This window comes from Mariniflexile aquimaris (genome assembly GCF_042676825.1).
In the GTDB taxonomy this organism is placed as follows: Bacteria; Bacteroidota; Bacteroidia; order Flavobacteriales; family Flavobacteriaceae; genus Mariniflexile; species Mariniflexile aquimaris.
Window position 1 is genome coordinate 576,213 of the sequence record NZ_JBHTIB010000008.1, and the last position, 57,671, is coordinate 633,883.

Consider the following 57,671-nt stretch of genomic DNA (forward strand, 5'->3'; position numbering starts at 1 on the left):
TAGGCAGTAACCAAGGCTTGTTTTGTAAGCCTTTAAATGAAGATGCAGAGTTCAAATTTATTGAAGGAACCCAAGGAGCGGTTTGGAGTTTAACAGAAATAGATAATACGCTTTTTTGTGGGCACGATTCTGGAACTCTTGTAGTTAAAAATAGTAGTGTAAGCAAAATAGCAGACATACAAGGCACCTGGAATGTGTTGCCCATCTCAAATAACTTATTACTTCAGGGAAATTATGATGGCCTTTATATTTTAGAAAATCAAAATGGGAATTGGCGTTTACGTAATAAAATTGAAGGGTTTAATTTATCTAGTAGATTTTTTGAAATAAGTAAAAACGGTCAAATTCTGGTTGGTCACGAATATAGAGGTGTTTACAAAGTAAAAGTAAATAATCAGTTAACAAAGGCTGTTAAAATAGCGATAGATTCAACTATTAAAAGTGAAATAAATTCTAGTATATTAAAGTATAACGACGACCTATTGTTTACAAGCAAACAAGGAGTTTTTAAATATAACGATGCTAAAAATCGGTTTTATAAAGACACTATTTTAAGTAAGTTAATTACAAAAGATAAATTTTCTTCTGGCAAGTTAATATTCAATAAAGCAACAAACACACTTTTTAGTTTTTCTAAAAAAACGTTAAATTATATATCCCCAGGAAAACTTACTAATACACCAATAATTCAAAGTATTTCATTTTCAGAGACGCTACCTAGAGCGCAAACAGGCTACGAAAACATTACCCATGTTAAGGATAAAAAGTACCTTATTGGAACTTCTTCTGGTTTTGTGGTGGTTGATTTGGATAAATTTGAAAAGAAAGCGTATACCGTTAATATTAATTCTATATCTAAGCATAACATAAATTCCGATTTAGAATATGTTAATAAAAATGACGCTGGGTTTTTTAAAAATCGAGATAATCATATTGAGTTTAGATGTAATGTAGCCCAGTTCGATAAATATTTCGATACCGAATACCAATATCAGTTAAAAAGTATGTATCCAGAATGGAGTGCGTGGGACTCTAATCCCATCGTATCGTTTAGTAATTTACCACATGGTGATTATACATTTAATGTACGCGCAAAAGTTGGGAATAGTTTAACCAGCAACATTGCAACATATAAATTCACTATAGATAAACCCTGGTATCTAACAAACCTTATGATTGTTACATATTGTTTGCTTTTAATATTTTTTTCGCTTTTCATGCATAATATTTATAAGCGATATTACAGAAAGCAGCGTGAAAAATTGCTTGAAAATACAATGCGAGAGTTGGAGCTTAAAGAATTAGAGAACAAGCAGCAATTGATGCAATTTAATAACGAAAAACTAAAAAGCGATATTGCGGCCAAAAATAGAGAGTTGGGTATTTCTACCATGAGTTTGATTAAAAAGAACGAATTTTTAAGTAAAATAAAAGAAGAAATTAAGATCGCGTCTGAAAATGATAAGAATTTAAAAAGTGTAATTAAAATTATTGACAAAAATCTGAACAATACAGATGATTGGCATTTATTTGAGGAAGCTTTTAATAACGCCGATCAAGATTTTCTTAAAAAGATTAAAACAGAACATCCATCACTCACATCAAACGATTTAAGACTTTGTGCATATCTTCGATTAAATCTGTCGTCTAAAGAGATTGCGCCATTGCTTAATATTTCTACCAGAAGTGTAGAGGTTAAACGCTACAGATTGCGTAAAAAAATGAATTTAGACCACGATGATAGTTTATCGGACTATATTTTAGAAATTTAAACCACAACACGTATTTTATTTACCTATACATTACCACAACATTGTTGTGGTTTTGTGTTATTCCTAGCAAGATTTTCGTGATGCGATATTCTAAATTTCAGCCTTGAATATTGTGATTTTCATAAAAACAAAGGTGTTTTATTATGATGTATGTTTTTTGTTGTGGTAGAAATTTTCGATACATCAACCAATCTTACTAATTTTAAAAAAACTAAAAACTAAATTAATATGAGACAAACTCTTTTTAAAATTCTATGCTTTTTCTTTTTTGCATACTCAGGTGCGCAAAATATTGATATTAGCGGAACTGTGCTTGATGACACAGGATTTCCTATTCCAGGTGCCAACGTTATAGTTAAAGGCACTAATAAAGGAACAATTACCGATTTCGACGGTAATTTTGCACTTGCCGATGTAAAGGTAGGTGCCGTTGTATCATTTAGCTATGTAGGTTTTGTTACTTACGAAACAGTAGTTAAAGATAGAACTAAATTAACCATTAAAATGGTGCAAGATTTAGCACAACTTGATGAAGTAGTGGTAGTAGGTTACGGTACTCAAAAAGTAACTAAAGTATCCGGAGCCATCTCAACCGTTAAAGCAGAATCTATTGAGCAATTCAAACCATTAAGGGTTGAAGAAGCTTTACAGGGTAGTGCTGCTGGGGTATCGGTTATTCAAAGTGGATCTCCTGGTAGTAAGCCAACAGTATTAGTTCGTGGTATTCCTTCTTTCTCTGGTGTAGATCCAGTAGTTATTATAGATGGTGTTCCACAAACATTAGATGATTTAAATTCCATTAGTTCGGCAGATATCGAATCACTTAATATTTTAAAAGATGCGGCATCTACAGCAATTTATGGTGTTAAAGGTGGTAACGGTGTAATTGTAGTAACTACTAAAGGAGGTAGAAAAAATCAAAAAACCGAATTTAGCTTTAATACTTACGCTGGTGTGCAATCTGTAATTAGAAAATTAGGAGTGTTAAATGCATCAGAATATGCTGTTATGATTAATGAAGGAAGCGTAACTGCTGGTGGCGATTTAATTTTTTCAGACATATCTAATTTAGGATATGGTACAGACTGGCAAGATGAAGTTTTTGAAGATGCTTCAGTTAGTTCACACACACTTTCGGCGCGAGGCGGATCAGAAACTGTTGGTTATTTTGTGTCTGCAGGATACTTAAGTCAAGGTGGTATAGTAGGTGGTTTCGATAAATCAAATTTTAACAGAGTAAACTTTACTGCAAACGTAGATTTTCAATTAACTTCTAAATTAAAGTTTATACTTAATTCTAGTTATGCTAATATTAAAAGTAAATCGATTGCAGAAAACTCATTTAATTCCATCATAGGTAATGCCATAAACTTCGACCCAACGGTATCTGTTTATAATACAGATCCTAGCGATTTTGCAACCTATGGCTATAGTAATTTGTTATTATCTGAAATTTTTAATCCAGTTCAAAGATTAGACGATACTTATAATGAAAGTAATGGCGATAAGCTTTACGGTAAATTTGAGTTACAGTATGATATTTTAGATAATCTTAAAATTACCTCTCGTTTTGGATATACTAAATGGGATCAAGTAGGAAAAAGTTTTACGCCATTAGCGTATTATGGACCTAATAACGTATCTAGTCAATATTTACCTGATGGAACTGTGCCAACGCAGTCTGTTGATAATGGTGATGGTACTACAAGTGTAATTCCATCATTTCATAATAGTGTTACTGAAAGCACGGTTTCAAGTTTTAATTACACTTTTGAAACTTTTGCGAGCTATGGTTTTAACTTAAACGATAAGCATAATTTTGATATTGTTTTAGGTATATCAAGAAGTAAATCTACGGGTTATGGTTTTGGTACTACACGACAAGATGTTAGAGATAATTCTTGGGAGTGGGCAGATATTAGTGCTGCAACAGGAGTTAATACAGAGTTGAATACAAATGCCTACACAGGATATAGCTATCAAAATTTAGAACGTAGAAATGTATCTTATTTTAGTAGGATTAACTATGATTACGAAAGCAAATATTTAGCTTCGTTCTCTGCAAGACGCGATGGTTCTATCGCTTTTGGTACAGATAATAAATTTGCAAACTTCTATGCTGGCTCATTAGGTTGGGTGGTATCCAATGAAGATTTCTTTAATTCAAAAGCCATTAATTCTTTAAAAATTAGAGGAAGTTACGGTACCGTTGGTAACGAAAATGTAGATCCACAATATGTAGGTATTACAGTAGGTGGACCTAGTTATAACTCTACGGCAAATAGTAACGGATATACTTTTGGTACCGAATTTGTTTCGGGAGCAACAGTAAACTCTTTTAGTAATCCAACATTAAGCTGGGAAGAGCAAACACAATATAATATAGGATTTGATGCTACACTGTTAGATAATATATCTATTTCTGCCGATTATTTTAATAAAACAGTTGATGGGCTTTTATTTACAGATGCACCACCACTTTACGCCGGTACTTCAGAACCTGTAACTTCAAATATTGGTAGTACAGAAAGTAAGGGTGTCGACTTGACTATAGGGTATAAAAATAGTAGTTCGAATGAATTTAAATTTAATACCTCATTCACTTTTACAACTTCTAAAAACTTAGTAACAGCAACAAATAGTGATGGTACTGCACTCATTGACGGTGGTAGTTATTTTAACGGACAAAGTCAAACTGCAACACGTTTTCAAAAAGGTTATACACCAGGTTACTTTTATGGATTTGTAACAGATGGGTTATTCCAAAACCAAGCAGAAGTAGATGCTCATGTTACACAAACAGGTGCAAATCCAGGAGATATTCGCTTTGTTGACGTTAATAACGACGGTATTATTGATAATAACGATAAAACTAAAATTGGAGATCCATTCCCTACATTCACTTTAGGTTGGAATCTTGGATTTGATTATAAAAACTTCGATTTTAGTATGTTTACTTATGTTTCTGTTGGCAACGATATATACAGAGCTTACGAGCGTAATGCACAGTACACAAACAAAGATAGAAGCATTTTAAATAGATGGACTGGAGAAGGCACAACTAACGATGCTAAAAATCCACGTTACACATTTGCAGATACCAATAGTAATATTAGAGTGTCTGATAGATATGTGGAAGACGGAAGCTTTTTGAAAATTAAAAGTTTAATAGTAGGTTATACCTTGCCTGAAACGTCAAACAATGTATTTAGTAAAGTGCGTATATATGCACAAGCTAAAAACTTGTTAACACTTACAGAATACACAGGATTTGATCCTGAAATTTCAGGTGGTATTTTAGATACAGGTGTAGATAGAGGAGCATATCCACAATCTAGAACATTTTTAATTGGTTTAGACCTTAAATTTTAACATCCAAAAAAATATATTAGTATGAAAAATATAAAAAACAGTATTGGGTTAATCATCATACTTTCAATCTTTATTGGTTGTTCAGACGTGGTTGAATTCGACCCGCATGATGAGTACGCAGTAACAGAATTAGATTATTTAAGAACAGCTTCAGATTATCAAACGATGGCAGTAAGTTGTTACACACCAACACAATGGCTTAACCAGATTGTGGTGATAGGTGATATAGCTTCAGATAATGCAGTAGCAGGTGGTGAAAATGCATCCGATGTATTGTCTTTACAAAATATCGATGATTATGATTATCAGCTTTTAGCAAATAATAGTACGCTTGAAGATATTTGGAAATCGGCTTATGAAGGTGTTAACAGAACCAATTATTTATTAAAATATAAAGATGCTAATCTTTTAGGAGAAACTGTATTGTTTGATGGTAAAGAGGCTCTTTACGGTGAAATTCTATTTTTAAGAGCATATTATTATTTTAATCTAACAAGAATGTTTGGCGACGTGGTTTTGTTTACCGATGGTAAATTAGGCATATCAGATTTCGGAACTTTACAAAGATCTCCTCAATCTGAAGTTTATGCTCAAATTGAAACCGATTTGTTAGCTGCCATTAGCGTTTTACCAACAACACAATCACAAAAAGGGCGTGTTACTAAATATGCTGCTCAAGCCTTATTAGGAAAAGCGTATTTATACCAAGAAAAATTTGACTTGGCAGCTGCTATGCTCGAAAACGTAGTAAATGGTCCGTTTAGTTTAATGACTTCTTTTGATGGTATCTTTTTATTAGAAGGTGAAAATGGTCCGGAATCGATCTTTGAAGTTCAATATTCTAATGGTTCACCTTATTATAATTGGGCTGGTCAAACCAGAGGTCAAGGAAATTATGCCGTTCAGCAATGTGGTGTTAGAGGTTTAAATGGTGCTGCAGCAATGCCTTATAATGCTGGTTGGAGTACTAATTTACCAACTCAAGATTTAGCTTCCGCTTATGAAGATGGCGATCAAAGAAAAGACGCTACATGTTTTGATGTAGCCGCTTATGCAGCCGCTAATCCAAGCCTTAATGTAACGTTTCAAGTTGCTCCTTTTAAAAATACCGATTTATATAACAAAAAGTATTTACCGAGAAAAGGACAAACCAGTGGACAAATTGAGTTGAATTACGAGAACAATCAACGAATTATTCGCTATTCAGATGTATTGTTAATGGCGGCAGAAGCCAATTTACGTGCAACCAATAAAAATTTAAGTAAAGCACAAGCCTATTTAGATAGAGTACGCGATAGAGCTTTTGGCGATACAAATCATAGAGTGACAGCAACAGTACAAGCTGTTTGGGATGAAAGACGTTTAGAATTAGCAATGGAAGGCGATCGTTTTTTCGATTTGGTTAGAACTGGTCAAGCGGCTACTGTTTTAGGTAGTGGCTATAGTACAGCAACTAAAGGGTTGTTTGCAATTCCTCAAAGAGAAATAGATATTTCTGGGATAACTCAAAACGCTGGATATTAAAAACTTAAAAAATAACGTATGAAAACATTAAAATATATTTTAAGCACCATTTTGATTGTCACTCTTGTTTGGAGTTGTCAGGATGATGATTTTGGAGATACAGATTTTGTGAATAGCATTGAAGCACCAACCAACGTTACGGCTGCTTTTAGTGTAACTCAAGATAATTCAGGATTGGTAACCATTGCACCTTTATCAGAAGGCGCTGTGAGTTATAACATAACCCCAGGAGATGGCTCTGCTACTCAAGAAGGTATTAAACCAGGAAAAAGTATCAAGCATGTTTATGCTGAAGGAACCTATAATGTAACCATTGTAGCTAAAAGTTTAAATGGATTAACTACAACTGCAACAAAAAACATTGTAGTATCCTTTAAAGCTCCTGAGAATTTAGTTGTGATTATTGAAAACGACCCTGCTATTTCTAAACAGGTTAACGTTACAGCAACCGCTGATTATGCACTTTTTTACGAAGTTTATTTTGGTGAGCCTGGAAACGACACACCAGTAGCGGGAAATAATGGTGAATCAGTTAGTTATCAGTATGAAAATGCAGGTACTTATACTATTAGAGTTGTTGCGATGAGTGCGGCTATAGAAACTACAGAATACACCGTAGACTTTGAAGTTACAGCAATTTTACAACCTTTAGCTGCGGCTCCGGTACCTTTTAGAGCATCGAGCAATGTAATCTCTATTTATAGTGATTCTTATACCAATCCATCAGGAATAAATTATAATCCTAATTGGGGGCAAGCTACCACCTATACTCAAATTGCAGTTGGTGGAAATAACATGATTCAATATGGTGGATTAACCTATCAAGGAATCGATTTTAGTGGAGCGCCAGTGGATGCTTCAGCAATGGAGTATTTACACGTTGACATTTGGACGGCAGATGATAATTTTGATGCAAAAATTTCGCCAATTAGCCCAGGCCCAAATGAAACAGCTTACACCTTAAATTTAGTAGCGAATCAATGGAATTCTTTCGATATTCCTATATCGTTCTTTACGGGTCAAAATCCATTAGTAGATTTTTCTCAGATATTTCAATTTAAATTTGATGGTGTACCTTCAGCAGGAGGAACAATCTTTGTAGATAACTTATATTTCTATAAAATTCCAGCTACTGGCACTAGTGGCGTATTACCATTAACTTTTGATGGTGGATATACTTTAGACCAATTTGATGGAGGCGGCACATCGGTAGTTGCTAATCCATATACTACAGGAAACTCAACGGCTAACGTATTAAAATTAGTAAAAGGCGCTGGTCAACCTTGGGCAGGATCTAAAGTAACGATACCTACACCATTCGATTTTTCTGCAGGTACTACTGTTACAGCAAAAGTATGGTCGCCAAGAGCAGGTTTAAAACTTTTAATGAAATTTGAAGATAAAACCGCATGGCCTAACACCATTGCATCTGCCGAAATAACAGCTACAACAACAGTGGCAAATCAATGGGAAACATTGTCATTCAATTTTTCTGGAATAAACACGAGCATTCTGTATTATAACATGGTCCTAATTATGGATAATGGTACACAAGGTGATGGTACGGCGAATTATACCATTTATGTCGATGATATTTCAACAAGTCCAATGTTAACATTCGAACCAGAATACACTTTAGACCAATTTGATGGCGGAGTAACATCTGTAATCGCTAATCCAGATACTAACGGAAATACTTCACCAAATGTTTTAAAAATGGTAAAAGGTGCAGGACAACCTTGGGCAGGATCTAAAATTACAGTTCCTACTAAGTTCGATTTTACTGCAGGTACAACTATTACCGCTAAAGTATGGTCGCCTAGAGCAGGATTAAAATTATTGATGAAGTTTGAAGATGCTGTGCCATGGCCAAATGTAACGGCTTCTGCAGAAATAACAGCAACTACAACGAAAGCAAATCAATGGGAAACATTAACATTTAATTTCGCAGGAATAGATATGGGAATTGAGTTTTACAACATTGTTCTTATTATGGACAATGGTACTCAAGGCGACGGAACTTCGAATTATACGATTTACGTAGATGATATTTCTCAAAATTAAGGACATAAAAAATTATAACATATGAAAAACTTAAAATATTATATAGGAATTTTGTTTTCGCTGGCACTAGTGTTTACTAGTTGTCAGGACGACGATGCTTCCTTAGGAAATCTTATTGCTCCTACTGGGGTTACAATTACTGCCGAAATTGTTGGTGCAGATGCAACCAATCCCAATGGAGATGGAACGGGCTTTGTTAATTTTACGGCAACAGCAGATAACGAAATAAGCTACGAGTTTAATTTCGGAGATGGAAAGTCTGAAATAGCGCCTTCAGGTCAAGTGTCTCATAGATATACTACCACAGGAGTTAATACCTATTTGGTAGTAGTTAGCGCTATAGGTACAGGAGGAATAAAAACGAGCACCTCAATAGAGTTGCAAGTATTTAGTTCATTCTCTGATATTGAAGCTGTTGAGATGATGTCTGGAAAAGTAATAGGAGGAAGCAAAAAATGGTATTGGGCTTCCAATTTACCTACGCATGTAGGTTTAGGTCCTGTTGAAGACGATTATGGCAACGGGGAATTTGCATACGAAGCTTGGTGGAATTCTATTGGTCCTTGGGATGAAGAAAAATCATGTATGTACACTAACGAATTTGTATTTACAAGATTAGCCGAAGGTTTAACCTTCGAACAAACAGTAGGTCCAGCCTTCGTGCCAGGAACTATTGCTGGCGATCTTGGTGTTGCTGGAGATACCTGTCATGGAGAATCCGTTGTGCCAACTATGTTTGGTGTTAAAGATGTGTCTTTTTTACCATCTTCATCAAAAGCTGCGCTTCAAGGAAGTTATAATAATGCACCTTATAGAGGTACAAGTTTTGAAATAGCCAATGGTGGATTTATGGGATGGTATGCTGGTGCTAGCACTTACGATATTATTTCTGTAACTGATGATATGCTTATTGTGAGAATTATTCAGGCAGGTAATGGATTTGCGTGGTATCATAAATTTACATCTACCAAACCTGTTGAAACTACCGGATTTGTATCTGAGTTTAACAATTTAGTATGGTCTGATGAATTTGATACTGCAGGTGCACCAGATGCTACCAAATGGACCTACGATTTAGGTGCAGGTGGTTGGGGAAACCAAGAAGTTCAATCTTACACTAATAGCGCAACGAATGTGTCTGTTGCAGATGGCTTGTTAAAAATTACAGCTGTAAAAGACGGAAGTAATTATACGTCTGCTAGATTAAAAACTCAAGGTTTATATAGTTTTAAATATGGACGAGTAGAAGTTAAAGCTAAATTACCAGCATCTGCTGGTACATGGCCAGCTATCTGGATGTTAGGGTCGAACTTCTCAACAGTAGGATGGCCACTTTGTGGTGAAATTGATATTATGGAGCAAACAGGTGCCGATAAAACTAAGACATTAGGAACATTCCATTGGTTTAATACCGCAGGAAATAACAATGCGAGTTATGGTGAAAGTACCACTGTTACCAATGCTTCTACAGAATTTCATTTGTATTCTGTAGAATGGACTGCAGATAAAATAACTGTGCTCCTTGATAATGAAGCATATGTTACAATGGATAATTCTTCAAGTTTACCATTTTATGACAAAAACTTCTTCATGATTTTAAATGTTGCCATGGGAGGAACTTTGGGAGGAACTATTGATTCTGCTTTTACTCAAGATTCTATGGAAATTGATTATGTAAGAGTGTATCAATAATTAATATAAATTTTAAAAAGGTCGGAAGAGAAGTCTGCCGACCTTTTTTATAATTATTTACAACAACATAAGTTTAGCGTAAAGACATAATATTTCCATAATAATCGATCGATACCTACGGAATCGAGTTGGAAGCGCCATGTTACCCATAAAAAACAAATAATATCAACACATGAAAAACATTTGTGTAAGGTTTGTACTTTTTCTATTTACATCAGTTGCTTTAGCGCAGTCTACCCACGTTTCTATATTAAATAACGATAAAGGAATTAAATTGGTAGTTAATGGTAAAGATTTCATGATTAATGGAATGAATTGGGATTATTTCCCAATCGGTACCAACTATAGTTACAGTTTATGGCAACAATCAGATGCGTTTATTAAAGAAGCATTAGATGCCGAAATGAGCTTGTTAAAAAATATGGGTGTGAATGCCATAAGGGTATATTCAGGCATTCAGCCAAAATGGGTACAATATATTTACGAGAATTATGGTATTTATACCATGCTTAACCATTCCTTCGGAAGGTATGGCGTTGGCATTAATGGTGATTGGGTTCCTGTTACAGATTATAGTGATACGGCAGCTCAAGATCAATTGCTTTCTGAAGTCACTTTGATGGCTGAAGACTATAAAAACACTCCAGGATTGTTATTATACTTGTTAGGAAACGAAAATAATTATGGTCTTTTTTGGGCAGGAGCAGAAACCGAAGATTTTCCAGACAATGAGCATGAAAAGCAATTTGTAGGTGAAAACCGTGGCAGACCCATGTATAAATTAATGAATACTGCGGCTGTTAAAATGAAATCAATAAATTCATCAGTTCCAGTAGCCATCTGTAATGGCGATGTTTTATTCATCGATATTATTGCCGATGAATGTAAAGACGTCGACATTTTTGGTGTTAACATGTACCGTGGTATTTCGTTTGGTGATGCATTTCAAGTTGTGAAAGATAAGCTTAACAAACCAATTTTATTCACAGAATTTGGCGCAGACGCTTTTAATACCATTCAAAATAAAGAAGATCAACAATCGCAGGCCTATTACAATTTAGGTAACTGGAAAGAAATATACCAAAATGCTTCAGGTTTAGGAAAAACAGGAAATGCAATAGGTGGGTTTACATTTCAATTTAGCGATGGCTGGTGGAAATTCGGCCAAACAAAAAACCTAGATATACATGATAACCATGCCTCTTGGTCTAATGGTGCATACCAATTTGATTATAAAGAGGGTGAAAATAATATGAATGAAGAGTGGTTCGGGATTTGTGCAAAAGGACCAACAAATGATAAAGGATTTTACGAATCATATCCCCGAGCAGCGTATTATGCTTTAAAAGAAGCACATAAAATTAATCCTTTTTCAGAAGGAATAACACTTGAATATATAGATAAGGCATTCAAAAATATTAATATAAATAAGGCTGTTTCAAAAGCACTCAAAAATAAAAAAACACTACAAACAAAACAGAGCGATTGCGTTAAAAAAGGTAAATAAGGTATCGCTACTGCTATTTTGTGGATGCTTACTTACATTTTAAGATGAAAATGACAATGTAGAGAGTATTTGTAGAGTTTATATTTTTCAATAACTATAGCATTAATGATAGTTTTGAAAGCAAAATATAGAAAACTAAATAAAAGTAAAAAATTAAACTAATGAACCAGATAGATACGATTCAAGGCGATTGGGTAACTTTAGATAACGAGCAATTTTATAAAATATCTAATTGCGATAAAATGAGGCCGTTTTTTATGAGCATTGTAAGTGACTCAAATCACTGGATGTTTATTTCAAGCAACGGTGGCTTATCGGCAGGAAGAAAAAATGCAGACTTCGCATTGTTTCCATACTATACAGACGATAAAATTACAGAATCGACAGATGTAACAGGAAGTAAAACTATATTTCAAATTCATAAAAATGGTAAAACTCTAATTTGGGAACCATTTTCCATTCGTCAAATGGGGGTTTATAATATTAAAAGAAACCTTTATAAAAATAGCTATGGCAATAAGGTTGTTTTTGAAGAAATAAATACAGATTTAGGATTAACCTTCAGATACCAATGGAATTCCAGTAATCAATTTGGTTTTATTAAAAAATCGACCTTAATAAATAATTCAAAAGAAAAATTACAAGTTACCGTGCTTGATGGATTGCAGAATATTGTACCATCAGGAATCAATTCAAGTTTACAAAACAACTACAGTAACTTGGTAGATGCTTACAAACGAAGCGAATTACAAGCGCAAGTTGGTTTAGGTATTTACGCCTTAAGTGCCGTTATTGTTGATAAACCAGAACCTAGTGAAGCCTTAAAATCGAATATTATTTGGTCTGTAGGATTTAAATCGCCAACCTATTTAGTATCTTCTCTTCAGTTAAACAATTTTAGAAGTGGGCAAGCAGTAACGCAAGAAGTTGATGTTAAAGCAGAAAAAGGAGCGTATTTTATTGTAGCTCCTACAGAAATTGAAGCAGGTAGCGATAAAAATTGGATGTTTGTTGCCAATGTAAATCAGTCTATCACAGGAGTTGTTCAAGTTTCAGAATTAATTAAAAACGAAAAAGATATTGTTGGTTTAGTTCAAAAAGATATTGATTTAGGAACTAAAAACTTAGTAGAATTAACCGGAGCTTCAGATGGTTTACAATTAACCAACGATCAGTTAATTAATACAAGACATTTTTCAAACACCTTGTTCAACATCATGCGTGGTGGTATTTTCGACGATGGCTATACCATAGAAAAAAACGACTTTATAAAATACATGGCGCATGCCAACAAAAAAGTATCTAAAAAGAAAGAATCGGTATTAACGGCGTTACCAGAAACGTTCTCTTTAGATTTTATAAAAAATCTAGCAGAACAAGACGATGATAAGAATTTTAAACGTCTTTGTTTTGAATATTTACCATTAAAGTTTAGTAGAAGACATGGCGACCCAAGTAGACCTTGGAACCGATTTTCTATTAATACACAAAGTGAAATTGATGGTTCGAAAGTGTTAGATTACGAAGGAAATTGGCGCGATATTTTCCAGAATTGGGAAGCGTTGGCACACTCGTATCCGGAGTATATAGAAAGCATGATTCATAAGTTTTTAAATGCTACCACATTTGAAGGCTATAATCCATATCGTGTTACAAAAGGCGGATTCGATTGGGAGGTTATTGAAGAACACGACCCGTGGTCATTCATCGGGTATTGGGGCGATCACCAAATCATTTATCTGTTAAAGTTTTTAGAGTTTATCGAAAATCATTATCCAAAACGATTAGAAAAACTATTTAAACAAGATGTATTTGTTTATGCAAATGTTCCTTATAAAATAAAAAGTTACGCCGATACTTTAAAAAATCCGAAAGACACGATAGATTTCGACTATGAATTGCATGCAAAAATAGTTGAAGAAAGAAATAAGTTAGGAGCAGATGGCGCCTTGTTGCGAGATGAAAACTCTTTTATCTGTAAGGTTAACTTAATAGAAAAGTTATTGGCAACCGTGCTTGCTAAAGTATCTAATTTTATTCCTGAAGGCGGCATTTGGTTAAATACACAACGCCCAGAATGGAATGATGCCAACAATGCGTTGGTTGGAAATGGCGTATCTATGGTAACCTTGTATTACCTAAACAGATTTTTAAATTTCTTTGAAGAAGTTGTTGCAAAATCTGATACGGCCAACGTGGAAATTTCAGAAGAACTAAACACTTTCTTTAGTAGTGTTTTAAAAACGCTTCAAACAAATAAAAATATACTGGCAGGTAGTATATCCAATAAAGACAGAAAAACTGTTTTAGATGGTTTAGGGTTAGCAGGAAGCGATTATAGATTAAAAATCTACGAAAAAGGCTTCTCAAGCAATAAATCGGCACTAAGTAAAGAACAGCTTTTAGAGTTTATTAAAACTACCAAACAGTACTTACAACACACCATTGATGCCAATAAGCGCGATGATAATATGTACCACGCCTATAACTTAATGACGCTTGAAAATGATACAGAAGTATCTATTTCTTATTTATCTGAAATGTTAGAAGGTCAGGTAGCGGTGTTAAGTTCTGGTTATTTAACGCCTTCGCAATCATTACAATTATTAGATGGTTTAAAAAGTAGCGCCTTGTTTAGAGAAGACCAATACAGCTATATTTTATATCCAAATAAAGAGTTGCCAAGATTCGATAAAAAGAACAATATTCCTACCGAAAAAGTTGAAAAATCAAGTTTGCTTCAGCAATTAGTAAAAGACGGCAATTCTCAAATTATAGAAAAAGATGTTCTGGGGAATTATCATTTTAACGGCAATTTTAATAATGCCAATAGTTTAAAAACAGCATTATCTCAGTTATCAGAAAACTATCAATCGTTAGTTGAAAAAGACACCAAATTTTTGCTAGAAACTTTCGAGGGTATTTTTAATCATAAATCTTTCACTGGGCGTTCTGGAACTTTCTTCGGGTACGAAGGTCTAGGGTCTATTTACTGGCACATGGTATCTAAATTGTTATTAGCGGTACAAGAAAATTGCTTGTTAGCTGTTAAAAATGGTGAAAGTGACGTGTTAATCGGACGCTTATTAGATCATTATTACGAAATAAATGCAGGTATCGGGGTGCATAAATCGCCAGAATTATATGGTGCATTTCCAACCGATCCGTATTCGCATACGCCGGGAACCAAAGGCGCACAACAACCAGGAATGACAGGTCAGGTTAAAGAAGATTTGTTAAGTCGTTTTGGTGAACTGGGTGTTTTTGTTAAGAATGGAAAAATGATGTTTAATCCACGATTATTACGAAAACAAGAATTTTTAAACGAAACCAAAATATTTAAGTATACCAATCTTAAAAACGAAGCGTCTCAAGTAAAATTAGAGAAAGATGAACTTTGCTTTACCTATTGTCAAATCCCAGTTATTTATAAACTTTCAGATAAACATGCTGTTCAAGTGGTTTATGCAGATAAGCAGGTAGATATTGATGGATTAAGCTTAGATGAATCGACCTCAAAACAAGTTTTTGAAAGAACCGGAGCGATAAATAAAATTATTGTGTCGATTAAAAAATAGAACGATGAATTTTATTCGAACAAAAATTCTGATGCTTGCGGTCATTATTGCAATTGTTGGATGCGCTAATAAATCGAAAAAAGAAACAGAAACAGTGATAAAGGAAACAAATAAAACTGCGGCTGATATTTTGGGAAACCCTGATTATTTGGCAATCTCATATGGTGGTTACAGGCAAATATCTAGAGACTATCAACCAACAATACCAGAGCTTAAAGACGACATGAAGATTCTTTCGGCTATGGGCATTAAAATTTTAAGAACCTATAATGTGCATTATGCACATGCGTCCAATGTGTTGGAAGCGATTAGTCAACTTAAAAAAGAGGATCCTGCGTTCGAAATGTATGTGATGTTGGGTGCGTGGATTGATTGCAAGAACGCCTTTAATAGGGGGAATGGTGAACCAGATCATAACCAAGAAAGCGAAAGAAATGCTATCGAAATGGAAACTGCCGTTGCCTTGTCTAACAAGTATCCAGACATTGTAAAAATTATCGCGGTTGGAAATGAGGCTATGGTAAAATGGGCAACAAGCTATTATGTGCAACCTGTAGTCATCCTTAAGTGGGTTAATTATTTACAAAGTTTGAAAAAAGAAGGGAAGTTATCTAAAGATTTATGGATTACGAGTTCCGATAATTTTGCGTCTTGGGGTGGTGGTGATAGCGAGTATCATGTAGAAGATTTAAATAAACTTATAAAAGCGGTCGACTATATCTCAATGCACACCTATCCAATGCACGATACGCATTACAATCCTGCATTTTGGGGTGTTTTACCAAATGAAACAGGTCTGTCTGACATTGAAAAAATTGATGCAGCAATGCTTCGGGCAAAGGAATATGCGATTTCTCAATACGATAGTGTGTTTAATTACATGACAAGCTTAGGCGTTAGTAAACCTATTCATATTGGAGAAACGGGTTGGGCATCGGTGTCCAATGAGTTTTATGGTCCTACGGGATCAAAAGCAACCGATGAATATAAAGAAGCCTTGTATTATAATCATATGCGCGATTGGACAAACGCTGCGGGAATGTCCTGTTTTTATTTTGAAGCTTTCGATGAACAATGGAAAGATGCGCAAAACCCGCTTGGTTCAGAAAATCACTTTGGGCTATTTACCTTAAATGGCGAGGCAAAATATGTGTTATGGAATATGGTAGATAAGGGGATTTTTAAAGGGTTAACGAGAAATGGACACTCTATAATAAAAACATATAATGGCGACAAAAATGCTTTAATGAAAGAGGTGTTAGTCCCAAAAGTAAATGCAATAAAACAGAAAATTTAAATCGTTTTAAATATGAAAACATTAAAATATTGTTTCTTAATCGGTCTTTCTATTATGATGTATAACTGTAAAGAAAAACAAAAAGAATTAGTAGTAGAAGTTTATGAAACATCTGCAACAGGTAATAAATTAACAAGAGTAACAGATTTTCAGGTTGCAGATAGTATAGCAACCATAAAATTATTACCAAATAATAAATATCAAACAATTACAGGGTTTGGAGGTGCATTTACAGAGTCTTCAGCATATCTGTTAAACAAGTTGAGCAAAAAAAACAGAGACACCATTTTGAAGGCTTATTTTGCGAAAGATGGTGCAAGATATTCGTTAACCAGAACGCACATGAATTCATGTGATTTCTCATTAACCAACTATTCTTATACACCGGTAGAAGGCGATATTAATTTAGAGCATTTCACTATTCAAGAGGATAAAGATGATTTAATTCCTATGATAAAAGATGCCATGGCAGTATCAGAAGATGGTTTTAAAATATTTGCTTCTCCATGGTCTGCCGCTCCTTGGATGAAAGATAATAACAAATGGGTTGGCGGTAAATTGCTTCCAAAATATTATGATACTTGGGCGCTGTTTTTCTCTAAATATGTAGATGCTTATAAAGAAGAAGGTATCGAAATTTGGGGATTCACGGTAGAGAATGAACCGCATGGAAACGGCAATAATTGGGAAAGTATGCATTTTTCTCCTAAGGAAATGACCGATTTTGTACAGTTTCATTTAGGACCAAAATTAGAAGCAGATGGTAAGGGTGATAAAATAATTTTAGGTTATGATCAAAATAGAGCGGGTTTAAAAGAATGGGTTGATGAGATGTTTAGAGATGAAGCTTCATCAAAATATTTTCATGGTACTGCCATTCATTGGTATGAGAGTACCTATGATTATATGCCTGAAGCCTTGCAATATGCCCATGCGAAAGCACCCAATAAATATTTAATAGAAACCGAGGGATGCGTTGATTCCGAAATACCTGTATGGCAAGACGATGCTTGGTATTGGAAAAAGGAAGCAACCGATTGGGGTTGGGATTGGGCTCCAGAACATCAAAAACATTTACACCCAAAATATGCGCCTGTAAACCGCTATGCCACCGATATTATAGGTTGCCTTAACAACTGGGTTGATGGTTGGGTAGATTGGAATATGGTTCTTGACAGACAAGGCGGACCAAATTGGTTTGAAAATTGGTGTGTAGCACCGGTTATTGTCGATCCAGATGCCGATGAGGTTTATTTTACACCGCTATATTATGTTATGGCACACTTTAGTAAATATATTCGACCAGGGGCTGCAGTAATTGGTTTGGAAAATTCAGATAAATCGCTCATGGTAACTGCTGCTACAAATCCCGATGGAAGCACTGCCGTAGTAATTTTCAATGAAACCGAAACGCCTAGAAAAATTAATTTAACATTAAATGAGAAAACGGTGGAAATTTCAATTGGTGCCAAGGCATTGCAAACCATTGTGATTCCTAATTAAGAACAAGACCAACTAAACTAACTAACTAATCTAATTATTATGTCTACTTCCACTAAACAAGTCCCATTCGGCCAAAAAGTCGCTTTCGGAGTTGGAATGCTTGCTAATCAAATGTTTCCTGCCGTATTAGGTATTTTTATGGTAGTGCTTGTTCAGGATCTGGGTTTTCCAGGATGGATGTGGGGTGTTATTTATTTTTTCCCTAGAATATTCGATGCGTTTACAGACCCAATTATGGGCTTCATTTCAGATAATACAAAATCACGTTGGGGGCGTCGTAGACAATATGTCTTCTTAGGCGCCATTATTATGGGGGTGTCATTTGTAATAATGTGGCAACTTTTCAGAGTAAATGGTATTGATTATAATTTCACATATTTCCTGCTTTGGTCTTTTGTTTTTTATTTAGGACTCACCATTTTTAGTGTGCCTTACGTAGCGATGGGTTATGAAATGAGTAACGATTTTCATGAGCGAACAAGTATTATGGCGGTGGCACAATGGATTGGGCAATGGGCATGGGTTATTGCCCCATGGTTTTGGGTAATTATGTACGACCAAAGTTTATTCGAATCTGCAGATGTTGCTACAAGAACACTGGCGGTATGGGTAGGAATTGTGTGTATGATTTTTGCAATGGTACCAGCTATTTTCATTAAAAGTAAATCAACTTTAAACGAGAATTATTCACCACTTAGTATTAAGACAATTGGTGGTAGTTTAGCAGAAATACTTTCTGGTTTTAAAGAAGCCTTTGTTATAAAACCATTTAGACAACTTTGCATAGCTACATTTTTAGTGTTCAATGCGTTTAATACCATTGCAGCATTTTCATTCTTCATTATTGTTTACCATCTTTTTGATGGCGATGCAGGAGCGGCAGGTTTTTGGCCAACGCTTTTTGGTAGCCTTGGTGCCTTAGGTACAACATTTATGGTTATTCCTGTCGTAACACGCCTGTCTAGAATGGTGGGAAAAAAGAAGGCCTTTTTAATTTCTCAGGGTATTTCCATTTTCGGTTACATTTTACTTTGGTTCTTATTTATTCCAGGCAAACCCTATATGTTTATTATTGCCTTGCCATTTTTCTCTTTTGGTATAGGAAGTTTGTTTGTGTTGATGATGTCCATGACAGCAGATGTAATAGACCTCGACGAACTTAATACTGGAAAACGACGCGAAGGAACTTTTGGTGCCATCTATTGGTGGATGGTTAAATTCGGTTTTGCCATCGCAGGTGGATTGAGTGGCGTTATCATGAGTTCCGTTGGTTTTGACTCAGGTGCACAAACTCAACCTGAAGGCGCTATAGATGGGTTGCGATTCTTTTTCTCCGGACTTCCTATCCTTGGAACCCTGTTTGCCATGTATGTGATGTGGAATTATGATGTAACCGAAGAGCGTTCTGGCGAAATTCGTGCAGCTTTAGATGCAAGAGAAAATGCTTCAAAGAAAAAATTAAGTTCATCAAATTATCAAACCGATAAATTGAAGTCGTTAAGCAATGGAGAATTTCTTTTAAAGTCATCAACAGATACCGATTTTACAACTATATCACCTTCCGAAATAAAGACACTTTTTACTAAATCTTTTAATGATGGTTTTTACGGATTATGTTTTAGTCCGTACCTAGAAGGACAAAATATAGGTGATGTTTTGTCTAAAAACCAGATAAATAAACGAATGGAAATTATTGCTCCTTACACAAAATGGATTCGTTCTTTTTCGTGTACAGATGGCAATGAGTTTATTCCTAAAGCGGCTCGAGAAAAGGGCTTAAAAACGATTGTTGGCGCTTGGATTGATACCGATAAGGCCAAAAACGAAAAAGAGATTAAAAATTTAATCAAATTAGGCAAGGAGGGTTATGTAGATATTGCTGTGGTTGGTAATGAAGTGTTGCTTAGAAACGATTTAACAGAGCAAGAAGTATTAGCCTATATTAAAAGGGTAAAAGATGCGCTGCCAAATATTCCTGTGGGCTATGTAGATGCGTATTTTCAGTTTGTTGAAAGACCAAATATTGTGAAAGCCTGCGATGTTATTTTAGCTAATTGTTATCCGTTTTGGGAAGGGTATCCTATAGATCAAGCAGCTTTGAGTTTACAACAAATGTATGCGGTTACTAAGAAAATTGCTCATGGCAAGGATGTAATTATTACAGAAACGGGTTGGCCTAATAAAGGAGAGAATAATAGCGAAGCAGAACCCTCTCAAGAAAATGCCATGAAATATTTTATAAACAGTACCAATTGGGCAAAACAAGAAGGCATACAGTTGTTTTATTTCTCATCGTTTGACGAGTCATGGAAAGTACATCATGAGGGCGATGTAGGCCAACGTTGGGGCCTATGGGATAAAAATGAAACTCTAAAATACCAATAAGATTCTTGTAGACTAAAAACCATTAATATCATGACATTTAGAGCAGAAAGAGTAGGCTCATTAACTGGTACAGAGCTTAGTAAAAAGACAAAAAAGGGCTTAGAAAATCTTTTTAAAAGAGTGTTAAAAAACGGAATGCATGGGTTGTGTTTTAGTCCATATGAAGAAGGTCAAGCCCCAGGTGATCAGATTTCAGAAAAACAAATCAGGCGTCGTATGAAAATAATAAAACCATACACAAAATGGATACGTTCTTTTTCATGCACCGAAGGAAATGAACTTATTCCAATAATCGCCAAAGAATTCGGTATAAAAACACTGGTTGGCGCCTGGTTAGGTGATGACGCCGAAATTAACAAAAAAGAAATCGCGGGACTTATAAAACTGGCAAAAAACGGATTTGTAGACATTGCTGCAGTTGGTAACGAAGTGATGTACAGAAAAGATTTAACAGAAGATGAGCTGTTGGCGTTTATGTATCAGGTTAAGGCATCAATTCCAAATATTCCAATGGGTTATGTAGATGCGTATTATGAATTTAGTCATCGACCAAAAATAACAGAAGCTTGCGACGTTATATTGGCGAATTGTTATCCATATTGGGAAGGGTGTAGTCATGAATATTCTTTAATCTATATGAAGGATATGTACAACCTAGCTAAAAAAGCAGCCGATGGAAAGAAAGTTATTATCACAGAAACTGGATGGCCATCTTTCGGCCTTGGACTTGAAGGCGCCATTCCTTCGTATGATAATGCTTTAAAATATTTTATAAATTCACAAATTTGGTCTGATGAAGATGATATAGAAATGTTTTATTTCTCTTCTTTTGATGAATCCTGGAAAGTGGGTACCGAAGGCGACGTAGGTGCTTATTGGGGCATATGGGATAAAAATGAAAAACTTAAATTCTAGGATATAGAAGAAACTTATTAAAATATAAAACTTCTTTGGATGCATGTAAATTACCTATTTACATGCATTTTTTATTTGCTTTAAGTTGCTCGCGAACCATGTAATTTTCTGTATGTCGGTTATTTATGCTTGTAAAATAAAAAAGGAGTGATTTAATAAAATTTAAATCACTCCTTTTCTTTTTTCAAAAAAATAAAACTTAGCCTAGTTAGATTTTAGCTAACGGATTTAACCATGTTTAATCGAAAATTATAGAATAATCTCACATTTAAGTGAAATTTTGAATAATAACAATTTAAAATAAAAGAGGCCTTTTTATTATTAAATCGTAATTTTTTTGGTGTTAAAATCGTACTTATTTATTAATAATTTGGGTTTTAACAAAAAAATAACATATATTTGGCAAACCAAACTGGTAAACCAGTTTTGTAAACCAGTTTGGTTCACCACAATTAATTATTCTAAATGTATATTAATTCACTAAAACAAATTACAAATGAATTTAAAAACTAAACTAACTTTATTGCTAGTATTGATATTTAATATATCATTATTTGCACAAGGCGGATATCAATTATCCGGTACAGTAACAGATGCATCAAATGTTCCAATTCCGGGTGTTAATGTTATTATCGCTAAAACAACAAAGGGAGCCAGTACCGATTTTGATGGTAACTTCCAATTAGAGGTAAAAAAAGGAGATGTTCTTAAAATTTCTTTTTTAGGTTATGTCTCTCAATCTATTACAATTTCAAATCAAACAACACTTAAAATTGTAATGGTTGAAGACGCTAGTCAGTTAGACGAAGTTGTTGTAGTTGGTTATGGAGCTCGTAAAAAGAGCGACATTACAGGCTCTGTATCTTCGGTTAAATCTGATGAATTAAATGCCTTCCCTTTAGCAAGTGCAGAACAAGCACTTCAAGGACGTGCTGCAGGTGTTGTAGTACAATCTAATAATGGAGGGGAACCTGGTGCTCCTATCAACATAAAAATTAGAGGAAATACGTCTATTAATGCTTCAAGTTCTCCACTTATTGTTGTAGATGGATTTGTGGGTGCTAGCATGCCACAGCCTAACGATATTGAATCTATTGAGGTGTTAAAAGATGCTTCGGCAACCGCTATTTACGGTTCTAGAGGATCGAACGGGGTTGTTATGGTAACTACAAAAAAAGGTAAAAGTGGTAAATTATCTGTGGAGTTGAATTCTAATTATTCTGTTAATAATACTTCTAATAGACTGGATTTGTTGAATGCAGACGAATTTGCTGCTTATCAACAAGCCATCAACCCATCATATGTTCAAGGTAGTGCTGATACAGATTGGCAAGATTTATTATACAGAACAGGAAGTACCCAAAATCATCAATTTTCTTTTTCAGGAGGAAGCGATAATATCAACTTTTATGCTTCTGCAAATTATTTCAAACAAGATGGGGTAATTATAAATTCTAAATATGAAAAAATTACTTTCTTATCGAATATTGATGCGCAAGTAACTGACAAGTTTAAATTAGGTTTTAATCTTTTTAGTAGCAGAGGAGATAAAGATGGTGTACCAACACAATCTACTGGTGATACTGCTAATGGTGGTGGTGACGATGTTGTATCATTAATGTTTAGATTCATGCCAGATTTAGGTGTGCAAGATGAATTTGGTGTAAACACTACAAGTACTATTGGAGATAACATCGATAATCCGTATGCAGTGGCAACAGAAGCCGTAAATAAGGTAAAAACAGATGTTAATAGAGCAAACTTATATGCTAATTACGATATTTTAGATAACCTTACGTTTAAAACTACTTTTGGTTATAGTACTACTAACGAGTACGATGCGTATTTTAGACCGTCCACTTTAGTAATTACAGCTGGTGGTGGAACTGGTGGTAAAGCAGGCATTGAGAATCTAAAAAGAACGAACATATTAAATGAGAATTACTTAACGTATCAACAAGAGATAGGGAAAGGTGATTTAACTTTATTAGCTGGTTATTCTTATCAAAAAACGCTTTCAGAAAGATTTTCTGCAAGTGCATCAGGTTTTACCGATGATAGTTTTTCATACTATAATTTAGGTGGAAGTTCAGTTTACGGAATCCCTACTTCGTCATTTACAGAACAAGAAATTCAATCGCAATTCGGAAGATTAAATTTCGATTACGACGATAAATATTTAATTACCGCTACGGTAAGAAGAGATGGGGCATCTAACTTTGCTGAAAATGAAAAGTATGCTATTTTCCCATCGGGTGCTGTAGGTTGGAAAATATCAAATGAAAACTTCTTAAAAGATCATGATAAAATTTCTAATTTAAAATTAAGAGCGAGTTATGGTTTAACTGGTAACCAAGCAATTTCAGCTTACGAGTCTTTAGCTAAGTTAAGTACGCTTTTTGCTACCAATAACGGAGAAGTTGTGAATGCTGTTGTGCCAGATCAAGCTGCGAATTCAAATTTAAAATGGGAAACGTCTTATCAAACTAACATTGGTTTAGATTTAGGATTATTCAATAATAAAGTTTCTCTTTCATTAGATTACTATAATATAGATACTAAAGATCTTCTATTAGCAGATGCAAGTCAACCAGAATATCTTGGTTTCTTAACATTAGCTAGTATTAGAAACGTAGGAGAAATTAATAATAAAGGATTTGAAATCTCTTTAAATACTAAAAATATGTATACTGATAATTTTAGTTGGACTACAGATTTTAACTGGTCTACCAACAAAAATAAAGTAGTATCGCTTATTAATGGTATTGATGTATTTCAAGATGCGTCTCCTGGATATTTTAGTGTAGCACGTACACATATTTTAAGAGAAGGTGAAGCTGTTGGTCTTTTCTGGGGTTATGATTATAAAGGTGTGTACCAAGGAGGTACATTGCCTGAAGGAACTGCTCTTGGCAATGCGCCATTTAACCAAGCAGGCGATCCATTGTTTGCAGATTTAGATAATAGTGGAACAATCACTACCGATGATCAAAAAATTATTGGAGATCCAAACCCAGATTTTACTTTTGGTATTACCAACAACTTTACATACAAAAACTTCGATTTAAACATATTTTTTCAAGGTGCTCAAGGTGGAGATATTTTCAATCTAACCAATGTGCAGTTGTATAACGGAGATTCTAATGCACTTAGAGATGTGCAAAATGCATGGACTTCAACAAATACAGATACTAATATTCCGCGTGTTGTAGCCAATAGAGGTAGAGAAATATCTTCAAGATTTGTGGAAGATGGTAGTTATATTAGATTGAAAAATATAGCACTAGGCTATAATTTACCACAAGATATTACCGAAAAGTTAGGCATGACTAACGTAAGATTTTCAGTTAGCGCACAGAATTTGTTAACTATAACAAATTACTCTGGTCTAGATCCTGAAGTGAGCTATTTTGGTGCTGGTGGTGAAAGTACTGGTTCAAGTAATACTACTAACGGATTTGATTTTGGAAATTTCCCAACTGTTAAATCAGTGAATTTTAGCCTTAATTTAAAATTTTAAAAAAAATAGATTATGAAAAAATTTAAATATATATTCTTATTGATAGCAATATCAATTATGGGATGTTCAAATTTAGAAGAAGAACCAGTAGGTTTATTAGCCCCTGAAAGTTTCTTTACATCTTTGGATAAAGTAGAAACAGCAGTTAATGGTGCGTATGGCCATATGCTTCATAGAAATTTTATGTCCAGAGAAATGTCTATGTCACTTATGTTAGCTAGTGATATGGTAGATCTTAATCCTAATGTAGGAAATGCGGAAAGAGTTCAGTTTAATAATTTAGGTGTTTTAGCCGATAATTCTAATATTGCGGTTTACTGGCCAAAATGTTATCAAATTATTGGTGCAGCAAATCAAGCAATTGCAGGAGCTAAGTTCGTAAATGCAGATGCTGCTAATAAAAACCCAATTATTGCGCAAGCTTATTTTGCAAGAGCATTTGTATATTATCATTTAGTAAGACAATTTGGAGCAATTCCTTATTTAGACGAACCAGTTACCGATGTTCAAGCAGGAGCTTCAATTAGTAAAACTTCAGCAGCAGACGTGTATACAAAAATTATTGCCGATTTAGAGTTTGCTAAAGAATGGTTGCCAAATACCCAAGCTTCAAGATCTAGACCAGCAAAATCGGCTGCTAGTGCTTATTTAGCCGATGTGTATTTAACATTGGGTGATTATGCTAAGGCGTATGCAGAAGCAAAAGATATTATTGATAAAGAAGGTATTTATAACTTAGGTTTAGAACCAGATTTTCAAGATTTATTTGACTCTTCTAAAATAGATGCGTCTTTAGAACCAATATTTGTTTTAGATTTTATTGGACAATCTAACGGAGATCAAGGAAGAGACTATCAAGCTGCATTTACAGGTATTAGAAACGATGCAACATATGGCTACGGTGGTGGTTGGTCTGTAGAAGTGCCTTCATTATCTGTATATTCTACTTGGAATGGTAAAGATTATAGAAAAGCAGTGAGCTTAGATACAACAGCAACCTTTAGAGGTGTTGTAGTAGACTATACGCAATTTACAAACACTGGTATTGGTGGTTATGGTTCAGGCGATAATCGTCCACATATTGCAAAATACACTCGTAAAGCGGGTGTAGCTGCAGAAGGAAATGGAAGAACCACAAATTCTAATTATTTAATGATGCGTTATTCTGAGGTATTATTGATAGCAGCAGAAGCATTAAATGAAATAACTCCTGGAACAGCAGAAGCCGATGGTTACGTAAATAGAGTAAGAACTAGAGCAAGAGCTGGAGCAGATGGTAGTGCAGCAAGAACATATCCTGCTAACGTTTCTGGTTTATCTCAAACCGATTTTAGAACAATGATTTTAGAAGAGCGTAAATGGGAGTTTGCATTTGAGTTTAAAAGATGGTACGACATTGCTAGAAGAGATTTAGGAGCACAAGTGTTTGGTGCGTCTGGATTAGAAGGAGCAAAACCAAATTTTGTAGCAGCTAGAAATTACTTATTCCCTTTGCCTGCTAATGAATTAGTAAGAAATCCAAACTTGCTTCCTCAAAACACAGGGTATTAATAATAGATAATAAAATATAAACGTTGAGTTTGTAACGTTTTATTGTTTGAGTTAGTTTTTTATAAATTTACTGGTCTGTTATTCAGGCCAGTAAATTATATAAATTAGAAGTCTTTTGATGTTCTTAATCAGAGATTTAAGTCTAGTACAACAAATTTATATAACCTATTAAAATTTTGCGTTCAAAATAATTAAATAACAGTTAGGTGTACGTGTCCATTAAAATAAAACGCATCTTAACACATGAAATCAGATACGATAAAAATTAAAGACAATACAGAAATTCAGAATATAATAATTTCCAAGATTAGGGATTTTATTAACTTGAAGAATTTAGAACCAGGTGATAAATTACCATCACAACGTGTCTTATCTGAAAAATTTAATGTTAGTAGGCACCATATAAAAGAAGCAATCGATAAACTTGAGTTTTACGAATTGCTGACAACAATTCCGCAAGCGGGAACTTTTGTGGCAAATATTGGCCAAATTGCTTTAAACGGTATTATTGAAGATATTGTTACATTAGAAGAGCAAGATTTTAAATCTTTGGTAGAAACTAGATTGATGCTAGAGGCAAAAACAGTGTATTTAGCGGCAGAACGGAGAACCGATGAAGATTTAGTAAATATAGAAAATGCACTTAATGCTTATAAAGTTAAACATTTAAGTAAGGAAGTAGCAATACAGGAAGATTTACTATTTCATTTAGCCATTGCGAAAGCCTGTGGCAATAGTACGCTTAATGCGTTAATGCTTCAAATTACCCCTAAAATTATTACAGAGTTCGAAAAAACACGTGTGTGTCACGAAGACGATTTTATTAAGGAAGTCAAAAATCACGAAGCTATTTTTCAAGCAATTAAAGATCAAGACACCAAGAAGGCCCAAAGAGCGATGGAAGTTCATTTTGAAAGACTCGTCAAGTTTTCTGAAAAATATTAAAAAAGTAAATTGTTCTAATACTTCATTCTTAAGATTAGACTAAGATTAAAATTGGTACTGTTTTATTTCTGCAAATTTTACCAAAAGCTTATCACCCTAACACTCTAAATCATTTTAAAACGTTTTATGTAAATACAGCAATGCTTCTAATTGCTTTCGTTTATATAAAAATCTGCAAACCATAGTACTTCATCTTTTAAGTCTGCAGCTTTGTTTAAACTTCTGTAAATACCCCATTTCGGTCTAATAAAACTATTGTTTTCTCTCATAGTCATAATGTTTTGGTTCTCATAAGTAATAAGTTCTTTTCCATCATGTATTCTTTTTATCTGTAAAGAATAAGTGCCTTGAGCGCCTACTTTTATAACTTCGGTTACTTCAACCCAAGTATTTTCAAAAGCACTTAAATCTGCACTTGCTAAAACATGTGTGTTATCATGAATGAGGTTTAACTTGTTGATCTTTCCCTTTTTTGCTGAGAGTGTAAAAATAGGCATGCTGTCATCGCCTCCAACCGCTTTTATTTGGTGTAAGTGTGTGAAACTTGTAGAGGGCTGAAAACCCTTTGGTAATTTAAATTTCCATTGGTAAGTGATAACATCTCCTAGTGTGCCTTTTAAATTATCGGGCGAAGGACCATAGGTTTTAATTTCTAACCGCTGACGGTCGAATTTTTCGCATCGATCGTTGTCTGGTGTTACATGAATATGAAATTCAAATACAAAAGCATTTAATTCTGCATCCCAAACTTCCGTAATATGTCTACCAAAAGTATCATGGGCACAATCGGGCGATTCAACAGCTTCTTTTCCCGAAGCAAGAATATTATTGAACAATTCATAGGTATCTCCAGGACCATCCGCTTTCAAGATGGTTTGAGCATTACAAAAAGATAGTGTTGTAATAAAAAAGAATAAAGAAGTAAGCTTTGCTTGAGTTGAATTAACCATAATGTCAATTTTTATATAACAAAAATAGCATTAAATTCATCAATATTTTATAGAATTACAATCGATGGTATTTTAAAAAAATATAAGTATATTCAACCTCATAATTAATCACAATTTTCATTCATGAATCATTGTTTTGTTTTAATTTTTAGCTTGTTTTTTATAGCACTTCCCATTTCGAGCCAGAATATGGCGTATCGATATTCTCAGATTCTTGAGTATCCTTTAGACTCTGTTGGTATTCCACGAAGTATGTCGGTTAAAACAGGAGAAATTAAAGGCGTTTGTTCTAAGGATTGGACCAGCGGTTTTTTTGCTGGAAATCAATGGCAATTATACCAGCTTACAGGAAACAAAGCCTTTAAAGAAAAAGCTGCCTTATGGACCGCATTTATTGAAAAAGAAAAATACAATAATAAAACGCACGATATGGGGTTTAAAGTGTTTTGCAGTTTTGGGAAAGGATTAGAAGTAGAAGATAATCAGAAGTATAAAGCTATTGTTGTTGAAAGCGCCAAAACGTTAAGTACGCGTTATAACCAAACCGTGGGCGCCATTCGATCTTGGGATTTTAATAAAGATATCTGGGAGTTTCCGGTAATTATTGATAATATGCTAAATCTGGAATTGTTGTTTGAAGCAACAAAGATTTCTGGTGATAGTACTTATCATAAAATAGCGGTGCAACATGCTAACACCACATTAAATAATCATTTCAGAAAAGATCATAGCACCGTTCATGTCGTTGTTTACGATACCATAACCGGTAAGGTTAAAGACAAAGTTACGCATCAAGGTTTTAGTGATGCATCGTCGTGGGCTAGAGGTCAGGGATGGGCTATTTATGGATATACTATGGCCTATCGTTATACTAAAAACGATGCTTATTTAAAGCAGGCGGAAGCCACGACAAACTTTTTTATCAATCACAAAAACTTACCAAAAGATGGCATTCCGTATTGGGATTTTAATGATCCTAGTATTCCAAATGCACCTCGCGATGTATCGGCGGCAACGGTTGTGGCTTCCGCATTATTTGAATTGTATAGTTTTACTCAAAACAAAAAGTATTTAAATTACGCAAACAAGGTTTTGAATACTTTAAATTCTAATACCTATATTTTAAATGACACTGTAAAGGGGCCGTTTATTTTAAATCATAGTACAGGCAATTTGCCTAAAAATGATGAGATAGATGAACCCATAGTTTACGGCGATTATTATTATTTAGAGGCCACACTTCGGAAGAAATCACTTTAATTCATGAAAAAATCAATTACCAACTTAAACTATTTATTATGCATTGTTAGCATAATGCTATGTGCAGAATTTCTTTTTGCTTTTAATGTATCAAATCAATCGCCGTTAAGAACAAAAGTTAATATTAATAGCAATTGGCTGTATGCTGAATATAATACGAATTCCATTACTGAATTGGCCGCATTTCACGCTTGGAAATCGATTGATTTACCACACACCTGGAACAATGAAGATGTTACCGATTTAATTCCTGGTTACCGAAGAAGCGCGAGTTGGTATAAAAGAGAATTAGCTATAAATTCAATGGTTGAAGATCAAAAATATATACTGTATTTTGAAGGCTCTAATATTACAACAAAAGTGTTTGTAAACGGTAAAGAAGCGGGCACGCACGTAGGGGGTTATATAGGTTTTGAAATTGATATTACCAACTTTATAAAAACAGGGACTAATGAAGTTTTAGTGCGCGTAGATAATAGTTTCAATCCAGAAATTATTCCTTCTCAGCAAAGCGATTTTTTTATTTATGGAGGCATCACCAGAGATGTTTGGTTAGTTACAAAACCAAAATTTCACATCGCTTCAATTCAAATTACCACGCCCAAAGTATCACAAAAAAATGCCAGTTTAGCAATTAACATAATTTTAGAAAATTTAGAAACCACTTCCAATGTTCAATTAAAAGCTGAGGTGTTTAATCCACTGGGAAAAAAAGTGGCTACTAAGGTGGTTTCAATAAATAGCCAAGAAACACTTATCACTTTCAATAACATAAAGAATCCTGAATTATGGGATACCAAAAGCCCTAATCTCTACACGGTCTCGGTAGAATTAATAAAAAATAAACAGATTACCGATAAATTATCGGATAGAATTGGGTTTCGCTGGTTCGAATTTAAAGACCACGGACCATTTTATCTCAACGGAAAGCGTTTGCTTTTAAGAGGAACACACAGACATGAGGAACATGCTGGAGTTGGAGCAGCCATGAGTAACCAGCAGCACAGAGCAGACATGGAATCCATAAAAGAAATGGGCGCTAATTTTGTGCGTTTGGCGCATTATCCGCAAGATCCTGAAATTTATAAAGCTTGCGATGAGTTGGGTTTATTGGTATGGGATGAAATTCCCTGGTGTCGTGGTGGCGTTGGTAACGACGTTTGGAAGACCAACACCAAAAATCAACTTAAAGAAATGATAGCTCAAAATTACAATCGTCCAAGTATCATTATTTGGTCGTTAGGTAATGAAATGTACTGGTTGCCAGATTTTGAAAGAGGCGATGATATTGAAAAAATGAATGCTTTTTTAACCGAGTTGAATACGTTGACTCATCAATTAGATCCTTCACGCAAAACAGCCATTCGAAAGTATTATGAAGGCGCCCATATTGTTGATGTTTTTTCGCCTAGTATTTGGTCTGGGTGGTATTCAGGCAGTTATAAAAGTTATCAAAAGGCTATTGATACCTACAAGAAAGAATACAAACATTTTTTACATGCCGAATATGGTGGTTCGAGTCATGTTGGGCGTCATACAGAAAACCCGATTACAGGAGAAGGTCAGATTCAATCTGAAGGATGGGAAGAAGCTATTGTGCAAACAAAAGTGGCGAATATTGCACAAATAGGGGATTGGAGCGAAAATTATATCGTCGATTTATTTGATTGGCATTTAAGAATATCAGAAACCAATCCAACATTCGTCGGTAATGTTCAATGGGCGTTTAAGGATTTTGGAACGCCATTGCGACCAGAAAATGATATCCCGTATATGAATCAAAAAGGTTTGGTAGATCGTGCTGGAAAGCCAAAAGATGCTTATTATGTGTTTAAAAGTTATTGGGCAGAAAAACCATTTACCTATATAGAATCTCACACCTGGACCGAACGCCAAGGGCCAGAAAACATCCCGCGAACACTAAGTGTATATAGTAATTGCAGCAAAGTTTCATTATATCATAACGGAACTTTATTGGGTGAAAAGCAAAAAGATATTTCAAAATTTCCTGCATCGGGTTTAACCTGGGATGTAACCTTTAAAGAAGGTGAAAACACATTGATGGCTATTGGAGTTACAAACACAGGAGAAAAAGTTTCGGATACCTTAATAGTAAATTATCGATTCGAAAAGCATGATACAGCTGCTGCTCTGAAATTATCTTCAAAAAAATTAAATAATGGCAATTATTTAGTAAAAGCCACAGCAGTGGACGATAAGGGTTTAAGGTGCTTAGACTATGAGAAAAAAGTATATTTTCAGTGTTTAGAAGGCGGAGAAACAGTTAAAAATCAAGGTACTCCAACGGGAAGCGAAGAAATAGCCATGTCTAATGGTGAGGCGAGTATTGAAGTAAAGCCAAATCAAAAAGGCGGTAAAATAACTATGATGGTTTTAAATCAGAGTTTTAAAGGCACTTATCTCAATTTTATAAGCAATTAGAAGTTAAAATGCGTGTTATTAGTATTCCAGAGCTTATATGTCATGGCGCTCCATGTACATCGCATTTTCTTTAAGCAGTATCTCTATAGGAAGAAATATTTTATTCGTCGGAATTTTGTTTTTCATTAAATAGTCGGTTATAATTCTAATCGATTCGTAACCCTGATCGAATGGTTTTTGAGAAATTAAAAATGAAACCGAATCGTTTAACAAACATTCAATATTTTGAGGCGTATTATCAAAACCAATAAGCTGTAGCTTTTTCAGATAAGAATCGTTTAAACAATCTGCAATCATATAAATTCTACTCGAGGGAACAAATATCCCTTCAATTTCTGGATGGTTTTTTAAAAAATCATTAATTTTTTCTTTTGTTTCTTCTCGGTTACTTAAGTTTTCAATTTTTAAAGTAAACGATTGTGAATTGATATTGTTCTTTAGAAAATAATCATTAAACCCTTCAATTCTTTTAAAAATGGCGTTGTTTTTAGTGATGTTATGCCGTGATTGAATAATTAAAAAACTTGAAGGTTTCGATAGGTTTAAATACATCAGTTTACCTGCAATATAGCCAGCAGTATAAGAATCCTGCCCAATAAACGCCGTGTTGTTAAATCCTTCCAAGTCTACATTTATAAAGAAATACGGAATTTCTAGTTGTTCTAAATTCTTAACAATTTCTTTTGTTTCCTTTAAAAATGTAGGTACTAATAAAACCGCCGATGGCTTCGTTTTTATTAATTTTTTAAACATCGTAATATACGATACCGAATCGTATTGATTATACTTGAAGGTGCTTACTTGTGTACCAAAGTTTTTTACGTCTTCTGTGGCTTTTAAAATTCCCAAATAAGGCGATTTCCAAAATAAATCATCATCATTATAACTGGGAATTAAAGCCGCAATATGAAATTTGTTCTTCAACGCTAACGCACTCGCCACCGGATTCACGCTAAAATTGTATTTTTTAAGAATCGTTCTAATCTTGGCCTCGGTTTTTTTTGAAACGCCACCACGATTATGTAAAACTCTATCCACGGTTCCGTCAGATACGTTTGCTTCTTTGGCTATATCCTTTATAGTAATCATGTAAAAGATGAATAAAACTTAATTAATAAACGGGTCAAATAAAAAGGCATTCAACCGTATTCAATTAATTGATTTTTAATTTTTGACTAATTTATGACAATTTTATGTGTGCGCACACTATTTTTTATTATTTTTGTGTGTGCGCACACGAAAGCGTTCGAAATTATTGATGAATATTAACAACTAAACCATGAGTAAAGTAATTGTATTAACAGGTGCCGGAGGTGTTTTATGTAGCACACTTGCTAAAGCCTTAGCGAAGCAAGGGCATAAAATTGCAGTTCTAGATTTAAAATTGGATGCAGCAGAAAAAGTTGCGAATGAAATAAATAAAGACGGTGGAACAGCAATTGGTGTTGCTGCCAATGTGTTGGAAAAAGCATCTTTAGAAGCTGCCAAAGAAGAAATAAATAAAAAATTAGGAAGCTGTGATATTTTGGTGAATGGAGCAGGAGGGAATCATCCATTAGGAACAACTTCTAATCCGTATTTGGTAGAAGAGGATTTGAAAAACACGACCGAAGGTTTTAAAACGTTTTTCGATTTAGATCCAAAAGGAATTGAGTTCGTATTTAATTTAAATTTTATTGGAACCTTGTTACCAACACAAATTTTCGCCAAAGATATGGTTGGTAAAAAAGGATGCAGTATTTTAAATATTTCGTCCATGAACGCATTTACACCTTTAACAAAAATACCAGCCTATAGTGGTGCAAAAGCAGCGGTTTCAAACTTTACACAATGGTTAGCAGTACACTTTTCAAAAGTAGGTATCCGTGTAAATGCTTTAGCGCCAGGATTTTTCTTAACCGATCAAAATAGAACTTTATTAACAAATGCCGATGGAAGCTTAACACAAAGAGGTCAGCAAATTATCGATCAAACGCCAATGGGACGCTACGGAGTACCAGAAGATTTAATAAGTACTACCTTGTATTTATGCGATGAAGCATCTGCTTTTGTTACAGGTGTTGTAATACCTATTGATGGTGGATTTGCAGCTTATAGTGGTGTTTAATTGATTTAAATAAAAATATTATGGAACAAACATGGCGTTGGTACGGACCAAAAGATCCGGTATCGTTATCAGACATAAAACAAGCGGGTGCAACAGGTGTTGTATCGGCATTACATCATATTCCAAACGGAACCGTTTGGACCGTTGATGAAATTACGAAGCGAAAAGAAATCATTGAAAGCGCAGGACTTACCTGGAGCGTGGTAGAAAGTATTCCGGTGCATGAAAATATTAAAACACGCACGGGCAACTTTCAACAGTATATTGATAACTATAAAAAAAGTATAGAGAATTTAGCGCGTTGCGGAATCAACATTGTATGCTATAATTTCATGCCAGTTTTAGATTGGACACGAACAGATTTAGCATTTGAAGTTTCAGACGGATCAAAAGCACTACGTTTTGATATGACTGCTTTCGCCGCTTTTGAATTGTATTTACTAAAAAGACCAGGAGCAGAAAGTGTGTATTCTGATGCGCAAAAAGCAGAAGCTAAAACTTATGTTGAAAAACTTTCAGAAGAAGAAAAACAAAAGCTTGTCAATAATATAATCGCTGGCTTACCAGGTGCAGAAGAAGGTTATACGCTAGAGCAGTTTCAAACCATATTAGACACCTATTCAAGTATTGATGCGAAAAAGTTAAGAGAAAATTTAGCATCATTTTTAAAAGAAATTATTCCAATCGCAGCTCAAAATGAGGTTTTAATGTGTATCCATCCAGACGATCCACCATATCCTATTTTAGGATTGCCAAGGGTGGTAAGTACCGAAGAAGATTATGCGTATTTATTTTCAGAAGTGCCTAACAGAGCTAATGGTATTACCTTTTGTACAGGGTCTTTAGGTGTTAGAGCCGATAATAATTTGGTGCAAATTTTCAAACGATTTGCAGATAGGGTGCACTTTTTACATTTGAGAAGTACACAGCGTGATGAAAAAGGGAATTTCTACGAAGCCAATCATTTAGAGGGCGATGTAGATATGTTTTCTGTGGTGAAAGAAGTCGTGCTTGAAGAACGAAGAAGAAAAGCGGCAGGAATGAAAGACGCTTTAATACCTATGCGTCCAGATCATGGGCATCAAATGCTTGATGATTTACATAAAAAAACAAATCCAGGATACTCAGGCATTGGCAGATTACGCGGTTTAGCAGAGTTGCGAGGATTAGAGTTCGGTTTAAAAAATGCAATAAATTAAATACATTAAATTTTATGAAAACTTATTATGAAACCCGCTATGCATCAAGTCCGCAAGCAGTAAAACAATACGACACCACACAGTTAAGAGATGAATTCTTAATTGATAATTTAATGAAAGAAGACCAATTGGTTTTAGTTTACACCCATTACGATAGATACATTGCCGGTTCTGCGGTGCCATTATCGCCTATTAAATTAGAAACCATTGATCCATTAAAATCAAATTATTTTTTAGAAAGACGCGAAATAGGTATTATTAATGTAGGCGGAAACGGTTCTGTGGAAGTAGATGGAAAAGTATACCAATTAACATTAAAAGATGCCTTATATATTGGTAGTGGAAACAAAGACGTTATTTTTAAAAGTGATGATAAAAATAATCCGGCTAAATTTTATATAAATTCTGCGCCGGCACATAGAAATTATCCAACAAAAAAAGTAAGTAAATCCGAAGCAAATAAAATAGAATTAGGATCGCTAGAAACAGCAAATCACCGTACAGTTAACCAAATGATTATTGGTGGTATTGTTGATACGTGTCAACTTCAAATGGGAATGACTGAACTTAAAACGGGTAGTGTTTGGAACACAATGCCTGCACATGTTCATGACCGAAGAATGGAGGTGTATTATTATTTAGATATCCCTCAAGACCAAGCCGTTTGTCATTTTATGGGTCAGCCACAAGAGACACGTCATATTTGGATGCAAAACCATCAAGCGGTTATTTCACCACCTTGGTCTATTCATTCAGGTTCTGGAACATCTAACTATACATTCATTTGGGGAATGGCAGGAGAAAATTTAGATTATGGCGACATGGATGTTGCTAAAATTACAGAGTTAAAATAATTTTATTAATAAAATAATATGTCAATTAACTTATTCGATTTAACAGGTAAAATAGCACTGGTAACAGGTAGCACCCATGGTTTGGGAATGGCTATGGCTAAAGGGCTGGGAATGGCAGGAGCCACCATTGTAGTTAATGGAAATTCCTCGCAAGAAAAAATTGATAATGCAGTAGCAGAATATGCTAAAGACGGTATCAAAGCTTTTGGTTCTAAATTTAACGTAGTTAATGAAACTGAAGTTAAAGAAGCCATAGCAGCCATTGAGAAGGAAATAGGATATATTGACATATTAATAAACAATGCGGGTATTATTAAGCGTTCTCCGTTATTAGAAATGGAGGTTGCAGACTTTAAAGAAGTTATAGATATCGATTTGGTTAGTCCGTTTATAGTTTCAAAACATGTTGTAAAACGTATGATTGAACGTGGTGGTGGAAAAATCATTAATATTTGTTCAATGATGAGCGAATTGGGTAGAGATTCTGTAAGCGCGTATGCAGCAGCCAAAGGCGGATTAAAAATGCTAACACAAAGTATGGCCACCGAATGGGCAAAATACAACATTCAAACCAATGGTATTGGACCCGGTTATTTTGCAACAAGTCAAACGGCGCCCATAAGAGTTGATGGGCATCCTTTTAATGAATTTATTATTAGCAGAACACCTGCCGGACGTTGGGGAGACCCAGACGATTTGCAAGGAGCTGCAATATTTTTAAGTTCAAAAGCCAGTGATTTTGTTAACGGACATGTTATTTATGTTGATGGTGGAATTTTAGCTACCATAGGGAAACCATACAACGAATAGTAAAATGAAAAAAGCCCTATACCATTCCAGATTTGTGGTCGAATGGACCGATTTTGATGGATGGTATTATTATACAAATGAAAGGACTTTAAAGCTTATTAATCCAACAAAAACTAACTTAAACTAAAAATTATTTATGAATGCAACACATTTCATAACAGATAATTTCTTGTTGCAATCCGATGTAGCTCAGGTGTTATATCATCAATATGCCAAAGAGTTACCTATTATAGATTACCATAATCACTTGTCTGCAAAAAAAATTGCAGAGAATTTACCGGTTAAAAATATTACCGAAGCATGGTTAAAAGAAGACCATTATAAGTGGCGTGGCATGCGCGCTAATGGTATAAACGAAATATTTATAACTGGAACAGCAACTTCTAACAAAGAAAAATTTATTAAGTGGGCAGAAACTGTTCCATATACTTTGAAAAATCCTCTTTTTCATTGGACACATTTAGAATTAAAACGATATTTTGATATTGATGAGATTCTTCAACCTAGTACAGCCGAAAAAATTTATGAAAAGGCAAATGCGGTTTTAGAACACAAAACACCCGCTCAATTATTAGAGCATATGAAGGTGGAAGTGGTTTGCACTACAGACGACCCAACAGATGATTTAAAATACCATCAACAAATAGCCGACAGCAATTTCAACTTAAAAGTATTACCCACATTTAGAGCAGACGAATTATTCTTTATAAATAAAGACACATATTCTAATTATATCAAGAAGTTGTCTGCCAGGGTGAATTATAATATCAATACCTTAGATGACTTTTTAAAAGCGATAGACGAGCGTATTCATTTTTTTCATAGTCAAGGTTGTAGACTGTCTGATTTTGGAGTAGGCGAAGCATTACGCATAGTAGATTTTAATAGAAATGATATCTCTAAAATTTTTGATAAAAAAATAAAGGGCAGCAACCTTACTAGTGATGAAGTTGATAAATACCGCTCGTTCCTTTTTATCTATTTAGGACAAAAATACCACGAGTTTAATTGGGTGCAACAATATCATTTAGGACCTATTAGAAACAACAATAGCAGATTGGTAAAACAAATTGGTTTAGATGCCGGTTGCGATTCTATCAGCGATTATTCTATGGCAGAATTTATGTCTAGTCTCTTTAATACATTAGATTCTACAAATCAATTAGCAAAAACCATTACCTATAATTTAAACCCAGCGCAAAATGAAGTGTTTGCAACCATGATGGGGAATTTTCAAAATTCTGATGTTCCAGGAAAAATGCAATGGGGTTCCGGATGGTGGTTTTTAGACCAAAAAGATGGTATGGAAAAACAAATTGATTGTTTGTCTAACATGGGCTTATTAAGTCGATTTGTGGGGATGCTTACAGATAGCAGGAGCTTTTTATCGTTTCCAAGACATGAATATTTTAGACGTATTTTATGTAATGTAATAGGAAACGATGTGAAACAAGGTCTTGTGCCAAATGATATTGAATATCTGGGACAAATGGTTCAAAATATTTGTTATTACAATGCCAAAGAATATTTTAAATTTTAATTAAACATAAATACCAATTAAACCGAAATAAATATGATTGAATCAAAAAAAATAGGAAACTACCGATACAGAATATTGGGACTCCTAATGTTTGCAACCACTATTAACTACTTTGATAGAAGTATTATTGGGGTGATGGCACCAACTTTAGAAAAAATGTTTGGATGGTCTAATAGTGACTATGCGAATATTATGATTTCATTTAAAGTAGCTTATGCCATCGGTCTGCTTTCAATGGGAGGCTTAATAGATAAATTGGGTACTAAAAAAGGATACATTTTATCAATCGGAATCTGGAGTGTTTTCGGAATGTTGCATGCGGCGGTTCGACCAGGATTTAGTGTTATAGGCTTTGCTGCCGCCCGATTTGGATTGGGCTTTGGAGAGTCTGGTAACTTTCCTGCAGCCATTAAAACAACTGCGGAATGGTTTCCAAAAAAAGACAGAGCTTTTGCTACGGGACTTTTTAATGCGGCTACCAGTGTAGGAGCTATTGCGGCCCCTTTTGTAGTTGGTTGGATTGTGCATGAAGATGGGAAAAACTGGCAAATACCGTTTTTATTAACAGGTGTGCTTAGTGCCATTTGGGTATTCTTATGGTTTAAAATGTATAAAAAACCAGAAGTGCATCCAAAAGTAACTAAGGAAGAACTTGATTATATACAGAGTGATTCAGTACAAGAGAATGAAGATAAATTACCATGGAAAAGTGTGTTGTTTAAAAGACAAACTTGGGCATTTGCTTTAGCCAAAGTTACAGATGCTGTATGGTGGTTTTATTTATTCTGGGGTGCTAAATTTTTAGCAGATACTTTTAATGTTAATATCCATAATATAGCACTTCCGTTTTTCGTAATTTATATAATGGCCGATGGTGGTAGTATTTTAGGAGGCTATCTTTCTGGTGTTTTTATCAGAAAAGGTTGGTCTATCAATAAAGCTAGAAAAATAACATTATTAATATGTGCTTTAATTATACTTCCTGTAAGTTTTGTAGCCATAACAGAAAGTAAATGGATAGCAATTTTCTTAATTGGTTTAGCGGCCGCGGGTCATCAAGCTTGGTCTGCAAATATTTTTACATTAGCGTCTGATGTATTTCCTAAAAAAGCTACAGCTTCTGTAGTTGGAATAGGAGGTATGGTTGGTGCTGTTGCTGGAATTTTGGCCGATATGGCATTGGGTTCTGTATTAGATCAAGCCGGAAATACTGGTTACTTTTGGGCTTTCTTAATTGCAGGGTCTTGTTACGTAATCATTCTTGGTTTCGTACATTTATTAATGCCGAAAATGACCCCTTTAGATGAAAATTTAAAATTAATTACTGAAAATTAAGTGTGTTAATCCACTAGATTTTATTGTATAATTATAAATACGGATGTTTCTGTATTAAGAGGAGCACATTACAAATTTAAAAACCCAAGAATAATATTCTTGGGTTTTTTTATGCTCAAACTGTAAAGTGTGAGAAGGGGTTCGATTTATCAATTTATAGGAGATTAATAGATTTCTAGACTTTTTACACGGAATAAGATATCTAATTTAGGTTGATAGAAAATGTGAAATAATTTCACATTTTTTGTTGGCAAAAGTCAATTATCTGTCTTTAACTTTTTAGCAGACTTATCTACAAATAAAGCAGGTATAAAAGAGCTATTTAAATTAAAATTGGCTTTCCAAACTTTGTTTTTCGTAGATACATCGATTCCGCTAAGTTCTTAGGTTGTTCAAATTATTTATATAAAAAACTATTAAATTTATCTCATTATATAAGACGCCAAATAAAGTTTAGTTCTTAAATTAGATCAATGAAAAAACTCAAAATTTTACTCTTCTTTTTTGTTATATATTTTCAGGCTTTCGGGATTTCAAAACTTGCTTTAACCCAAGAAAAAGACAGCTTATATTATTACTTTTCAATAGCACAAAAACCAGACTCTGCTTTAAATTTATCAAAAGCGTATCAATTTTTTAACAGGAAAAAAGATGCATTCATAAAAAACCATGACACCATAAATGCGATAAATCATATACGTGGATTAGCCATTGCACAGAATGAATTAGGCGATTATTATGGCTGTGAGACCACTATAGTACTTGGGTTAAAATTATTAAACGGACTAAAAGATTCGAAGTTTACAAATGAAAGTAAGATTGCGTTGTATAATGAACTTGGACGTATTTATATGATTTTATTAAATTACGACGACGCACTCAGCTATTTTGAAAAAAGTTTAAAAATCACCCAAAACCCGATATATATTAATATTATTCAAAATAATATGGCGTTGGTTTATATTGAACAATTAGATTTTATACGCGCCGAAAAACTATTAACCGAAGTCTATAAAAACAGTTTAACACAAAAAGATGCCGAACAAACGGCCAGAGCTCTAGATAACCTTGGTAATGTACAGTCAAAATTATTCAGACCCGTTGCCTTAGATAATTTAAAAAAAGCGTTGAATATGCGACTCGCTATAAAAGACAATTATGGCGTTTATGCAAGTTATAAGAATTTAAAAGAATACTATAAAATTAATAACGACTTAAAAAAAGCATCATTTTACGCCAATAAAGCTTACCAAGCGGCCAAAAACGTTAACAGTGCATCGTATATAGAAGATGCGCTTTCACATATTATTTCATTAAGTTCCGACCCTAAAGTTTTAGAATACAAAAAGGTGAAAGACAGCATTACAAACGCAAAACAACTGGCAGACAATAAATATGCCCTTATAAAATACAATTATTTAAAATCGGAGAATGAAGCTAAGGCAAACGAGTTAAAATATAAGGATAGCCAAATTAAAGAACAAAAAGAACGAGTAAATAAAACAATCTATCAATCGGTCGCAATTATTGGTTTACTACTTACTATTTTTCTGTATTTCATTATAAAATCAAGGCATAAAAAGGAAAAATTACAAGAAGTTTATATTACCGAATCTCGAATATCAAAAAAAGTTCACGATGAAGTTGCCAACGATGTGTATCATATTATGACCAAGCTTCAGGGTGATAACAATGTAAAAGAGCGAATTTTAGATGATTTGGAACAAGTTTATTTAAAAACGAGAGATATTTCAAAAGAAAACAGCATCATCGATGTTCAAGAAAACTACGATGCACTATTAAAAGACTTACTTCAAAGTTATAAAAGCGAATCGATTAACGTTATAACACAGAATATCTCAAAAATTGAATGGAATACGCTGTCCGATTTAAAAAAGATAACCCTGTTTAGAGTCTTGCAAGAGCTCATGACCAACATGCGTAAACACAGTAAGGCATCACTTGTAGCCTTATCTTTTAAAACATCTGGAAACAAAATAACTATAGACTATAAAGATAACGGCGTTGGATGCAACGTAGTTAAACACAATGGTTTGCAAAATGCGGAAAACCGTATGGCATCTATAAACGGAACGATTACTTTTGAATCGGAACCTGGAAATGGGTTTAAAGTTCAAATAACGCTATAACACATGTTTACTAAAGTTTTAATATCTGAAGATATGGAAGACATCAACAAAGGGGTGCATACATCGCTTTGTGAATTAGGTGTTAAAAACATTCAGCACGTACAGTATTGCGACGATGCTTATTTAAAAATTAAAAAGGCTATTTTAGATGATGCACCTTTTCAATTATTAATATCAGACCTTTCTTTTAAATCGGACCATCGCGAACAAAAGTTTCCTTCGGGTGAAGACTTAATAAAAAAATTGAAGGAAGAACACCCTTCGTTAAAAATCATTGTTTATTCTATAGAAGACCGACTTCAAAAAGTAAGGATGTTAATGACAGATTATAGCGTAGATGCATATGTGTGTAAAAGTAGAAGAGGCTTAACCGAATTATCAAAAGCCATTGAATGTGCTTTGCAGGATAAACATTATTTGTCTCCCGAAGTCGCCCAGGCGTTTAGTCCGAACAATAATCTAGAGATAGATGATTTCGATATTCAGTTATTAAGGCAATTATCTATCGGACGTTCTCAGGAAGAAATAAGTAGCTATTTTAAAGAACATAATATTTCTCCAAGCAGCCTGAGTTCTATAGAAAAGCGATTAAACAAATTACGTATTGAATTTAAAGCCAATAATGCCATTCATCTTGTGGCTATCGCTAAAGATTTGGGTTTTATTTAAAATTTCACCTTAATTACGGGAAACAGTAATAAAACATGCTTTAAGTTTAATAACATTGTACTGCTATTAATAATGCTACGTCAACACGTAGAGGGGTTTTCCGAAGAACTCTGTATAAATTTTATACAGAGTTTTTTTTATGTCTTTACGGAACACTGTAGGGTTAAATTGAAAAACGGTTTAGGAAAACTAAACCGTTTTTTTTTGAGTCGTTTAAATTTTGTAGCGAGAGGGGGGCACGATCCCCCGACCTCCGGGTTATGAACTCTAACAGTTATGTGTCAAAACGAATCAAAACACCCTATATAATATTGATTTTTAAGGTTTTGTTATTTCATGGTAGTGTTTGATGACAAATGATATCACCAAATGTTGTACCTATGTTGTACCTGAGATTTGTATGTTTACTAAATACTCAAGTTTTATAAGTTATGGCATCAGTTAAAGTAGTTCTCAGAACAAAGCAAAATTCCCAGAATTTATTTCCTATTGCAATAAGAATCACAAAGGATAGAAAAACTTCTTTTTTATACATAGGTCAATATATTAAGAAGAATCAATGGGACAATACTAGAGGACAGGTTAATAAATCTCATCCTGATGCATTGAATATTAATCAATTAATTTTAAAAAAACTCTCAAAGGTTAATAGAGGTTTATTAGATGCAGAAACGAATAGCGAATACATATTTTCAAAGAATGTTAAAAGCTCATTAGTTTCAAAGAAGTCTAATGATTTTTTTGAAATAGCAAAAGTTTATTTAAAAAACATTGAAGAAAGAAAGAAATTCCACCAATTAGATATTGAAACGAAGCGCATAGAAGTTTTTAAAGAATTTATTAAAAAGGATAAACTTCTTTTTGGTGAATTAAATATTGAATTACTTATAAAATTTGACAACTTCTTGCTAAGTAAACGCAATCTCTCAAAACGTACAGTTGTAAATTATATGATAACTATAAGAACCGTTTTTAATTTGGCAATAACAAACTCCACTGTAGATGTTAAGGTATATCCCTTTGGAAAAGGCAAATACCAGATAAAATTTCCAGAAACCAAAAAGATAGGTTTAAACAGTGATGAGATTACCAAATTAGAAAATATCAAAGATTTAACAAAAGCTCAAGATTATGCATTATCTGCTTGGTTGTTAAGCTTTTATTTTGCGGGTGTTAGAGTTAGTGATGTACTACAATTATCTATCAATCAAATTTTCTTCAAAGTGATACAGATGAGGCATTGGTTAAAGTAATTAATTTTTAGGATTGCCTAAGGCAAAGGTTGATAAAATGAGTTTAGCAGGTGTTGGTAATGCGGCTGCTGGAGCTGCTGTTGTAGAAGTTGTAAAAACAGTCTTCACCACACAAGACAACAAACCAGCCACCATAAAAGATATACAAGAATTAAAAACACTTATTACAGTGCGCTATTTACCGGTAAATAATGCTGGAAAAGATTGCATGGGTAGATCACCATTCTATGATGTTGAAACTGGGAATGTGGTGTATTTGTAAAATACGGAAGACATGTTAAATGAGTTTTAAACACCATATTACATCTAGTTAATAAGTTAATTATTGGATTGCCACAAATCACACTACTCGAAGCAGCCAAAATAATTGCCGAAAATGCCATAATATCAGTTATTTGGATGTGAAAGACGATAACAATAAAAGTTTAAAAAACTAATTGAGACCATATTAACAAAATTGAAATCTTAAGTTTTGTAAACGCAATTTTTGTGAGGTTCGAAGTTTTAAAGTACTAGGGTTAGCTGACAATTTTTATAGATATTTAATGGTTGTATTTTACTTAACTTCTAGAAGTCAATTTAAGCTAAAACTAATAAGTTAATTAAGAAAAGATAATACTGCATAACAAATTATATGCGCCATTTGTGATACAAAATGCTTAATTTGTTACAAATCTATTTTTTCCTAAGCTGTAATTTTATACCAATTATTTAAAACACTTAAAATCTAATGGATGAAAAACAAACTGCTTCCATTGATTATTGCAATTTTTAGTATCATTATTGTCAATGCTAAAGATTAAAGGGAATTTTTCTTTCAATCAACGAATATTTCCAGAAGGAAATTGCATTTTAGAAATAGTATTTCAAATGCAATTGGGATAGGTATTCAAACATTCAAGTGGGATAAATCATCATGGAAGAAATACTAACTAATTTAAAAGAAATACATGGGCAAAAACCTTATTACAATCCTTAAAACTTATAAACTTGGCAATCACACGATTTACTTTTTTTTGTTAGCATGTTTTTTTAATTTATGTTCTTACGCTCAAAATAAAGATGTTCAAATTGACGGCGAACTAAAAAAATGGCATAAAGTAACCCTCAGTTTTTCAGGAGACGAACTATCAGAAAAAGGGCAGGAAAATCCTTTTTTAGATTACAGATTAACTGTTACTTTCAAAAACAAAAACAAAATTTATGTAGTGCCAGGGTTTTTTGCAGCCGATGGAAATGCTTCTGAAACAAGTGCTGAAAAAGGAAGCATTTGGCAAGTAAGATTCGTGCCAGATGCTATTGGGGAGTGGACTTATGATGTCTCGTTTAGAAAAGGAAAGGCCATAGCGGTAAATGACGATATTAATGCTGGTGAGAGTACTCAATTTGATGGAGTAAGCGGAACCTTTACCATAGTAAATTCAGATAAAAATGGCGTTGATTTTAGAAGCAAAGGACGTTTGCAATATGTTAACGAACGCTATTTGCAATTTGCTGAAACAAAAGAATATTTCCTTAAAGGCGGTACCGATAGCCCTGAAAACTTTTTAGGATATTTTGAGTTCGATCAAACACCTCCTTCACACAAATACGAGGCACATGCTAAAGATTGGAAGCAAGGCAATCCAACCTGGCAAAACGTAAAGGGAAAAAATATTATTGGAGCCCTTAATTATTTGGCTTCGAAGGGAATGAATTCGGTTTATTTTTTAACCATGAATGTCCAAGGTGATGGAAAAGATGTTTGGCCATGGCACGACATTAATGAACGCTATCGTTTCGATTGTAGTAAATTAGATCAGTGGGAAAAAGTGTTTGATCACATGGATACATTGGGCTTAATGCTGCATATAGTCACCCAAGAAACAGAAAATGAATTGTTGATGGATATTGGCGAATTGGGCGTACAGCGGAAGCTTTATTATAGAGAATTAATCGCTCGTTTCTCACATCATTTAGGCATTACTTGGAACTTAGGTGAAGAAAATGGCCCTGTTGATTGGAGCCCGAAAGGACAAAATGATGCAGACCGAAAAGCCATGGCAAAATATATTAAGGAACAGGACCCTTATAAAAATTTTATAGCATTACACACCCACTCCGTGCAATCACAACAAGAAGAAATTTTAAATCCTTTGTTGGGTTATGAATATCTTGATGGGGTTTCAAACCAGATTCATCATCCAGATTTAGTACATCATATTACTAAGAAGTGGATTTTAGAATCTCAAAAATCAAAAAGAATATGGTTGGTAACGCAAGATGAAATTGGTCCTGCAGATTCTGGTGCAAAACCAGATGCCGACGACCCAGAACATAATGCTATTAGACATGAAGTGCTTTGGGGTAATTTAATGGCAGGTGGTGCTGGTGTAGAGTGGTATTTTGGCTATAAATATGCACACAACGATTTAAATTGTGAAGATTGGCGTTCTAGGGACATTGTATGGGATCAAACAAGATATGCTTTAGATTTTTTTCGCACGTATTTACCTTTTCAAGACATGCAATCGGCAGATGATTTAACCGATAGTACGGAAGATTACGTTTTCGCTAAAAACCAAACCGTTTATGCTATTTATCTACCAAAAGTAGTAGATACAAAAATTAATTTATTGGGTTCAAACCAGCGTTACACAATCAAATGGTATAACCCAAAAACGGGTGGCAAACTGCAAAATGGAACACTAAAAACCATTAAAGGTGGTGCTTTAGTTTCTATTGGGTTGCCTCCAAGTAAAGAAGGTGATTGGGTAGCTCTTATTGAAGCTAAAAATAAAGTTATAACTCAAAATAAAACCCAGAACCATCAAGTTATAACTTTGGATGCCTTGACCGATTTTGAAAACGATACAAAGGCAAAAGCGGTTTATTACAGAGACAAACTTAATGGTGTTTTAGCCATAGATGCTTCCGATAAAAACCAACGCAATGTATTTGCAAACGCTTATTCAATATTTAAAGGTGAAACAGGTTTATACAAGATGTCTTTTGTTTCATTAGCAGAAAATGATGGTGAATCTGAATACAGGATAAAAGTAAATGGAACTGTAATAGATACCATTGTAAATCCGGTTGTTTCAGATGCTTTTAAAGTGATTAATTATAAACTTGATACAATTCATCTTTATACGAACAATATCATTCAAATAGAATCTAACGCTGTTTCAAATGGAAAAATTCCTGAAAACAATGAAACAGCTTGGTCTAGAGGTCGTTGGAAAGCACTCAATTTAATTCCAGAAGGACTTTCAATTAAAGAACAACTAAAAGCGGTTGTGCCTTTTGAAGAAAAGGATGGTTTTTTAGAAGTAGAAGCCGAAGCATTTCATTACAGTTCTAATAACGGAACAAAACGTGATTGGTACATTCGTTCTAGAGAAGATTCCTTGCCTTTTTTAAATGATAACATTGAGAATCATTCGAATACTGCCAGTGGTAACAGTTACATTGAAGCATTACCAGACACTAGAATAACACATGATGATCCACTGATTCAGGATGAAAATTTTTTCCCAATTGCGGGGGTGGGTGGTATGGTATCCTACAAAGTGAAAATCAGTAACCCAGGAAGATACTACGTTTGGGCACAAGCCTTTTCAAGTGGAACCGAAGACAATGGTGCACATGTTGGTTTAAATGAGCAATGGCCAGAAAGTGGAGCGCGCATGCAATGGTGCGATGGAAAGGGTAAATGGACCTGGTCTTCAGCACAGCGTGTGCCAGAAAATCATTGTGGGGTGCCAAAAACTATTTATTTAGATTTCCCAAAAGCAGGAGAATATGTTATTTCTTTTTCAATGCGCGAAGATGGTTTCGAAATGGATAGGTGGATCATCACAAAAAACAGTAATTTTAATCCGGAATAAAAGTAAACTACCATTATGTTTTTTAATAGTCACACTGGCAAATTTCTGATTTTTTATTTCCTAATAAGTTTGCAATTATGGTCACAAGGAAGTTTGATGGAATACCATTTTGTTAATATTAAAGATGGCATTTCTAAGGTGGCTGTGCCAAGTATTATACAAGATAAAGAAGGTTTTATTTGGATAAGTACTAATGGTGCTGGATTATATAGGTTCGATGGGATTGATTATCTTTCTTATAAGCATAAACTTAACGATTCAACTTCTTTAATTAGTAATTTAATTTACTGTTCTCATTTAGACTATAAAAATAGGCTATGGATTGGTACTGAAGATGGACTAAATTTATATGAGAGACAGTTTGATAGATTTAAAAAAATACCAATAAGTAGAATAAATAAAAATAAAAATATCTCTGTAGCCATTAGTAGTTTGGCGTCAGATAAATCAGGTAATATTTATATCGGTACTTTTGAAAATGGTCTTTATAAATTTAATTTTAAAAGTGACAGAATTGAACAAATACCTATCAAAGGCATTAATTCGGAAACGAGTTATGTAAATATTAATGGGATTCTAGTTGGCGAAAATGGAAAACTTTATGCAGGATCGAATATAGGACTTTATGAATATGATAGTGAAACAAATACACTAAAAAAAAGTTATTTTTCCTCTGATAAAGGAATCGTTTCAATAGACCAATCCATACAGTCTATCTTGTTAGATAAATCAAATAATATTTGGGTAGGCACACTTGAAAATGGATTATATGGTTTAAGTAAGGGCAAAGACGAATCTTTGAATTTGAAGCATTATAAAATTACCAATAAAAGAATTTTGTCAATGATTCAAATTCCCAACGGTACCTTGTTAATTGGCACTGAGAATGATGGGCTAATTAACATAAATCAATATGGTTCAATAATTAAGAATTATACCTTAGATAAAACAGATAATAATAGTATAAAATCAAATTCTATTTGGTCTTTATTCGTTGATAATAACGAAAGAATATGGATGGGGTATTATAATAGTGGGGTTGCTGTTTACGATAAATTATATGATAAATTTAATAGTTTAGAAAGTGTATCAGGTAATCCTAATTCCCTTCAGTTCGCTTCAGTTACTGCTATCGCGCAAGATGAGTTTGGGAAGTTCTGGATAAGTATGGATGGTGGAGGTATCGATATTTATGATCCTAAAACTAACAACTTTGAGCATATCAATAAAACAAACACCAAAAGTTATGCAGGATTAACTAGCTTAGATATTCAAGCCGTTTTTATAGATAGTAAGAAAAACGTTTGGGCAGGTAGTTGGAATAATGGTTTGTTTTTATTAAAAAAGGGTTCTAAAAAATTTATCAATTATAATTCAGAAAACACACCCAATGTTATTGCTAACAGTATATTAAGTTTTGATGAAGATCGAGATGGAATTATCTGGATAGGAACTTTTCATGGTGGGGTTATTTCATATAATCCTAAAAATGGTGAATTTAAAAATCAATATATGCCGCCATTTCCCAAAAATGAAGTTATTGGAAATGCTGTACGAAAAGTGATGGTTGATTCTAAAAATAATGTTTGGGTTGGTACAACCGAGGGGTTATATAGATTTAAAAAAAGCAGGAATAATGAATACGTAGTTGAGTCAATTTCAAAGAAAAAAACGAATGGTAATAGAAACAAAAAAAGTGCTAACCACATCTTGTCACTATTTGAAAGTTCCGATGGTTCAATTTGGTTTGGAACTCGAGGTTCTGGGCTATGTCGTTATACCGAGGATGATAAATTTCAATGGTATAATGAGTTGTATGAATTCACAGAAGAAAGCGTATCTAGTATTATTGAGAGTAAAGATGGAAATTTATGGGTTAGTGTAAATTCAGGGCTTTTAAAATTAAATTTAAAAAATAATGAAATAACAAACTTTACCTTAAACGACGGGCTTTTATCTAACGAGTTTAATTTTAATGCCGTTTATAGAGATAAAAAGGGGTATTTGTATTTTGGGAATTATAAAGGAGTTGATTTTTTTAATCCCGAAGAAATAAGTACAAATAAAATCGTTCCATCATTATATCTCACAGGTCTTAAGTTGTTTAATAAAGAAGTTTTACCAGGTAAAGAAGGCTCTCCACTAACGGAGATATTGGCTAAAACCAAAGAAATAATATTGAATCACAACCAATCTGTTTTTACTATAGAGTATTCAGGAATAAGCTATACGAGGCCAGAAAAAAATCAGTATGCCTATTATTTAGAAGGTTTAGAAGAATCTTGGAATTATGTAGGTAATTTAAGAAGCGCCACCTATACAAATTTAGATAGAGGTACCTATGTTTTTAAATTAAAAGCAGCAAATAATGATGGGGTTTGGAGCGATAAACCATTGGAGTTAAAAATAACTGTTCTACCTCCTTGGTGGAAAACAAATTGGGCGATATTTGTGTATGTATTATTGATTTTAGGTACAGGTTTCGTGCTCTACAACTTAGCTCAAAATCGTATAAAAGAAAAAGAATTAATTAGAAATGAACGAAATCAAAGAATTCAGGAAGATGAATTACATGAGAAGAAACTTCAATTTTTTACAAATATATCTCATGAATTTAGGACGCCTTTAACTTTGATTATTAATCCATTACAAGATATAATTAATGACAATAAACTAAATTTACCACTACGTGTTAAAGAAAAACATAATATAATTTACAAAAACACAGATAGGCTCTTCAGGTTAATAAATGAATTAATGGATTTTAGGAAGTTAGAGTTTAACAAAATGCGAATACGGGCTCAAGAAACAAATGCTGTTAGCTTTACTAAAGACATAACTGGTTATTTTAAAGAAGAAGCTTATAATAGAAACATACATCTTGCAGTAGATTCAGACGTTCCAAGCATATCACTTTGGGCAGACGAAAGCATGTTAGAAAAAATTATTTTCAATGTACTGTCAAACGCCATGAAAGTGACGCCAAACGGAGGGGCTATAAATATCGATCTTTTATCAAAGGATGATTTAATTGTGCTACCCTTGGTTGATGAAAAAAAACCAATTAAGGTAATTGAAATTATAATTTCAGATACAGGTCCAGGCTTAGATAAAGAACAAGCTAAAAAAATATTTGAACGTTTTTATCAAGTAGAAAATTTGAATAAAACTTATTATGGAGGCACAGGAATAGGGCTTGAAGTGGTTCATAATTTTGTAAAATTACATAAAGGAAGCATTGAAGTTGAAAGTAAAATAGGAGAAGGTACCACTTTTAGAATTTTATTCCCAGCGGGAAAAAATCATTTTTCAGAACAGGAACTTCTTACCGAAGTTACATCTGCAACATCAATAAAAGAAAGGTTTGTTCCAAAAATTAATACAGAATTGGTAAAAGAAGATGTTGCTTTCGATGAAAAAACAACCAAGTCATATACCGTTCTTATAGTAGAAGATAACACAGAGCTTCGAAATTATTTGCGTGATGAACTTAAAGGAGACTATAAAATTTTGGTAGCAAATAATGGAAAAGAAGGCTTAGAAATATCAAGAGATGCCCTGCCAGACGCTATTATTACAGATGTAATTATGCCAGAAATGAACGGGTTCGATTTTTGTAAAATACTTAAAACAGATTTACGAACTAGCCATATTCCTTTACTAATGCTAACCGCTAAAACAAGAATAGACGATAGAATCGAGGGCATAGGTTATGGCGCTGATGCCTATATGGTAAAGCCTTTTGATATGCGTTTGTTAAAACTTCGAGTATCACAGTTAATAACAAGTAGAAAGTTAATTTTTAATAAATATTTTGGAGCAATTAGTGGTGCCGAAGAAAGTAAAAATGCAATATCTATTGATAAAGAATTTATTCAAAAAGTTTTAAGTTTCATTAATAAAAACATCAGCGACTCAGACTTAAGTGTGGAGTTATTGGCTGAAGAATTAAATTTAAGTAGAAGTCAACTCTATAGAAAAATAAAAGCTTTAACAGGACAAACGGTTAATGAATTTTTAAGAAAAATTCGATTACAACGTGCAAAACAGTTGCTCGAAAGTGGCAGTGCAACTGTTAGTGAAGTTTGCTTTAAAGTAGGTTTTTCTTCGCCTTCTTATTTTACCAAATGCTTTAAAGCACATTTTGGGGTTTTGCCTACAGATATAGAACAAAACTCTTTATGATAAATCCTTAATCATTTATTTTTGGTAGTATCTCAATAAGTGTGTAAAGTTACAAATATCGAGGGTTATAGCTCTCGATATTTTTTTGTTTAAGCAATTCAATATAAGTGCTCAATAACAAATACCTTTTAGCCAAAATTTAATTGTATTTAAATAATATTTTATAATTCTTTTATAACAATATAGTACATACTATAACAAATGTAGCATCAGATATCTCTAGTGATGCGTTTAGCCTATTTTATCCCTAATTGCAACAATTCTTTCAGTACTTGCTTTATATGTATTATTTCTGGCCTTGTAAGCCAATTATATTTGTTTTAAACATTTTCTTATTTGTAAAAAAATGAAAAGTATTATAATCAGACTTTTAAAAATTTATTAAGAAATTTTGAATATAGGATTTTTGTTTTTCTACTCTTATTAATATGTAGTTTCCATTAATTAATTCATCTACAATAAAAAAACGCTTTTAATGAATTTTAATATATACAATAGACCTCAGTTTTTAATTAAGCTTTCAAAAATCTGTTTATTAACCGTTGTGGTTTTTTTTATTTCGTGTAAGGCAAACAAAACAAATGAGCAAGTAGCAAAATTTACTGCCTTTAAATTTAATGATACTTCTTTGCCGATCGAAGAAAGGGTGCGGGATTTAATTAGTCAAATGTCATTATCAGAAAAAGTATCACAAATGCGTTATGATGCACCTGAGATTAATAGGTTGGGAGTACCTGCTTACAACTGGTGGAACGAATGTTTACATGGCGTTGCCAGAGCTGGCGAAGCTACCGTTTTTCCGCAAGGAATTGGTATGGGGGCTACGTGGAATGCACCTTTAATTTTCGAAATGGGTACAGCAGTATCAGACGAAGCAAGAGCAAAACACCACAAATTTATTTCTGAAGGTAAAAGAGGTATTTACCAAGGATTAACATTTTGGACGCCAAACATTAACATTTTTAGAGATCCTAGATGGGGAAGAGGACAAGAAACCTATGGCGAAGACCCATATTTAACTAGTAGAATAGGGGTTAATTATATTAAAGGACTTCAAGGAGATGATTCTAAATATTTAAAAGTGGTAGCAACGGCAAAACACTATGCGGTGCATAGTGGACCAGAAAAATCTAGACATGAAGATAATTACCAGACATCTAATAAAGATTTGTTCGAAACTTATTTGCCTGCGTTTGAAGCTGCTGTAAAGGAAGCTAAAGTACATTCCGTAATGTGTGCCTATAATCGTTTTAGAGATGAAGCTTGCTGTGGAAGTAATCTTTTATTACAAAAAATTCTTCGTGACGATTGGAGTTTTGATGGTTATGTGGTTTCTGATTGTTGGGCGATTAATGATTTTTGGGAACCAGGAAAACACGAGCTTGTAAAAACACCAGCAGAGGCGAGTGCCTTAGCAGTTTCTAGAGGAACAGATTTGAATTGTGGAGACTGTTACGACCCCAATTTAAAAGAAGCTGTTCTCAAAAAAATGGTTGATGAAGAAAAAATTAATTTAGCACTAACCAGATTGATGACAGCGCGTTTTAAACTAGGTATGTTCGACCCAGAGGTGAACGTAAAATGGTCTAAAATCCCCTACGGCGTTGTTGCGAGTCAAAAGCACTATAATTTATCTGAAAAAATCGCAAAGGAATCTATGGTGTTGTTAAAAAACCAGAACAATACGCTGCCTTTAAGTAAAAACATAAAATCTATCGCAGTAATTGGGCCTAACGCAAATTCTAAACAGGCTTTGTTAGGAAATTATCATGGTACACCAAAAAAATACAATACGCCATTAAATGCAATCAAAGATAAGTTGCCTAATGCTACTATAAATTATGCTTTAGGAAGCGATATTGCTATCGGTTGGCCCATGTTAAATACTATACCAGCTGCTTTATTAAAAAATGGAGAAAGAAAAGGATTGAAAGGAGAATATTTTAAAAATAAAAATTGGGAAGGAACTCCAGAATTTATAAGAAACGATAGCGTAGTAGATTTTCTTTGGACCTTAAAAAGACCTATCGAAAATTTAAAAACTGATGAATTTTCAGTAAAATGGACAGGACAACTGGTGCCAAATGAAAGTGGGAACTATAGAATAGGATTTAGAGCAAGTAGTGCAGGCAAACTTTATTTTGACAATGAATTGAAGTTTGAATTTAAAGACGACCATGAACCAAAAACTAAGTATTTCGATATAGCTTTAAAAGCAGGAAAACCCCATGATATAAAAATTGAATATTTTAACTACCATTCAGATCCGCAAGCGCAATTTGTTTGGGCTAAAATGGATCAAGATTTATTAACGCCAGCATTAGAGGCCGTAAAAAATTCTGAGGTTGTAATAATGTGTTTAGGCCTATCTCCAGATATTGAAGGCGAGGAGATGCCAGTTTTATTAGAAGGCTTTGATAAAGGCGACCGTTCAGACATTACACTTCCCAAATCGCAAATTGAATTAATGAAAAAAATTCAAGCTCTTGGTAAACCAATAATTTTGGTTTTAATGAACGGAAGTGCCTTAGCGGTTAATTGGGCAGCAGATAATATTCCTGCAATTTTAGAAGCATGGTATCCAGGTGAATTTGGAGGGAATGCTATTGCAGATGTTTTGTTTGGAGATTATAATCCAGCAGGACGACTCCCTGTAACATTTTATAAGTCGGTGAACGATTTGCCCGATTTTAAAAACTATAACATGGAAAATAGAACCTATAAATACTTTAAAGGGAATCCTCTTTTTCCATTTGGTCATGGTTTAAGCTATACCAGTTTTGCTTATACTAATTTAAACATCCCAGACCAGGTTATCATAAATAACGACATTAATTTAAATGTTGAGGTTAAAAATACTGGAGCCTTTGATGGAGATGAAGTTGTTCAACTATATGTTTCTCACGAAGGAAAAGTAGATGCAGCCATAAGAACTTTGGTAGGTTTTGAAAGGATTCATTTAAAAGCTGGCGAAACTAAAAAATTAAGTTTCAGTATTAGTCCAAAACAATATGCCTTAATAAATAATGAAGGCATCGCAGTATTAGAATCAGGATTATTAAAAGTAAGTATTGGCGGAAAGCAGCCTGGTTTTAAAGGTGTAGCAGATACCACCACTAGCGATATATTAGTAAAAAATGTAACATTAATAAATTAAATAATCAACAAACTAAATTAATAACTTAAACTAATTAACATGAAGATAAAGTTTAAATTGGCAGTCATTGCTTTGGTGATGATGTGCATACAAAGCGCTTTTTCACAATCAAAAACGGTGTCGGGCATTGTTACAGGCGAGTCCGGAATTCCTTTGCCGGGAGTTAATATTCTTATCAAAGGCACCACTACGGGAAACATAACCGACTTTGATGGTAAATATACCATCAACAATGTAAATCTAAATAGTGTTCTGGTCTTTACCTATATGGGTTTTGCAAAACAAGAAATTGTATTTACAGGTCAAAGTAAATTAAACGTAAGTTTGGTAGAAGACACCTCTGCATTAGATGAAGTAGTTGTAATAGGTTATGGAACTTCTAAAAGAAAAGATTTAACAGGAGCTATTTCTTCAGTTTCAGCTGATCAGATAAGAGATCAGCCATTTACATCTGTAGATCAAGCGCTGGTTGGTAAAGCCGCGGGGGTTACGGTATCTCAAAACTCAGGTGCCCCAGGTGGCGGGGTTTCTATGAAAATAAGAGGGATAACGTCTATAAATGGAAATGAACCATTGTACGTAATAGATGGCACACCTATTTTCGCAGATAGAAATAACAAATCATTAGATTTAGGATCGGCCACAGGTGGTGGCGCAGGGCAAAATGTCAATTCTGCGTTGTCTGGTCTAAATATGTCAGACATTGAATCCATAGATATTTTAAAGGATGCGTCGGCTACTGCAATCTATGGAGCTAATGGATCTAATGGAGTTGTTTTAATTACTACCAAAAAAGGAAAAAAAGGTAAAGCGGTAATTTCTTTTGATAATTATACTGGTATTCAATCTGTTACAAAGTATATTGATATGATGGATTTGCAACAATACGCTCAGTATACAAGCGATTTGTTAAAATCTGATAATAGAGAAGTCCCTTTTGAATTTCAAAACCCTAGTTTATTAGGTAAAGGTACTAATTGGCAAGAGGAAATATTTAGAGAAGCTATAGTTACTAATAACCAAGTTGCGATTTCTGGAGAAAAAGATGGTACGCGCTATTATACATCCTTAGGCTATTTTAAACAAGATGGTGTTATTGTTAATACCAGTTTTGAAAGAATTTCTATGCGATTGAATATTGATACAAAAGTTAACGATTGGCTTAAGGTAGGTAATAATGTGTCCTTAAGTAATATAAGTCAGCGTATTGTTAAAAATGATGACAGAGGTGGTATCGTGTCATCGGCTTTGCGTTTAAGCCCGCTAATACCTGTAAGATATCCTGATGGCAGTTACGGAGCTCCTGGCGGTGGTGTAAATGGCGCAGCCAATAATTACGAAGCTGTTAATCCAGTTGCTTATTCAGAATATGTAAACAATCGTGATAAAAAATTTAAGATAAATGGTAATTTATTTGCTGAAATAGAATTACTAAAACCGTTAACTTTTAGAACTGAACTTGGTTACGATTTAAATGCGGGTGATGGTAGAGTTTTTATTCCTACCTACGAAAATATTGGTACTGCTGCAAATGAGGTGAACTCCTCTCTTAAACAACAGGATCAAAGTTATTATTGGAATGTTAAAAACTATTTAACATACAATCAAAGTTTTGATAAGCATAGTTTGAATGTGGTTTTAGGGCAAGAAAGACAAAAAAGTGATTTTGAATATTTAAGAGGTTCTCGAAGAGGATTAGAAGGAAACAACCAATTTGATAATTTAGTGTTGGGTTTAAAATCAACCTCTGAAGTAGATAATCAAAGTTATGCTTGGGCTATGCAATCTTACATTGCTAGAGCTAACTATAATTTTGATGATAGATATTATTTAACAGCTTCAATAAGAGCCGATGCATCTTCAAATTTTGGACCTAATAACAAATGGGGTTATTTTCCAGCTGTTTCTGGAGCTTGGACCATATCGAATGAAGATTTCATGAAATCGTCAAGTACTGTAAATTACTTGAAACTACGTGGTGGTTATGGTGAAGTAGGGAATCAAAACATTCCTAGCTTTTTATTTCAAACGCAATTTTCCGCTGTGCCTTCATCAAGTGGGTTATCTTATATTTATTCTGTAGATGGAAATCCAGATATTAAATGGGAAACTTTAAAATCTATAAATATAGGTTTAGAAATTGGCTTATTGGATGATGCCATTAAATTAGACCTAGATGTGTATCAAAAAAAATCTTCAGATTTATTAATTCAAAGACCTGCCGACGACAGAACAGCGGGTAGAGTTTTGCCTTTCGAAAATGTAG

33 protein-coding genes (2 of these 33 cut by a window edge) are annotated in these 57,671 nt (G+C 33.9%); 31 read left to right on the top strand and 2 right to left on the bottom strand.

The window, feature by feature from the left end:
* The 14 genes from ACFQ0I_RS07455 to ACFQ0I_RS07520 form a co-directional block, all read left to right on the top strand.
* Positions 1 to 1,772, top strand: the 3' portion of a protein-coding gene (locus ACFQ0I_RS07455) for a triple tyrosine motif-containing protein (RefSeq protein ID WP_379940863.1). 991 nt of this gene lie to the left of the window's left edge; only the last 1,772 of its 2,763 coding nucleotides appear in the window; its start codon lies beyond the left edge, outside the window; it ends in the stop codon at positions 1,770 to 1,772.
* 228 nt (positions 1,773 to 2,000) lie between these two features.
* Positions 2,001 to 5,144 carry a SusC/RagA family TonB-linked outer membrane protein gene (locus ACFQ0I_RS07460; RefSeq protein ID WP_379940864.1) on the top strand — a complete coding sequence of 1,048 codons (3,144 nt, stop codon included), beginning with the start codon at positions 2,001 to 2,003 and terminating at the stop codon, positions 5,142 to 5,144.
* Between the two features lie 21 nt (positions 5,145 to 5,165).
* On the top strand, positions 5,166 to 6,668 hold the full coding sequence (locus ACFQ0I_RS07465) for a RagB/SusD family nutrient uptake outer membrane protein (RefSeq protein ID WP_379940866.1): 1,503 nt from the start codon (positions 5,166 to 5,168) through the stop codon (positions 6,666 to 6,668).
* Positions 6,669 to 6,686: 18 nt separating this feature from the next.
* Complete coding sequence (locus tag ACFQ0I_RS07470; protein ID WP_379940867.1) at positions 6,687 to 8,732, top strand: hypothetical protein; 2,046 nt, start codon at positions 6,687 to 6,689, stop codon at positions 8,730 to 8,732.
* 21 nt (positions 8,733 to 8,753) lie between these two features.
* The gene (locus ACFQ0I_RS07475) at positions 8,754 to 10,424 is read left to right on the top strand and encodes a family 16 glycosylhydrolase (RefSeq protein WP_379940869.1); all 1,671 of its coding nucleotides are present in this window, start codon (positions 8,754 to 8,756) and stop codon (positions 10,422 to 10,424) included.
* 172 nt (positions 10,425 to 10,596) lie between these two features.
* A complete protein-coding gene (locus tag ACFQ0I_RS07480) occupies positions 10,597 to 11,931 on the top strand; it encodes a glycoside hydrolase family 2 TIM barrel-domain containing protein (protein ID WP_379940871.1) in 1,335 nt (444 codons plus the stop codon).
* Positions 11,932 to 12,092: 161 nt separating this feature from the next.
* Complete coding sequence (locus ACFQ0I_RS07485) at positions 12,093 to 15,509, top strand: hypothetical protein (protein WP_379940873.1); 3,417 nt, start codon at positions 12,093 to 12,095, stop codon at positions 15,507 to 15,509.
* A gap of 4 nt (positions 15,510 to 15,513) precedes the next feature.
* Positions 15,514 to 16,806 carry a glycosyl hydrolase family 17 protein gene (locus ACFQ0I_RS07490; RefSeq protein WP_379940874.1) on the top strand — a complete coding sequence of 431 codons (1,293 nt, stop codon included), beginning with the start codon at positions 15,514 to 15,516 and terminating at the stop codon, positions 16,804 to 16,806.
* Between the two features lie 12 nt (positions 16,807 to 16,818).
* On the top strand, positions 16,819 to 18,309 hold the full coding sequence (locus ACFQ0I_RS07495) for a glycoside hydrolase family 30 protein (RefSeq protein ID WP_379940876.1): 1,491 nt from the start codon (positions 16,819 to 16,821) through the stop codon (positions 18,307 to 18,309).
* Positions 18,310 to 18,348: 39 nt separating this feature from the next.
* Entirely contained in the window at positions 18,349 to 20,694 is a 2,346-nt protein-coding gene (locus ACFQ0I_RS07500) for an MFS transporter (protein ID WP_379940878.1), read from the top strand.
* 30 nt (positions 20,695 to 20,724) lie between these two features.
* On the top strand, positions 20,725 to 21,609 hold the full coding sequence (locus ACFQ0I_RS07505) for a glycoside hydrolase family 17 protein (RefSeq protein ID WP_379940879.1): 885 nt from the start codon (positions 20,725 to 20,727) through the stop codon (positions 21,607 to 21,609).
* Positions 21,610 to 22,105: 496 nt separating this feature from the next.
* Positions 22,106 to 25,129 carry a SusC/RagA family TonB-linked outer membrane protein gene (locus tag ACFQ0I_RS07510; protein WP_379940881.1) on the top strand — a complete coding sequence of 1,008 codons (3,024 nt, stop codon included), beginning with the start codon at positions 22,106 to 22,108 and terminating at the stop codon, positions 25,127 to 25,129.
* A gap of 12 nt (positions 25,130 to 25,141) precedes the next feature.
* Positions 25,142 to 26,680: a RagB/SusD family nutrient uptake outer membrane protein gene (locus ACFQ0I_RS07515; protein ID WP_379940883.1), complete on the top strand. Its 1,539-nt coding sequence runs from the start codon at positions 25,142 to 25,144 to the stop codon at positions 26,678 to 26,680.
* Positions 26,681 to 26,923: 243 nt separating this feature from the next.
* Positions 26,924 to 27,625 (top strand): FadR/GntR family transcriptional regulator, encoded by a 702-nt coding sequence (locus ACFQ0I_RS07520; protein ID WP_379940884.1) that lies wholly within the window; start codon positions 26,924 to 26,926, stop codon positions 27,623 to 27,625.
* Between the two features lie 146 nt (positions 27,626 to 27,771).
* On the opposite strand, the gene ACFQ0I_RS07525 is transcribed toward ACFQ0I_RS07520, so the two are convergent.
* Positions 27,772 to 28,575: a heparin lyase I family protein gene (locus tag ACFQ0I_RS07525; RefSeq protein WP_379940886.1), complete on the bottom strand. Its 804-nt coding sequence runs from the start codon at positions 28,573 to 28,575 to the stop codon at positions 27,772 to 27,774.
* Positions 28,576 to 28,698: 123 nt separating this feature from the next.
* Between ACFQ0I_RS07525 and ACFQ0I_RS07530 the strand changes: the two genes are divergently transcribed.
* Both ACFQ0I_RS07530 and ACFQ0I_RS07535 read left to right on the top strand, forming a co-directional pair.
* The gene (locus tag ACFQ0I_RS07530) at positions 28,699 to 29,835 is read left to right on the top strand and encodes a glycoside hydrolase family 88 protein (RefSeq protein ID WP_379940887.1); all 1,137 of its coding nucleotides are present in this window, start codon (positions 28,699 to 28,701) and stop codon (positions 29,833 to 29,835) included.
* A 3-nt stretch (positions 29,836 to 29,838) separates the two neighbouring features.
* Positions 29,839 to 32,277, top strand: coding sequence for a glycoside hydrolase family 2 protein (locus ACFQ0I_RS07535; RefSeq protein ID WP_379940889.1), 2,439 nt, complete (start codon positions 29,839 to 29,841; stop codon positions 32,275 to 32,277).
* A gap of 33 nt (positions 32,278 to 32,310) precedes the next feature.
* On the opposite strand, the gene ACFQ0I_RS07540 is transcribed toward ACFQ0I_RS07535, so the two are convergent.
* A complete protein-coding gene (locus tag ACFQ0I_RS07540) occupies positions 32,311 to 33,366 on the bottom strand; it encodes a substrate-binding domain-containing protein (protein ID WP_379940890.1) in 1,056 nt (351 codons plus the stop codon).
* A 190-nt stretch (positions 33,367 to 33,556) separates the two neighbouring features.
* On the opposite strand from ACFQ0I_RS07540, the gene ACFQ0I_RS07545 reads away from it, so the two are divergent.
* The 15 genes from ACFQ0I_RS07545 to ACFQ0I_RS07615 all read left to right on the top strand — a co-directional run.
* A complete protein-coding gene (locus tag ACFQ0I_RS07545) occupies positions 33,557 to 34,384 on the top strand; it encodes an SDR family oxidoreductase (RefSeq protein WP_379940891.1) in 828 nt (275 codons plus the stop codon).
* A gap of 20 nt (positions 34,385 to 34,404) precedes the next feature.
* Positions 34,405 to 35,583 carry a mannonate dehydratase gene (gene uxuA / locus ACFQ0I_RS07550; protein WP_379940893.1) on the top strand — a complete coding sequence of 393 codons (1,179 nt, stop codon included), beginning with the start codon at positions 34,405 to 34,407 and terminating at the stop codon, positions 35,581 to 35,583.
* Between the two features lie 14 nt (positions 35,584 to 35,597).
* Positions 35,598 to 36,437: a 5-dehydro-4-deoxy-D-glucuronate isomerase gene (gene kduI / locus ACFQ0I_RS07555; protein WP_379940895.1), complete on the top strand. Its 840-nt coding sequence runs from the start codon at positions 35,598 to 35,600 to the stop codon at positions 36,435 to 36,437.
* 18 nt (positions 36,438 to 36,455) lie between these two features.
* Entirely contained in the window at positions 36,456 to 37,247 is a 792-nt protein-coding gene (locus ACFQ0I_RS07560; RefSeq protein ID WP_379940896.1) for a gluconate 5-dehydrogenase, read from the top strand.
* A 4-nt stretch (positions 37,248 to 37,251) separates the two neighbouring features.
* Complete coding sequence (locus ACFQ0I_RS07565; RefSeq protein ID WP_379940897.1) at positions 37,252 to 37,374, top strand: hypothetical protein; 123 nt, start codon at positions 37,252 to 37,254, stop codon at positions 37,372 to 37,374.
* Positions 37,375 to 37,383: 9 nt separating this feature from the next.
* Positions 37,384 to 38,787, top strand: a complete 1,404-nt coding sequence (gene uxaC, locus ACFQ0I_RS07570; RefSeq protein ID WP_379940898.1) for a glucuronate isomerase — start codon at positions 37,384 to 37,386, stop codon at positions 38,785 to 38,787.
* Between the two features lie 33 nt (positions 38,788 to 38,820).
* Positions 38,821 to 40,122, top strand: coding sequence for an MFS transporter (locus ACFQ0I_RS07575; protein ID WP_379940899.1), 1,302 nt, complete (start codon positions 38,821 to 38,823; stop codon positions 40,120 to 40,122).
* A gap of 473 nt (positions 40,123 to 40,595) precedes the next feature.
* On the top strand, positions 40,596 to 42,272 hold the full coding sequence (locus ACFQ0I_RS07580) for a tetratricopeptide repeat-containing sensor histidine kinase (RefSeq protein WP_379940901.1): 1,677 nt from the start codon (positions 40,596 to 40,598) through the stop codon (positions 42,270 to 42,272).
* Between the two features lie 3 nt (positions 42,273 to 42,275).
* Positions 42,276 to 42,941, top strand: a complete 666-nt coding sequence (locus ACFQ0I_RS07585) for a response regulator transcription factor (protein ID WP_379940903.1) — start codon at positions 42,276 to 42,278, stop codon at positions 42,939 to 42,941.
* Positions 42,942 to 43,372: 431 nt separating this feature from the next.
* Entirely contained in the window at positions 43,373 to 44,194 is an 822-nt protein-coding gene (locus ACFQ0I_RS07590) for a phage integrase SAM-like domain and Arm DNA-binding domain-containing protein (RefSeq protein ID WP_379940905.1), read from the top strand.
* 13 nt (positions 44,195 to 44,207) lie between these two features.
* Positions 44,208 to 44,456 carry a hypothetical protein gene (locus ACFQ0I_RS07595; RefSeq protein ID WP_379940907.1) on the top strand — a complete coding sequence of 83 codons (249 nt, stop codon included), beginning with the start codon at positions 44,208 to 44,210 and terminating at the stop codon, positions 44,454 to 44,456.
* A gap of 688 nt (positions 44,457 to 45,144) precedes the next feature.
* A complete protein-coding gene (locus ACFQ0I_RS07600) occupies positions 45,145 to 48,063 on the top strand; it encodes a DUF5060 domain-containing protein (RefSeq protein WP_379940908.1) in 2,919 nt (972 codons plus the stop codon).
* A gap of 96 nt (positions 48,064 to 48,159) precedes the next feature.
* Positions 48,160 to 52,248, top strand: coding sequence for a two-component regulator propeller domain-containing protein (locus tag ACFQ0I_RS07605; protein WP_379940910.1), 4,089 nt, complete (start codon positions 48,160 to 48,162; stop codon positions 52,246 to 52,248).
* A gap of 667 nt (positions 52,249 to 52,915) precedes the next feature.
* A complete protein-coding gene (locus ACFQ0I_RS07610; protein ID WP_379940911.1) occupies positions 52,916 to 55,405 on the top strand; it encodes a glycoside hydrolase family 3 protein in 2,490 nt (829 codons plus the stop codon).
* 39 nt (positions 55,406 to 55,444) lie between these two features.
* A protein-coding gene (locus ACFQ0I_RS07615; RefSeq protein WP_379940912.1) for a SusC/RagA family TonB-linked outer membrane protein crosses the window boundary here: on the top strand, positions 55,445 to 57,671 show its 5' portion. 926 nt of this gene lie beyond the right edge of the window; 2,227 of the gene's 3,153 nt are visible here — the first part of the coding sequence; the start codon lies at positions 55,445 to 55,447; its stop codon lies beyond the right edge, outside the window.

Bases quoted from the DNA above. Each gene is read 5' to 3' on its own strand.
- ACFQ0I_RS07470 (WP_379940867.1), top strand. From the start codon at position 6,687: ATGAAAACATTAAAATATATTTTAAGCACCATTTTGATTGTCACTCTT.
- ACFQ0I_RS07525 (WP_379940886.1), bottom strand. From the start codon at position 28,575: ATGGTTAATTCAACTCAAGCAAAGCTTACTTCTTTATTCTTTTTTATT.
- ACFQ0I_RS07495 (WP_379940876.1), top strand. From the start codon at position 16,819: ATGAAAACATTAAAATATTGTTTCTTAATCGGTCTTTCTATTATGATG.
- ACFQ0I_RS07530 (WP_379940887.1), top strand. From the start codon at position 28,699: ATGAATCATTGTTTTGTTTTAATTTTTAGCTTGTTTTTTATAGCACTT.
- ACFQ0I_RS07500 (WP_379940878.1), top strand. From the start codon at position 18,349: ATGTCTACTTCCACTAAACAAGTCCCATTCGGCCAAAAAGTCGCTTTC.
- ACFQ0I_RS07600 (WP_379940908.1), top strand. From the start codon at position 45,145: ATGGGCAAAAACCTTATTACAATCCTTAAAACTTATAAACTTGGCAAT.
- ACFQ0I_RS07540 (WP_379940890.1), bottom strand. From the start codon at position 33,366: ATGATTACTATAAAGGATATAGCCAAAGAAGCAAACGTATCTGACGGA.
- ACFQ0I_RS07480 (WP_379940871.1), top strand. From the start codon at position 10,597: ATGAAAAACATTTGTGTAAGGTTTGTACTTTTTCTATTTACATCAGTT.
- ACFQ0I_RS07585 (WP_379940903.1), top strand. From the start codon at position 42,276: ATGTTTACTAAAGTTTTAATATCTGAAGATATGGAAGACATCAACAAA.
- ACFQ0I_RS07565 (WP_379940897.1), top strand. From the start codon at position 37,252: ATGAAAAAAGCCCTATACCATTCCAGATTTGTGGTCGAATGGACCGAT.
- uxuA (WP_379940893.1), top strand. From the start codon at position 34,405: ATGGAACAAACATGGCGTTGGTACGGACCAAAAGATCCGGTATCGTTA.
- ACFQ0I_RS07610 (WP_379940911.1), top strand. From the start codon at position 52,916: ATGTCATTATCAGAAAAAGTATCACAAATGCGTTATGATGCACCTGAG.
- ACFQ0I_RS07520 (WP_379940884.1), top strand. From the start codon at position 26,924: ATGAAATCAGATACGATAAAAATTAAAGACAATACAGAAATTCAGAAT.
- ACFQ0I_RS07510 (WP_379940881.1), top strand. From the start codon at position 22,106: ATGAATTTAAAAACTAAACTAACTTTATTGCTAGTATTGATATTTAAT.
- ACFQ0I_RS07505 (WP_379940879.1), top strand. From the start codon at position 20,725: ATGACATTTAGAGCAGAAAGAGTAGGCTCATTAACTGGTACAGAGCTT.
- ACFQ0I_RS07590 (WP_379940905.1), top strand. From the start codon at position 43,373: ATGGCATCAGTTAAAGTAGTTCTCAGAACAAAGCAAAATTCCCAGAAT.
- kduI (WP_379940895.1), top strand. From the start codon at position 35,598: ATGAAAACTTATTATGAAACCCGCTATGCATCAAGTCCGCAAGCAGTA.
- ACFQ0I_RS07560 (WP_379940896.1), top strand. From the start codon at position 36,456: ATGTCAATTAACTTATTCGATTTAACAGGTAAAATAGCACTGGTAACA.
- ACFQ0I_RS07535 (WP_379940889.1), top strand. From the start codon at position 29,839: ATGAAAAAATCAATTACCAACTTAAACTATTTATTATGCATTGTTAGC.
- ACFQ0I_RS07575 (WP_379940899.1), top strand. From the start codon at position 38,821: ATGATTGAATCAAAAAAAATAGGAAACTACCGATACAGAATATTGGGA.
- ACFQ0I_RS07465 (WP_379940866.1), top strand. From the start codon at position 5,166: ATGAAAAATATAAAAAACAGTATTGGGTTAATCATCATACTTTCAATC.
- ACFQ0I_RS07485 (WP_379940873.1), top strand. From the start codon at position 12,093: ATGAACCAGATAGATACGATTCAAGGCGATTGGGTAACTTTAGATAAC.
- ACFQ0I_RS07515 (WP_379940883.1), top strand. From the start codon at position 25,142: ATGAAAAAATTTAAATATATATTCTTATTGATAGCAATATCAATTATG.
- ACFQ0I_RS07490 (WP_379940874.1), top strand. From the start codon at position 15,514: ATGAATTTTATTCGAACAAAAATTCTGATGCTTGCGGTCATTATTGCA.
- ACFQ0I_RS07475 (WP_379940869.1), top strand. From the start codon at position 8,754: ATGAAAAACTTAAAATATTATATAGGAATTTTGTTTTCGCTGGCACTA.
- ACFQ0I_RS07545 (WP_379940891.1), top strand. From the start codon at position 33,557: ATGAGTAAAGTAATTGTATTAACAGGTGCCGGAGGTGTTTTATGTAGC.
- ACFQ0I_RS07460 (WP_379940864.1), top strand. From the start codon at position 2,001: ATGAGACAAACTCTTTTTAAAATTCTATGCTTTTTCTTTTTTGCATAC.
- uxaC (WP_379940898.1), top strand. From the start codon at position 37,384: ATGAATGCAACACATTTCATAACAGATAATTTCTTGTTGCAATCCGAT.
- ACFQ0I_RS07605 (WP_379940910.1), top strand. From the start codon at position 48,160: ATGGAATACCATTTTGTTAATATTAAAGATGGCATTTCTAAGGTGGCT.
- ACFQ0I_RS07580 (WP_379940901.1), top strand. From the start codon at position 40,596: ATGAAAAAACTCAAAATTTTACTCTTCTTTTTTGTTATATATTTTCAG.